At 69.9% G+C, this 49,748-nt stretch carries 44 protein-coding genes and 1 pseudogene (1 of these 45 cut by a window edge); 22 read left to right on the forward strand and 23 right to left on the reverse strand.

Translation table 11 applies throughout. The features are described 5' to 3' along the window. The 5 genes from ACZ6MA_RS14745 to ACZ6MA_RS14765 form a co-directional block, all read right to left on the reverse strand. A protein-coding gene (locus ACZ6MA_RS14745) for a TPM domain-containing protein (RefSeq protein WP_469433830.1) crosses the window boundary here: on the reverse strand, positions 1 to 1,332 show its 5' portion. It extends 687 nt beyond the left edge of the window; only the first 1,332 of its 2,019 coding nucleotides appear in the window; it begins with the start codon at positions 1,330 to 1,332; its stop codon lies off the left edge, out of view. A gap of 104 nt (positions 1,333 to 1,436) precedes the next feature. Then, positions 1,437 to 2,207, reverse strand: coding sequence for a succinate dehydrogenase/fumarate reductase iron-sulfur subunit (locus tag ACZ6MA_RS14750; protein ID WP_469433831.1), 771 nt, complete (start codon positions 2,205 to 2,207; stop codon positions 1,437 to 1,439). Continuing rightward, positions 2,208 to 4,169 (reverse strand): fumarate reductase/succinate dehydrogenase flavoprotein subunit, encoded by a 1,962-nt coding sequence (locus ACZ6MA_RS14755; RefSeq protein WP_469433832.1) that lies wholly within the window; start codon positions 4,167 to 4,169, stop codon positions 2,208 to 2,210. Between the two features lie 16 nt (positions 4,170 to 4,185). Beyond that, positions 4,186 to 5,040 carry a hypothetical protein gene (locus ACZ6MA_RS14760; protein WP_469433834.1) on the reverse strand — a complete coding sequence of 285 codons (855 nt, stop codon included), beginning with the start codon at positions 5,038 to 5,040 and terminating at the stop codon, positions 4,186 to 4,188. Between the two features lie 63 nt (positions 5,041 to 5,103). Beyond that, positions 5,104 to 5,388, reverse strand: a complete 285-nt coding sequence (locus tag ACZ6MA_RS14765; protein ID WP_469433836.1) for a hypothetical protein — start codon at positions 5,386 to 5,388, stop codon at positions 5,104 to 5,106. A 305-nt stretch (positions 5,389 to 5,693) separates the two neighbouring features. Here ACZ6MA_RS14765 and ACZ6MA_RS14770 point away from each other — a divergent pair, with 305 nt between their 5' ends. The 7 genes from ACZ6MA_RS14770 to ACZ6MA_RS14800 all read left to right on the forward strand — a co-directional run bounded on the left by ACZ6MA_RS14770 (position 5,694) and on the right by ACZ6MA_RS14800 (position 16,257). Continuing rightward, positions 5,694 to 7,742 (forward strand): ABC transporter family substrate-binding protein, encoded by a 2,049-nt coding sequence (locus ACZ6MA_RS14770; RefSeq protein WP_469433837.1) that lies wholly within the window; start codon positions 5,694 to 5,696, stop codon positions 7,740 to 7,742. 226 nt (positions 7,743 to 7,968) lie between these two features. After that, a complete protein-coding gene (gene typA, locus ACZ6MA_RS14775) occupies positions 7,969 to 9,873 on the forward strand; it encodes a translational GTPase TypA (RefSeq protein ID WP_184733032.1) in 1,905 nt (634 codons plus the stop codon). A 472-nt stretch (positions 9,874 to 10,345) separates the two neighbouring features. Then, positions 10,346 to 11,989, forward strand: coding sequence for a peptide ABC transporter substrate-binding protein (locus tag ACZ6MA_RS14780; protein ID WP_469433838.1), 1,644 nt, complete (start codon positions 10,346 to 10,348; stop codon positions 11,987 to 11,989). Between the two features lie 137 nt (positions 11,990 to 12,126). Next, positions 12,127 to 13,053 (forward strand): ABC transporter permease, encoded by a 927-nt coding sequence (locus tag ACZ6MA_RS14785; RefSeq protein ID WP_469433840.1) that lies wholly within the window; start codon positions 12,127 to 12,129, stop codon positions 13,051 to 13,053. Beyond that, positions 13,046 to 14,005 carry an ABC transporter permease gene (locus ACZ6MA_RS14790; protein ID WP_469433842.1) on the forward strand — a complete coding sequence of 320 codons (960 nt, stop codon included), beginning with the start codon at positions 13,046 to 13,048 and terminating at the stop codon, positions 14,003 to 14,005. Before ACZ6MA_RS14785 ends, ACZ6MA_RS14790 begins: the two co-directional genes overlap by 8 nt. Positions 14,006 to 14,018: 13 nt before the next feature. Further along, the gene (locus ACZ6MA_RS14795; protein ID WP_469433843.1) at positions 14,019 to 15,077 is read left to right on the forward strand and encodes an ABC transporter ATP-binding protein; all 1,059 of its coding nucleotides are present in this window, start codon (positions 14,019 to 14,021) and stop codon (positions 15,075 to 15,077) included. Further along, positions 15,070 to 16,257, forward strand: coding sequence for an ABC transporter ATP-binding protein (locus ACZ6MA_RS14800; protein WP_469433845.1), 1,188 nt, complete (start codon positions 15,070 to 15,072; stop codon positions 16,255 to 16,257). The genes ACZ6MA_RS14795 and ACZ6MA_RS14800 overlap by 8 nt, the downstream gene beginning before the upstream one ends. 172 nt (positions 16,258 to 16,429) lie before the next feature. Here the strand turns inward: ACZ6MA_RS14800 and ACZ6MA_RS14805 are convergent, their stop codons facing one another. The 9 genes from ACZ6MA_RS14805 to ACZ6MA_RS14845 all read right to left on the reverse strand — a co-directional run bounded on the left by ACZ6MA_RS14805 (position 16,430) and on the right by ACZ6MA_RS14845 (position 24,698). Further along, positions 16,430 to 17,842: a DUF6177 family protein gene (locus ACZ6MA_RS14805; protein WP_469433846.1), complete on the reverse strand. Its 1,413-nt coding sequence runs from the start codon at positions 17,840 to 17,842 to the stop codon at positions 16,430 to 16,432. 113 nt (positions 17,843 to 17,955) lie between these two features. Next, a complete protein-coding gene (locus tag ACZ6MA_RS14810; RefSeq protein WP_469433848.1) occupies positions 17,956 to 18,183 on the reverse strand; it encodes a hypothetical protein in 228 nt (75 codons plus the stop codon). Next, entirely contained in the window at positions 18,180 to 20,630 is a 2,451-nt protein-coding gene (locus ACZ6MA_RS14815) for a GNAT family N-acetyltransferase (RefSeq protein ID WP_469433850.1), read from the reverse strand. Before ACZ6MA_RS14815 ends, ACZ6MA_RS14810 begins: the two co-directional genes overlap by 4 nt. After that, positions 20,627 to 21,001, reverse strand: a complete 375-nt coding sequence (locus ACZ6MA_RS14820) for a DUF6507 family protein (RefSeq protein WP_469433852.1) — start codon at positions 20,999 to 21,001, stop codon at positions 20,627 to 20,629. Before ACZ6MA_RS14820 ends, ACZ6MA_RS14815 begins: the two co-directional genes overlap by 4 nt. A gap of 225 nt (positions 21,002 to 21,226) precedes the next feature. Next, positions 21,227 to 22,777, reverse strand: coding sequence for an alpha/beta hydrolase (locus ACZ6MA_RS14825; RefSeq protein WP_469433853.1), 1,551 nt, complete (start codon positions 22,775 to 22,777; stop codon positions 21,227 to 21,229). 101 nt (positions 22,778 to 22,878) lie between these two features. Beyond that, a complete protein-coding gene (locus tag ACZ6MA_RS14830) occupies positions 22,879 to 23,136 on the reverse strand; it encodes a hypothetical protein (RefSeq protein ID WP_469433855.1) in 258 nt (85 codons plus the stop codon). Next, on the reverse strand, positions 23,133 to 23,435 hold the full coding sequence (locus ACZ6MA_RS14835; RefSeq protein WP_469433856.1) for a hypothetical protein: 303 nt from the start codon (positions 23,433 to 23,435) through the stop codon (positions 23,133 to 23,135). The genes ACZ6MA_RS14830 and ACZ6MA_RS14835 overlap by 4 nt, the downstream gene beginning before the upstream one ends. Before the next feature lie 181 nt (positions 23,436 to 23,616). After that, positions 23,617 to 23,844 carry a DUF397 domain-containing protein gene (locus ACZ6MA_RS14840; RefSeq protein WP_469433858.1) on the reverse strand — a complete coding sequence of 76 codons (228 nt, stop codon included), beginning with the start codon at positions 23,842 to 23,844 and terminating at the stop codon, positions 23,617 to 23,619. Continuing rightward, complete coding sequence (locus tag ACZ6MA_RS14845; protein WP_469433859.1) at positions 23,841 to 24,698, reverse strand: helix-turn-helix domain-containing protein; 858 nt, start codon at positions 24,696 to 24,698, stop codon at positions 23,841 to 23,843. The genes ACZ6MA_RS14840 and ACZ6MA_RS14845 overlap by 4 nt, the downstream gene beginning before the upstream one ends. A gap of 458 nt (positions 24,699 to 25,156) precedes the next feature. On the opposite strand from ACZ6MA_RS14845, the gene ACZ6MA_RS14850 reads away from it, so the two are divergent. The 3 genes from ACZ6MA_RS14850 to ACZ6MA_RS14860 all read left to right on the forward strand — a co-directional run bounded on the left by ACZ6MA_RS14850 (position 25,157) and on the right by ACZ6MA_RS14860 (position 26,002). Then, positions 25,157 to 25,393 (forward strand): H/ACA ribonucleoprotein complex subunit GAR1/NAF1, encoded by a 237-nt coding sequence (locus ACZ6MA_RS14850; protein WP_469433861.1) that lies wholly within the window; start codon positions 25,157 to 25,159, stop codon positions 25,391 to 25,393. Next, on the forward strand, positions 25,390 to 25,551 hold the full coding sequence (locus tag ACZ6MA_RS14855) for a hypothetical protein (protein WP_469433862.1): 162 nt from the start codon (positions 25,390 to 25,392) through the stop codon (positions 25,549 to 25,551). Before ACZ6MA_RS14850 ends, ACZ6MA_RS14855 begins: the two co-directional genes overlap by 4 nt. 136 nt (positions 25,552 to 25,687) lie before the next feature. Beyond that, entirely contained in the window at positions 25,688 to 26,002 is a 315-nt protein-coding gene (locus ACZ6MA_RS14860; protein ID WP_469434123.1) for a DUF6980 family protein, read from the forward strand. 60 nt (positions 26,003 to 26,062) lie between these two features. On the opposite strand, the gene ACZ6MA_RS14865 is transcribed toward ACZ6MA_RS14860, so the two are convergent. Beyond that, entirely contained in the window at positions 26,063 to 26,416 is a 354-nt protein-coding gene (locus ACZ6MA_RS14865) for a hypothetical protein (protein WP_469433863.1), read from the reverse strand. 357 nt (positions 26,417 to 26,773) lie between these two features. Between ACZ6MA_RS14865 and ACZ6MA_RS14870 the strand changes: the two genes are divergently transcribed. From ACZ6MA_RS14870 to ACZ6MA_RS14890, 5 genes are read left to right on the forward strand one after another with little or no spacing between them, the layout of a single operon-like run. After that, the gene (locus ACZ6MA_RS14870) at positions 26,774 to 28,411 is read left to right on the forward strand and encodes a peptide ABC transporter substrate-binding protein (RefSeq protein ID WP_469433864.1); all 1,638 of its coding nucleotides are present in this window, start codon (positions 26,774 to 26,776) and stop codon (positions 28,409 to 28,411) included. Positions 28,412 to 28,456: 45 nt separating this feature from the next. After that, positions 28,457 to 29,380 carry an ABC transporter permease gene (locus ACZ6MA_RS14875; RefSeq protein WP_469433866.1) on the forward strand — a complete coding sequence of 308 codons (924 nt, stop codon included), beginning with the start codon at positions 28,457 to 28,459 and terminating at the stop codon, positions 29,378 to 29,380. Continuing rightward, positions 29,373 to 30,350 carry an ABC transporter permease gene (locus ACZ6MA_RS14880; protein ID WP_469433868.1) on the forward strand — a complete coding sequence of 326 codons (978 nt, stop codon included), beginning with the start codon at positions 29,373 to 29,375 and terminating at the stop codon, positions 30,348 to 30,350. The genes ACZ6MA_RS14875 and ACZ6MA_RS14880 overlap by 8 nt, the downstream gene beginning before the upstream one ends. A 23-nt stretch (positions 30,351 to 30,373) precedes the next feature. Next, positions 30,374 to 31,390 (forward strand): ABC transporter ATP-binding protein, encoded by a 1,017-nt coding sequence (locus tag ACZ6MA_RS14885; RefSeq protein ID WP_469433869.1) that lies wholly within the window; start codon positions 30,374 to 30,376, stop codon positions 31,388 to 31,390. Continuing rightward, positions 31,380 to 32,441 (forward strand): ABC transporter ATP-binding protein, encoded by a 1,062-nt coding sequence (locus tag ACZ6MA_RS14890; protein ID WP_469433871.1) that lies wholly within the window; start codon positions 31,380 to 31,382, stop codon positions 32,439 to 32,441. The genes ACZ6MA_RS14885 and ACZ6MA_RS14890 overlap by 11 nt, the downstream gene beginning before the upstream one ends. Positions 32,442 to 32,500: 59 nt before the next feature. Here the strand turns inward: ACZ6MA_RS14890 and ACZ6MA_RS14895 are convergent, their stop codons facing one another. From ACZ6MA_RS14895 to ACZ6MA_RS14930, 8 genes are all read right to left on the reverse strand, one after another. After that, on the reverse strand, positions 32,501 to 33,823 hold the full coding sequence (locus ACZ6MA_RS14895) for a cytochrome P450 (protein ID WP_469433872.1): 1,323 nt from the start codon (positions 33,821 to 33,823) through the stop codon (positions 32,501 to 32,503). A 134-nt stretch (positions 33,824 to 33,957) separates the two neighbouring features. Continuing rightward, the gene (locus tag ACZ6MA_RS14900) at positions 33,958 to 34,113 is read right to left on the reverse strand and encodes a cittilin family RiPP precursor (protein ID WP_469433874.1); all 156 of its coding nucleotides are present in this window, start codon (positions 34,111 to 34,113) and stop codon (positions 33,958 to 33,960) included. 32 nt (positions 34,114 to 34,145) lie between these two features. Further along, a complete protein-coding gene (locus ACZ6MA_RS14905; protein ID WP_469433876.1) occupies positions 34,146 to 35,303 on the reverse strand; it encodes an ABC transporter ATP-binding protein in 1,158 nt (385 codons plus the stop codon). Between the two features lie 12 nt (positions 35,304 to 35,315). Further along, positions 35,316 to 36,341 carry an ABC transporter ATP-binding protein gene (locus ACZ6MA_RS14910; RefSeq protein ID WP_469433877.1) on the reverse strand — a complete coding sequence of 342 codons (1,026 nt, stop codon included), beginning with the start codon at positions 36,339 to 36,341 and terminating at the stop codon, positions 35,316 to 35,318. A 20-nt stretch (positions 36,342 to 36,361) separates the two neighbouring features. Further along, positions 36,362 to 37,339: an ABC transporter permease gene (locus ACZ6MA_RS14915; protein WP_469433879.1), complete on the reverse strand. Its 978-nt coding sequence runs from the start codon at positions 37,337 to 37,339 to the stop codon at positions 36,362 to 36,364. A gap of 122 nt (positions 37,340 to 37,461) precedes the next feature. Beyond that, complete coding sequence (locus tag ACZ6MA_RS14920) at positions 37,462 to 39,264, reverse strand: ABC transporter substrate-binding protein (protein ID WP_469433880.1); 1,803 nt, start codon at positions 39,262 to 39,264, stop codon at positions 37,462 to 37,464. 61 nt (positions 39,265 to 39,325) lie between these two features. Further along, positions 39,326 to 40,303: an ABC transporter permease gene (locus ACZ6MA_RS14925; protein WP_469433882.1), complete on the reverse strand. Its 978-nt coding sequence runs from the start codon at positions 40,301 to 40,303 to the stop codon at positions 39,326 to 39,328. A 296-nt stretch (positions 40,304 to 40,599) separates the two neighbouring features. Continuing rightward, a complete protein-coding gene (locus ACZ6MA_RS14930) occupies positions 40,600 to 42,720 on the reverse strand; it encodes a S9 family peptidase (protein WP_469433884.1) in 2,121 nt (706 codons plus the stop codon). A gap of 171 nt (positions 42,721 to 42,891) precedes the next feature. Between ACZ6MA_RS14930 and ACZ6MA_RS14935 the strand changes: the two genes are divergently transcribed. From ACZ6MA_RS14935 to ACZ6MA_RS14965, 7 genes and pseudogenes are all read left to right on the forward strand, one after another. After that, entirely contained in the window at positions 42,892 to 43,086 is a 195-nt protein-coding gene (locus ACZ6MA_RS14935; RefSeq protein WP_130879722.1) for a hypothetical protein, read from the forward strand. Positions 43,087 to 43,141: 55 nt separating this feature from the next. After that, on the forward strand, positions 43,142 to 44,032 hold the full coding sequence (mshB, locus tag ACZ6MA_RS14940; RefSeq protein WP_469433886.1) for an N-acetyl-1-D-myo-inositol-2-amino-2-deoxy-alpha-D-glucopyranoside deacetylase: 891 nt from the start codon (positions 43,142 to 43,144) through the stop codon (positions 44,030 to 44,032). Then, the gene (locus ACZ6MA_RS14945; RefSeq protein WP_469433888.1) at positions 44,032 to 44,421 is read left to right on the forward strand and encodes a DUF6113 family protein; all 390 of its coding nucleotides are present in this window, start codon (positions 44,032 to 44,034) and stop codon (positions 44,419 to 44,421) included. Before mshB ends, ACZ6MA_RS14945 begins: the two co-directional genes overlap by 1 nt. Positions 44,422 to 44,623: 202 nt before the next feature. Continuing rightward, entirely contained in the window at positions 44,624 to 46,942 is a 2,319-nt protein-coding gene (locus ACZ6MA_RS14950) for a peptidoglycan binding domain-containing protein (RefSeq protein WP_469433890.1), read from the forward strand. A 165-nt stretch (positions 46,943 to 47,107) separates the two neighbouring features. Continuing rightward, positions 47,108 to 48,061: an ABC transporter ATP-binding protein gene (locus ACZ6MA_RS14955; RefSeq protein ID WP_469433891.1), complete on the forward strand. Its 954-nt coding sequence runs from the start codon at positions 47,108 to 47,110 to the stop codon at positions 48,059 to 48,061. After that, positions 48,058 to 48,801, forward strand: a complete 744-nt coding sequence (locus ACZ6MA_RS14960; RefSeq protein ID WP_469433893.1) for an ABC transporter permease — start codon at positions 48,058 to 48,060, stop codon at positions 48,799 to 48,801. Before ACZ6MA_RS14955 ends, ACZ6MA_RS14960 begins: the two co-directional genes overlap by 4 nt. 40 nt (positions 48,802 to 48,841) lie before the next feature. Beyond that, a pseudogene (locus ACZ6MA_RS14965) lies at positions 48,842 to 49,675 on the forward strand (sensor histidine kinase); the annotation flags it as partial. Positions 49,676 to 49,748 lie beyond the last annotated feature (73 nt).

Below are 49,748 nucleotides of genomic sequence, written 5' to 3' on the forward strand. Positions count from 1 at the left end.
GAGGGTGCGGGCCTGGGAGATGGCCGCCTCGGCGGCCCGCAGGGAGATGGCCGCCCGGTCGGCGTCACGGCCGGCGAGGGCCTCGCGGGCCTCGGTGAGGGCGGTGGTGGCGAAGGCCAGCCGGTCCCGGGCCTCGGCGGGGTGGCGGGCCACGGCACCGGTCGCGCTGTCGCCGCAACGGTGGGCGAGGGCGGCGAGCGCGGCCTCGGCGGCGTCGAGGCGGGGCGCGAGCGAGGTGGCCGCGGCCTCGGCCCGGGCCAGTATCCGGGCGCCGTTGACCCTGATGTCCCGCAGCCGGTCGAAGGCCTCGGACTCGGCGTCGAGGCGCCGGTTGGCGCTGGTGCAGCGGGAGCAGATCTCGTCCAGCGCGTGCCGGCGGATCTCCTCGTCCTCGTACGGGTTGTCGTCCAGCCACTGCCGCAGCCGGAAGGCGTCGGCCAGCTCGCCGCGTGCGTAGGCCACGGCCTCGGCGAACGGGCGGGTCACCGCCACCCCCAGCTGGGCCCTGGCGAAAAGCAGCTCCTCGGCGCTGGTACGGACCGCGTCGTCCGTCCCGACGAGGTTCCGCGCGGCCTCGGCGTCCAGCTCGGGCAGGGGCGTGCGCGGCTGGGCCATTCGGGCGAGGCCCGGCGGGGTGCTCGTGGCGAGGGCCGGGGACCGGCGTGCGGCCCGGCGGCGCGCCGCACGCCGGGAGCAGAGGTACAGCGCGGCCAGACAGGCCCCCACGGTCAGGGCCGTCGGCAGCCACACCCGGCGGTTGCCGGGCACGAGGCCGCCGCCGGGGTCGCTGCTGCCGGGGACGATGACGGGCGCCCGCACCCGTTCGCCGCGCAGCACGGCCCGGTAGCCGTCCGCGGCGCCGATGGCGGCGCCCGCCCAGTCGTGGCCCTTGACGGCGGGGGCGATGGCGGTGTCGGCGACCTCGGACAGCTGGTCCTGGCGGAAGCCGGAGTCCGTGGCCGCCGAGACGGCGTAGCGGCGCACATGGGTGGCGACGGCGAGCAGCACATCGCGCGGGCCGAGACCGTTGCGGTCGGCGGTGGCGTCCGCCCAGTCGTGCCCGTCGCGGCCGGAGAAGTCGTGGACATACGTCACGTACAACCGCATCCGGTGCTCGGCGTGCAGCCGGTCCAGGGCGGCTTCGACCTCGTGGCGGCGCTGGCCGAGGGCGCCGACGGTGTCGGTGATCCGCCCCGGGGACTCCAGGTCCAGGGGGGTGTCGGCACGGGCGGACGCCATCGGCGGGAGCAGCAGGGCGCACAGCGCGAGGAGGACACCGACGACGGCCCAGCCCGCCGCCCTCGGCCCGTCCCGCCTCGAAAGCTGCGTCACATTTCGGAGCGTATGGCCGGATCCTTCGGCCCGCTACCGGGAGGTCCGGGGCTTCTACGCACCGTGGCCGGAGCCCCGGGCGGGGCCCCGGCCACGGCCCTCGATCAGGACTCGCGTCGGCGGATCTTGCTCCCCAGCCAGACCAGCGGGTCGTACTTGCGGTCGACCGCCCGCTCCTTCAGCGGGATCAGCGCATTGTCGGTGATCTTGATGTGCTCGGGGCAGACCTCCGTGCAGCACTTGGTGATGTTGCAGTAGCCGAGCCCGTGCTCGTCCTGCGCCGTCCGCTTGCGGTCGAGCCCCGACTCCGCCGCCGCGTCCAGCGGATGCATGTCCAGCTCGGCGACGCGCATCAGGAAGCGCGGCCCGGCGAAGGCGCCCTTGTTCTCCTCGTGATCACGTACCACGTGACAGGTGTCCTGGCACAGGAAGCACTCGATGCACTTGCGGAACTCCTGCGAGCGGTTCACGTCCTCCTGCCGCATCCGGTACTCGCCCGGTGCCAGCTTCGCCGGGGGAACGAACGCCGGGATCTCCCGCGCCTTGGCGTAGTTGAAGGACACGTCCGTGACCAGGTCCCGGACCACGGGGAACGCCCGGAGCGGGGTGACCGTGATCGTCTCCGTGCGGTCGAAGACCGACATCCGCGTCATGCACAGCAGCCGCGGCCTGCCGTTGATCTCGGCGCTGCAGGAACCGCACTTGCCCGCCTTGCAGTTCCAGCGCACGGCCAGGTCGGGGGCCTGGGTGGCCTGGATGCGGTGGATGATGTCCAGGACGACCTCGCCGTCGTTGACCTCCACCGTGAAGTCGGCCGGGCCGCCGCCGTCGGCGTCACCCCGCCACACCTTGAAGTGGGCCTCGTACGAGCTCACTCAGGTCAGCTCCTCGTCCGTCAGGTACTTCGCCAACTCGTCCTTCTCGAACAACCCGAGCAGATCCGCGCGGATGGGCCGGGACTCCCGGTGCTCCAGCCGGATCCGGCCGAGCGCCGGATCACCGGCCGCCGGGTCCGCCGGGCCGCCGGACAGCCGGCACACGAGATTGATCCGGCGCCAGCGCCGCTCCATGTCGGGGTAGTCGTCGCGGGTGTGCCCGCCCCGGCTCTCCCGCCGCTCCAGGGCCGCCCGGGCCACGCACTCGCTGACCAGGAGCATGTTCCGCAGATCGATGGCCAGGTGCCAGCCCGGGTTGAACTGCCGGTGCCCCTCGACCCCGGCGCGCCCCGCCCGGTCCCGCAGCTGCGCCAGCTTCTCGAGCGCCTGCCGCATCTCGGCCTCCCGCCGGATGATGCCGACGAGGTCGTTCATCGTCTGCTGGAGTTCCTGGTGCAGGGTGTACGGATTCTCCGGCGGTCGGCCCGGCTCGATGCCCGGCGGGGAGCCCTCCGCGCTGAACGGCCGCAGCGCCTCCGCCTCCGCGAGGTCGATGTCGGACCCCGCGGGCAGGGGCCGGCCGGCCCGGGCGGCCTCACCGTGGCAGCCAGCCGCGTACTCCGCCGCGTGCAGCCCGGCGCGGCGGCCGAAGACCAGCAGGTCGGAGAGGGAATTGCCGCCGAGCCGGTTGGAGCCGTGCATCCCGCCCGCGACCTCGCCCGCCGCGAACAGCCCCGGCACGCCGACGGCGGCCGTGGTGTCCGGGTCGACGTCGACGCCGCCCATCACGTAGTGGCAGGTGGGGCCGACCTCCATGGGCTCGGCCGTGATGTCCACGTCCGCCAGCTCCTTGAACTGGTGGTGCATGGAGGGCAGCTTGCGCTTGATGACCTCGGCGGGCAGCCGGGTCGACACGTCCAGGAACACCCCGCCGTGCGGTGAGCCCCGCCCGGCCTTGACCTCGGAGTTGATCGCGCGGGCCACCTCGTCACGGGGCAGCAGCTCCGGCGGCCTGCGGTTGTTGGCCTGGTCCTCGTACCAGCGGTCGCCCTCCTCCTCGGACTGGGCGTACTTCTCCTTGAAGACGTCCGGCACGTAGTCGAACATGAACCGCTTGCCGTCGCTGTTGCGCAGCACCCCGCCGTCGCCGCGGACCGACTCGGTGACCAGGATGCCCTTCACCGACGGCGGCCAGACCATCCCCGTGGGGTGGAACTGCACGAACTCCATGTTGACCAGCGACGCCCCGGCGAGCAGCGCGAGGGCGTGCCCGTCACCGGTGTACTCCCAGGAATTGGACGTCACCTTGAAGGACTTGCCGATGCCGCCGGTGGCCAGGACCACCGAGGGTGCCTCGATGACGAAGAAACGCCCGGACTCCCGCTCGTAGCCGAAGACGCCCGAGACCCGTTCGCCGCCCTCCTCCTTGAGGACCCGGGTGACCGTGCACTCCTGGAAGACCTTCAGCCGCGCCTCGTGATCGCCGAACTCCCGCTCGTCCTCCTGCTGGAGCGAGACGATCTTCTGCTGGAGGGTGCGGATCAGCTCCAGCCCCGTGCGGTCGCCGACGTGCGCGAGCCGGGGGAACTCGTGGCCGCCGAAGTTGCGCTGGGAGATCCGCCCGTCGGGGGTGCGGTCGAAGAGCGCCCCCCAGGTCTCCAGCTCCCAGACCCGGTCGGGGGCCTCCTGGGCGTGCAGCTCCGCCATCCGCCACTGGTTGAGGAACTTGCCGCCGCGCATCGTGTCGCGGAAGTGGACCTGCCAGTTGTCTCCCGCGTTGACGTTGCCCATGCTGGCGGCGATGCCGCCCTCGGCCATCACCGTATGGGCCTTGCCGAACAGCGATTTGCAGATGACGGCCGTCCGCGCGCCCTGCTCGCGAGCCTCGATCGCCGCGCGCAGGCCGGCGCCGCCCGCGCCGACCACGACGACGTCCCAGGACTGCCGGTCGACTTGCGTCATCAGATGTGTCCCTCTCCTAGAAGAAGCGCGGGTCGTCGAAGGCGCCCGTGGCGAGCAGATAGACGTAGAAGTCGGCCACCGCCACGCTGATCAGGGAGGCCCAGGCGAGCTGCGCGTGCCGTGCGTTGAGCTTCGAGACCCAGCCCCACATGCGGTAGCGGACGGGGTGCTTGGAGAAGTGCTTGAGCCGTCCGCCGACGATGTGCCGGCAGGAGTGACAGGAGAGGGTGTACGCCCAGATCAGCGCGACGTTGACGACCAGGATCAGGGTGCCCAGCCCCATGTGACCCCAGGAGTAGCTCGCGTCACGGAAGCCGAGCACGGTGTCGTAGGTGAGGATCCCGGCGACCAGCACCGCGAAGTAGAAGAAGTAGCGGTGGACGTTCTGCAGGATCAGCGGGAGGCGGGTCTCGCCGCTGTACGTCCGGTGCGGCTCGGCGACGGCGCAGGCGGGGGGCGAGGCCCAGAAGCCCCGGTAGTACGCCTTGCGGTAGTAGTAACAGGTCAGCCGGAAACCCAGCGGGAAGATCAGGATCAGCAGCGCGGGGGACAGCCCCCACCACGCGCCGAACACCTCCCAGTTGGGCCCGCCGCGCATCGGCACGCAGTTCTCCGCCAGACAGGGCGAGTAGAACGGCGAGACGTAGGGCGCCGCGTAGTAGTCGGTGTCGGCGAAGGCGCGCCAGGTGGAGTAGACGATGAAGGCGAACAGCCCGGCCGCCGTGCCGGCGGGCGCCAGCCACCAGCGGTCGCGGCGCAGATGACGGTCCGGGATCGCGGCGCGCGTGGGGTGGTGCACGCCGCCGCGCGTGCGGTCACCGCCGGTGACGGCGGGGACCGCGTTGGTTTCGGGCTCGGTACCAGTGGCCAAGGGGGACTCCGGGGAGGAGCGAGGGGTGGTCGGTGCCTTCCGTTTCGCGCTGGCCCGCGGCCGTCAGGGCGCGCGCCGGTCGCGGGCGCCGAGCCCCTCGTCCTCGGCGTCCGTCCACAGCGAGGTGTCGTACGGCGCGTCGGGGATCGTCACCTTTTCCAGGGGCGGCAGCTCGACCCGGCGGGTGCCGCGCAGCAGCTCGAAGCTCTCGCGCAGATGGGCCGCGGCGGTACGGACCCGGCGCAGGTCCAGGCCGTTGGGGTCGAGGTTCTTCTCCAGCAGCCCGAGCGAGCGGTCGAGATCGTCCAGAGTGCGCTGAACGGCCGTCAAGTCGTCATTCAAGGACATGGCTTGCCCTCACTTCCGCGGTCGGCGGTCGGGTGGTGCGGGTGGCGATGATGATGCGACTGAGAGTGTCGCGCGTCACAGCCCTTCAGGGGAAGATAGCCGTCGCGATCGCCGCTTCGCGGGAGCTTTCGCCCTTCGGCCGCCCTTCGCCGAGCCGTTCGACCAGGCGGGTGGCGTGTTCGCCGACGGCGCCGTGTCGGCCCGGCTTCCCGCGGGCCGTCGCCTTCAGTGGTGGGCAGTAGATGCGATCAGCGGCGCATTACGCCGAATGAACGATCCCGGCCCTGTCCGGCGGAGGTATCACCATGGCCCCCCTCTCTACCCGCCCCCGGTCCCGTCCCCGCCGCGCTGTCGTTCTGCTCGCGAGTGTGCTGCTCCCGCTGCCCGTCCTCGGCGGCTGCGGCATGGGCGGCGGGGACGACGACCGGCCCGCCGTGCCGCGTGACATCGCCGCGCTCCCGCCCGCCGAGACCACCGGCAGCGGGACGCTGCACTGGGCCGTGGACGCCCTGCCGAACACCTTGAACACCTTCCAGGCCGGCGCGGACGACGCCACCCAGCGGGTCGCGGGGGCCGTGCTGCCGGCCCTGTTCACCTTGGACGAGCGGGGGCGCCCGCAGCGTGACGGGGACTTCCTGACGTCGGCCGAGGTCGTCCGGCGCGAGCCCCGGCAGGTCGTCGTCTACAAGCTCAACCCCAACGCGGTGTGGAGCGACGGGCGGGCGCTCGGCGCCGACGACTTCGAGGCGCAGTGGAAGGCCCTGCGCGGCAAGGACAGCGCGTACTGGACGGCCCGCAACGCCGGCTACGACCGGATCGACCGCGTCGAGCGGGGCGCGGACCCGCACGAGGTCAAGGTCACCTTCGCGAAGCCCTACGCCGACTGGGCCGCGCTCTTCACCCCGCTGTACCCCAAGAGCGTCATGGGCGACGGGAACGCCTTCAACGACGGCGCCCGCAACGAGCTGAAGGTCGTCGCGGGCCCCTTCCGGGTGGGCGCGCGGGACAACAAGGAGGGCACGCTCACCCTGGAGCGGAACCCGAAGTGGTGGGGCGACCGGGCGCGGCTGGACCAGCTCGTCCTGCGCGCCGTGCCGCGCGGGGAGCGGGCGGACGCGCTGGCCAAGGGCCTGCTCGACCTGGCCGACATCACCCCGGCGGACGCCGCCCGGATCACCCTGGCCAACAAACCGCCGAAGAAGGACACCGCGTCCCAGGGCAAGCCCGCCCTGGACGACCCGCCCCGGGACGCCGCGACCGCCGGGTTGCGCAAGGTGACCGTCCGCAAGTCCCTGGAGCCCGCCTACACCCAGCTCGCGCTGAACGGCTCCACGGGCCCGCTGGCCGACGAGCGGGTCCGCAAGGCGGTGGCCCGGGCCATCGACCGCGCGGCGCTGGCGGAGTCGGTGCTGGGCCCCCTGGGGCTGCCCGCCGACCCGCTCGGCAGCCATGTGCTGCTGGCCGGCCAGGAGGGCTACCTGGACAACAGTGACGCCATCGGCGGCAAGGACGCCCAGGCGGCCCGGTCGCTGCTGGCCGAGGCGGGCTGGCGGGAGAAGGGGGCGGGGCGCGGCACCCAGGCGTCGGGCAGGCCGGCCGACGCGGCGGGCAAGGACGGAGCCGACCGGGAAGCAGCCGACCGCAAGGCGGCCGACCGGGACGAAGCCGACCGGGACGAAGCCGATAGGGACGAAGCCGATAGGGACGAGGAGGCCGGAGCGGGGGTGGCCGAAGCGGGGGAGGACGAAGCCGGCCGGGGCGCGGACCAGAAGAGCGGCCGGGACGGCGGCAAGGCGGCCCCCGCCGTACCGGCCCGGGTCAAGAACGGCAAGCAGCTCACCCTGCGCTTCGTCGTGCCGGACGGCCCCGGAACCGAGCCGCTGCGGGGGGTCGCCCACGAGATCACCCGGCAGCTGGCCGCCGTCGGCGTCCACGCCAAGATCGCCAAGGTCGACGGCGGAAGCTACTTCAAGGACCACATCGCGGCCGGCGACTACGACCTGGCCCTCTATTCCTGGCCCGCGTCCGCCTTCCCGGCCACCGACGCCCGCCCGGTCTTCGCCAAGCCACAGCCGGCCGCCGACGGCTCGCTGCTGGTGGAGCAGAACTACACCCGGGTCGGCACGGACCAGATCGACCAGTTGTTCGACCAGGCGTCCACCGAGCTGGACGCCGACGCCTCCCGGGATCTGATCGCCCGCGCCGACGCCCGGATCTGGGCCGCGGCCGGTTCGATCCCCCTCTTCCAGCGGCCCGAGCTGACGGGGGTCCGCAAGACGGTGGTCAACGCGGGCGCCTTCGGCCTCGCCACTCCCCGGTACCAGGACCTCGGTTTCCGGAAGGCGGCCGAATAACGACGGTCCCGGGGCCGTTCCGGCGCGGATCCCCAGCGGATCCGCGCCGGAACGGCATCGTTGTTCCCGGAGTAACCCCAGGTCAGAGGGGGTGCTGACGGCCTGAGGAGGCTGTTGTCGGCTCGGCCCCGTACCATGGAGAGTGGCCGTGGCGTGTTCTGCCCGGCGGGCGCGCGTACCGGACCGTACGCGACGCCATCCTCAACCCGGGAGAAGCGCCGCAAGTATGCCCACCCGCCACGACATTCGTAACGTCGCCATCGTCGCCCACGTCGACCACGGCAAGACGACCATCGTCGACGCCATGCTCAAGCAGGCCGGCGCCTTCGCCGCGCACGCCGCCGAGTCCCTCGACGACCGCATGATGGACAGCAACGACCTGGAGCGTGAGAAGGGCATCACGATCCTGGCCAAGAACACCGCGGTCAAGTACCACCCGAAGGACGGTGGCGACCCGATCACGATCAACATCATCGACACCCCCGGCCACGCCGACTTCGGTGGCGAGGTCGAGCGTGGTCTGTCGATGGTGGACGCGGTCGTGCTGCTCGTCGACGCCTCCGAGGGTCCGCTGCCGCAGACCCGCTTCGTGCTGCGCAAGGCGCTCGCCAAGCGACTGCCGGTCATCCTGTGCATCAACAAGACGGACCGCCCGGACTCCCGCATCGACGAGGTCGTCAACGAGACGTACGACCTCTTCCTCGACCTGGACGCCGACGAGGACCAGATCGAGTTCCCGATCGTCTACGCCTGCGGCCGTGACGGCATCGCCTCGCTGACCAAGCCGGAGGACGGCACCGTCCCCGCCGACAGCGAGAACCTGGAGCCGTTCTTCTCCACCATCCTGGAGCACGTCCCGGCTCCGACGTTCGAGGACGACGCGCCGCTCCAGGCCCACGTCACCAACCTCGACGCCGACAACTTCCTCGGCCGTATCGCGCTGCTCCGCGTCGAGCAGGGCGAGCTGCGCAAGGGCCAGACCGTCGCGTGGATCAAGCGTGACGGCACGGTCTCCAACGTCCGCATCACCGAGCTGATGATGACCGAGGCCCTCACCCGCAAGCCCGCCGAGGTGGCCGGCCCGGGTGACATCTGCGCCGTCGCCGGTATCCCCGACATCATGATCGGCGAGACCCTGGCCGACCCGGAGAACCCGATCGCGCTGCCGCTGATCACGGTCGACGAGCCCGCGATCTCCATGACCATCGGCACCAACACCTCGCCGCTCGTCGGCCGTGGTGGCACGGGCAAGGGCGCGGACGCCAAGTCCGCGGTCAAGGACCGCAAGGTCACCGCCCGCCAGGTCAAGGACCGCCTCGACCGCGAGCTGATCGGTAACGTCTCGCTGCGCGTCCTGGACACCGAGCGCCCCGACGCCTGGGAGGTGCAGGGCCGCGGTGAGCTGGCGCTGGCCATCCTGGTCGAGCAGATGCGCCGCGAGGGCTTCGAGATGACCATCGGCAAGCCGCAGGTCGTCACCAAGCAGGTCGACGGCAAGACGTACGAGCCGGTCGAGCGCCTCACGGTGGACGTGCCCGAGGAGCACATGGGCGCGGTCACGCAGCTCATGGGCACCCGCAAGGGCCGGATGGACAACATGTCCAACCACGGCTCCGGCTGGGTCCGCATGGAGTTCGTCGTCCCGTCCCGTGGTCTGATCGGCTTCCGTACGGAGTTCCTGACGAACACCCGCGGTACCGGTATCGCCCACTCCATCCACGAGGGCCACGAGCCGTGGTTCGGCGAGCTGAAGACCCGTAACAACGGCTCCCTGGTCGCCGACCGCGCCGGTGCCGTCACCGCCTTCGCGATGACGAACCTCCAGGAGCGCGGCGTGCTCTTCACCGACCCGGGCACCGAGGTGTACGAGGGCATGATCGTCGGCGAGAACTCGCGCGCCGACGACATGGACGTCAACATCACCAAGGAGAAGAAGCTCACCAACATGCGCTCCTCCTCCGCCGACTCCTTCGAGGCGATCGTCCCGCCGCGCAAGCTGTCGCTGGAGCAGTCCCTGGAGTTCTGCCGCGACGACGAGTGCGTCGAGGTGACCCCGGAGGCCGTCCGCATCCGCAAGGTCGTCCTGGACCAGAAGGAGCGCGGTCGCACGGCGTCGCGCGCCAAGCGCTGACGTTCGCGCCCAGTAGCGAACCCCGCGGACCCGCCCGGTCCGCCGGGTGCCCGGAGGCCCGGGACCCCGCTCTCACGAGCGGTGGTCCCGGGCCTCCGGCACGTCCGGGGGTCGGTTGGCAACGGATTATCCGTCAGGTTTACCCCCGCGGACGTCCGGTGAGCGGACGGGAAAATCCGTAACTCGTGTTAACAGTCCGTTTCGCGTGTGTCTGTCTGTGATCACTTTGTCCGGGTTTAAAGCCTCCGGGTGTGATCGATGTGACCAAAGCGAGACCCTTTAAGTGTGGTTTACAAGGCGGTCCTACTTAATAGTTGGGTTCACTGAGCTCGGGTCAACGGGTCACGCGCTGTGGGGAGCGCCGACTCACGAGCACACTCGGGGTACCGGTTCCGTCTCCGCTGTCAGGGGTGTCAGCGTGGGGCCGGTGCCTCTCTTGTAGTGATAAGTGGACTCCTGAGGAGGCATTCCCATGCGCGGTGCCAAGAGCGCTAAGTGGGTCACGGGCGCGATAGTCGTGGCCATGGCTGCGACCGCCTGCGGCGGCGACAAGAGCGACAGCGGAAGCGGTCTGACCGACGGCAAGGTCGACCCCAATGGCACGCTGGTCGTCCAGACCAGTGAGCCGCAGAACCCGCTGCAGCCCGCGAACGCCAAGGAGAGCCAGGGCCACCGCGTCCTGAAGAGCCTCTTCTCCGGCCTGGTGACCTATGAGCCCGGCACCGGCAAGATCAAGAACATCAACGCCGAGTCCGTGACCTCCTCGGACGCCCAGCACTGGACCGTCAAGCTCAAGCCGGGCTGGAAGTTCCACAACGGTGAGCCGGTGACCGCCAAGTCCTACGTGGACTCCTGGAACTGGTCGGCCAACACCAAGAACAACCAGATCAACTCGCAGTGGTTCGCCGACATCGAGGGCTACGACGACGTCCACCCCGCCAAGGGCGAGGGTGACCCGAAGTCCGACAAGATGTCCGGCCTGAAGGTCGTCAGCGACACCGAGTTCACGATCGCGCTCAAGTCGAAGGTCTCGTACTTCAACTACAAGCTCGGTTACTCGGTCTGGTACCCGCTGCCCGACGCGTTCTTCAAGGACCCCAAGGCGTACGGCCAGAAGCCCGTCGGCAACGGCCCGTACAAGTTCGAGTCCTGGGACCACAACGACAAGATCGTCGTGAAGCGCTTCGACGGCTACCAGGGCCCGGACAAGGCGAAGAACGGCGGCATCACCTTCAAGAACTACACGACCGCCGACGCCGCCTACAACGACCTGCGGTCGAACAACCTCGACTGGGTCGAGCAGATCCCCGACACCTCGCTGACGAACTACAAGAACGACCTCGGCGACCGGGCGATCACCAACGAGTACTCGGCGATCCAGGACATCGCGTTCGCCTTCTACACCGACCAGTGGAAGAGCATCAACCCGAAGGTCCTCACCGGCCTGTCGATGGCGATCGACCGCGAGACGATCACCAAGACCACGCTGCACGGCTCCCGCGTCCCGGCGACCAGCTTCGTCGCCAAGGGCGTGCTGGGCTACCAGGCCAACTCCTGTGGCGAGGCCTGCACGTTCGACCCGGAGAAGGCCAAGCAGTACATCAAGGACGGCGGCGGCGTCCCCGGCAACAAGATCTCCGTCCAGTACAACGCCGACCAGCCGCACAAGACCTGGGTCGACGCGGTGTGCAACAGCATCCGCAAGTCCACCGGTATCGAGTGCGTCGGCGACTCCAAGCCGAACTTCAAGGCCGACCTCGACCAGCGTGAGAAGAAGCAGGTCAAGTCGATGTACCGGTCCGGCTGGGTGCTGGACTACCCGGTCAACGCCAACTTCCTGCGTGACCTCTACGGCTCCAAGGCCGACGGCAACCAGGGCGGTTACGAGAACAAGGAGTTCGACGAGCTGGCCGCCAAGGCCGACCAGGCGAACAGCCTCGACGAGACCGTGAAGCTCTACCAGGAGGCCGAGAAGACCCTGGTCAAGAAGCTCCCGGTCATCCCGCTCTGGTACTACGCGACCAACGCCGGTCAGTCCACCAAGGTCTACGGCAAGATGCCGTACGGCCAGGACGGTGACCCCATCCTCACCGACGTTCAGGTGAAGCAGAAGTAACCCAGGGACAACCGTTGAGGCCGGTGCCGCCGCATACGTCGGCGGCACCGGCGCACCCGCGAGCGTTAGCGCCACCCTCCTCCACCCGCAGGGGCACAAGCGTCCGACGCCGTGGATGCGACTGACATGGAGGCAACATGGGGCGTTACGTCGCGCGGCGACTGCTCCAGATGATCCCGGTGTTCATCGGGACCACTCTGCTCATCTTTCTCATGGTGCATGTGCTCCCCGGCGACCCGATCAAGGCGCTGTGGGGCGACAAGGCGGCCGACCCCGCCCAGGTCGCGGTGCTGCGCCACAAGTTCGGGCTCGACCTGCCCTTGTGGCAGCAGTACACCAATTACATGGCCGACCTCTTCCAGGGGCAGTTCGGCGAGACCTTCGGCGGCCGTCAGGTCTCCGACCTCATGGCGGAGTCCTTCCCCGTCACCATCCGGCTGGCGCTCGTCGCGTTCGTCATCGAGGTGGTCCTCGGCATCACCCTCGGCGTCTTCGCCGGGCTCAAGGCCGGCAAGGCCGTCGACACCGCCGTACTGATCTTCACCCTGCTGGTGATCTCGGTGCCGGTCTTCGTCCTCGGCTACATCTTCCAGACGGTCTTCGCGACCGAACTCGGGTGGGTGACACCGAGCGTCCAGGACTCCGAGGACTTCAGCCAGCTGATCCTTCCAGGCGCCGTGCTGGGCTCCCTGTCGCTGGCCTACGTGGCGCGGCTGACCCGCACCACCATCAGCGAGAACGTCCGCTCGGACTACATGCGCACCGCGCTCGCCAAGGGCCTGCCCAAGCGCCGCATCGTGGGTGTGCACCTGCTGCGCAACTCGCTGATCCCCGTCGTCACCTTCCTCGGTACGGACATCGGCGCCCTCATGGGCGGCGCGATCGTGACCGAGGGCATCTTCAACGTGCAGGGCATCGGCATGCAGCTCTACCGGGCGGTCAGCCAGGGCGAGGGCACGACCACCGTCGGAATCGTCACCGTCCTGGTCATCGTCTTCCTGTTCACCAGCCTGATCGTCGACCTGCTCTACGCGGTCCTGGACCCGAGGATCCGGTATGCCTGACGTGACCAAGACCCCGGCCGCCTCCGACACCGTCCTGACCACGGACGAGACGGTCGCGGCGAACGTGCCCGCGGTGCCCGCCACCGGCAAGCCGCGCAGCCTGTGGAGCGACGCCTGGCAGCAACTGCGCCGCAACCCCTTCTTCGTCATCTCCGCGCTGCTGATCGTGCTGCTGCTGGTGATGGCGATCGCCCCCACGCTGTTCACCAGCGTGGACCCGCGCAGCGGTGACCTGACCAACCACTTCCTGTCCAAGCCGGAGTGGGGTCACGTCTTCTCGCCCGAGTGGTTCGGGTACGACAAGCAGGGCCGCAGCATCTACGCGCGTGTCATCTACGGCGCCCGTGCCTCGATCAGCGTCGGTGTGCTCGTCACCATCGCGGTCACGGTCCTCGGCGGACTGATCGGCATGCTCGCCGGGTACTACGGCGGCTGGATCGACTCGGTGCTCTCCCGCTTCACCGACATCTTCTTCGGCATCCCCTTCTTCCTCGGCGCGATGGTCATCCTGACCTCGTTCACCGACCGGGCGCTGTGGGTGGTGGCCGGGTCCATGGCGTTCCTCGGCTGGACACAGATCGCCCGCGTGATGCGCGGTTCGGTGATCACCACCAAGCAGTCCGACTATGTGACGGCCGCACGCGCGCTCGGCGCGGGCACCGGACGGATCCTGTTCCGGCACATCCTGCCGAACGCGATCGCCCCCGTCATCGTCGTCGCCACGATCGCCCTGGGCGGCTACATCGCCGCCGAGGCGACCCTGTCGTACCTCGGTCTCGGCCTTGCCGACCCGACGATCTCGTGGGGCATCGACATCTCGGACGCCAAGGACGCACTGCGGGACGCCCCGCACGTCATGTTCTTCCCCGCCGGCATGCTCTGTCTCACGGTGCTCGCGTTCATCATGCTCGGCGACGCGGTGCGCGACGCCCTCGACCCCAAGCTGCGCTGAGGGAGGCGTAACCGTGACCACTCTTGAGAAGACCGCGAACGTCCCCGAACCCCGTTCGGCCGACGACGCGAGCACTCCGTTGCTCGAAGTCCGTGACCTGCACGTGGAGTTCCACACCCGCGAGGGTGTCGCCAAGGCGGTCAACGGTGTGAACTACACCGTCGACGCCGGCGAGACCCTGGCCGTGCTCGGCGAGTCCGGCTCGGGCAAGTCCGTGACCGCGCAGGCGATCATGGGCATCCTCGACATGCCGCCCGGCAAGATCCCGCAGGGCCAGATCCTCTACCGCGGCCAGGACATGCTCACCATGTCGGGCGAGGAGCGGCGGCAGATCCGCGGCCGGAAGATCGCCATGATCTTCCAGGACGCGCTGTCGTCCCTCAACCCCGTCCTGAGCGTCGGCTACCAGCTCGGCGAGATGTACCGGGTGCACCAGGGCCTGTCCAAGAAGGACGCCAAGGCCAAGGCCATCGAACTGATGGACCGCGTGCGCATCCCGGCCGCCAAGGAGCGGGTGGGCGACTACCCGCACCAGTTCTCGGGCGGTATGCGCCAGCGCATCATGATCGCGATGGCGCTGGCCCTGGAGCCGGACCTGATCATCGCCGACGAGCCGACGACGGCCCTGGACGTGACGGTGCAGGCGCAGGTCATGGACCTGCTCGCGGAGCTGCAGCGCGAGTTCAACATGGGCCTGATCCTCATCACCCACGACCTGGGTGTCGTCGCGGACGTCGCCGACAAGATCGCGGTGATGTACGCGGGCCGGATCGTGGAGACCGCGCCGGTGCACGAGCTGTACAAGCGCCCCGCGCACCCGTACACCCGTGGTCTGCTCGACTCGATCCCGCGCCTGGACCAGAAGGGCCAGGAACTCTTCGCGATCAAGGGTCTGCCGCCCAACCTGACGCGGATCCCCTCGGGTTGTGCCTTCAACCCGCGCTGCGTCAAGGCGCAGGACGTCTGCCGCACCGACGTCCCGCTGCTGCACCAGGTCACGGAGCCGGACGGCGCGGCGCTGCCGGGCCGCGGCAGCGCGTGCCACTTCTGGAAGGAGACGATCCATGGCTGAGTCCACCGGCGGGTCCGGCAACAAGCCCGGCGAGAAGTCCGGCAAGAAGGGCGAGGCCGTGGTCGACGCGACGCCGAACGTCACCGAGGTGGTGCACACCGACGCCAGCACCACCGCCGAGGTCGAGGCCGTCCTCGACGCCCCGGTCGAGCGCGGCGAGCCGATCCTCCAGGTCCGCAACCTCGTCAAGCACTTCCCGCTGACGCAGGGCATCCTCTTCCGCCGGCAGGTCGGCGCGGTCAAGGCGGTCGACGGGATCTCCTTCGACCTGTACCAGGGCGAGACCCTCGGCATCGTCGGCGAGTCCGGCTGTGGCAAGTCCACCGTCGCCAAGCTGCTGATGACCCTGGAGACCGCCACCTCGGGCGAGGTCTTCTACAAGGGCCAGGACATCACCAAGCTGTCCGGACGCGCCCTGAAGGCCGTGCGTCGCAACATCCAGATGGTCTTCCAGGACCCGTACACGTCGCTGAATCCGCGCATGACGGTGGGTGACATCATCGGGGAGCCGTACGAGATCCATCCGGAGGTGGCGCCGAAGGGCGACCGGCGGCGGAAGGTCCAGGAACTCCTGGACGTCGTCGGCCTGAACCCGGAGTACATCAACCGGTATCCGCACCAGTTCTCCGGCGGTCAGCGCCAGCGCATCGGCATCGCGCGCGGCCTGGCGCTCAACCCGGAGATCATCATCTGCGACGAGCCGGTCTCCGCGCTCGACGTGTCGGTGCAGGCGCAGGTCATCAACCTGATGGAGAAGCTCCAGGACGAGTTCAACCTCTCCTACCTCTTCATCGCGCACGACCTGTCCATCGTGCGGCACATCTCCGACCGGGTCGGCGTGATGTACCTCGGCAAGATGGCCGAGATCGGCACGGACACGGAGATCTACGAGCACCCGACGCACCCCTACACCCAGGCGCTGCTGTCGGCCGTCCCGGTCCCCGACCCCGAGGCTCGCGAGGGCCGCGAGCGGATCATCCTGACCGGCGACGTGCCCTCCCCGGCGAACCCGCCGTCGGGCTGCCGCTTCCGCACCCGCTGCTGGAAGGCGGAGGACCGCTGCGCGGAGGAGTCGCCGCTGCTGGCGATCCCCGAGGTCTTCGCGGGCCGCAAGACTCCGGCGGCACACGAGTCCGCGTGCCACTTCGCGGAGGAGAAGCAGGTGGTGGGCGCGGCGTAGTCGCCGGCGCTCGGCCGTTGGTTGTGGTGGGGCTCTCCCGGATGTGATGTCCGGGGGAGCCCCCCGTTTTGTCTTTGCGATGTTTCGTCTTCGCGTGATCGGCCGCTGACCGGTAGATCAGCCGCTGATCGCGACGGTCTCGACGCGCGGCTCGGCGACCTTGACGTCCTGGTCAGTGCGCGGGATCGACCTGGAGGTGGGCGGAGAGCTGCTGGAGGACCGCCCAGGCCTGGGCGTCGGTGCCGTCGCCGAGGGGGTAGTACAGGGCGGGCCGGGCGTCCGGGCCGAGCTGGACGGGGCGGAGGGCGACGGGCGGGCGGTGGGCGTGGTCGAGGCCGATCGTGTGGACGTCGTCGGTACCGAGGGTGAACGAGACGGGAACGGGCGGTGCCTCGAAACGCGGCGGGACGGTGAGATCCCGGCGGGCCCGGCGCAGCGTGACGAGCATGGAGGTGAGGCCGTGCTCGGCGACGAGGGCCCGGGCGAGCGGCTCGGTCGCATCGAGGGGCGGGGTTTCGCCCTCGCCGTAGCCGAGCGTCAGGGTGATGTCTTCCGCGACGCCGTCGGGGGTGCGGGTGACGTGGTGGGTGGCGATGCCGGGGCGGCCTGGGTGACCGACGGCGAGCAGATGGGTGGGCTCGGGGGAGCGGTCGCGGGCGAGGTCCGTCAACTGGTCTTTGGACCACCGGAGATTGACGGGCTCGGCGGTGCCCCAGCCTGCGGGCGCGGCGCCGGTGAGCGCGGTCCAGGCGGTTTCCAGGGCCTGGCCGAGTACGAGGCTGTCGTCGGGCCGGTGGGTGACGCGGAAGGCGACGCCGAGCTGTCGGTCGGTGGCGGGGGCGTTTTCGGTGAAGGCTTTGGCCGCGGACCGTTCCCCGGTTTCGCCTTCGACGGGGGTGAAGGTACCGCCGTGCCAGTGCAGGACGGCACCGGAGAGCCCGTCGTAGTAGCCGCAGTCGGGGTCCTGCACGACCCAGCGGTTGGGTGCCCCGGCCAGAGCGGTGCGCAGGGGCAGGCTGAGGCGCACGTGGGGTGGTGTGACGATGTGCAGCGCGAGCCCGGCGTCGATGACCTTCCGCAGAACGGCGGACAGCCAGGCCGTCAGCGCAAGGACGGGCCGGTCGGCGAGGACCACGGCGGTGGAGTCGGTGAGGACGTCCACGGTGAGGTCGTCGTCGCCGGACGCGGTATGAGCGGTTCCCGCGCCGGCGGTCCGGACCACCTCGGTGGTGGCGGCCCCGGCCGGCCACACGCTCCCCCCGAGCAGCGCGGTGAGCCGCCCCGCGACGGACCCGGCGAGCGGCCCTGCCTCCGGCACGGCGGTGGAGGCCCGCACCTCGGTCCACCAGTACGGCACGGGGGGCTCGCCGACGTCACCCCCGAGCAGCCGCTCGGCCTCACCGGGCACGTGCACGAGCATCGGCGCCTCCAGCGAAACGAGCGGCCGACCGTCCGCCGCGCGCAGCCGGATGACGGCCCCGTCATGCCCGGCCCCGACGCCGAGCCCGGGCCCACCGGCGTAGAGCCCGGCCACGACGGCCCAGGAGTCGGGCATGTCGGGGGTGAGGGCTATGACGTCTTTCATGGCGGTGTCCTGGTGAGCGTATGGAGGGGCTTAAGTAAGCCATGGGTGTCGGGTGCGGATCGATCGAGCCGCACCCGACACCCATGGCCGCGGGTAGCGCAAATGGGGCCGGATCAGTCGCCCTGCTTCGCCCTCTCGGCGGCGGCCTCTTCGCGAATGCGGGCATAGATCGCGTCCAGCCCGGCCTGGTATTCGGCCTCCTGCTCGGGGGTGGCCTCGTCCGGATAATCGACGCCGTACTTGGCACAGAATTCGTAGAACCATTCCGAGGACAGGCGATGGCGCTTGACCACCAGCGGGTCGACGGGGTCCGACGGTTCCAGTTTGCCGCGCTCTGTCATAGCAGTTTCCTACCTTCCCAACGCTGACCGACAAGTACGCGCTTCCCGAAGAAGTCGTCCCTACCCGCAGCCCAACCTATGTTCGCGATCTCTTGGGGCGTAGGGTAATCGGAGCTTCTGAAGGGGTGCTTCCTCGCGCGGTCCACGATGTCCTTGGCGGCCGCGAGCTCTTCCTTGGAGAGCGACCACTCGGAGTCGTTCATTTTCACGCTGACGCGATTGATGATCTTTTGGGCCGATTTTTCATTGGTCCAGTCGTAGTCTCGCCGTGCCCAGGTGTAGGCGCCGTTTTCCTTGGCCGCTGTGAGCTGGATCTCCGAGACGCCTGACTGCCGATACCAGTTCTCCAGATGCCTGCTGATCGCCGAACCGGCGCCCTTTCCGCGGAAAGCCGGGTCGTCGATCTTCATGATCAGGTGCTTGACGGCCAGAGTACCGTCCTCCCGGCGGACGAAGTCGCGCTCCATCCGGCCGACGGGGTTGCCGGCCGCGTCGACGAAGTGCGCACTCCAGCCCAACGTGTTCCCCATTGGGAACACGCCGTCGACCTTGATCCGCAGGCCTCCGTACTCACCGTTGAGTGCGTGCTGTAGCCCTTCCTGGAGTTGCTCCGGAGTGAGGTTCGAGCCCCCCTCCGGGACGAAGTCACCGACGGGGCGGCGTGGCGCGCGGGGGGCACCGCCGTCATGACTGTTGGCACTGTCGGGATTGGAATCCGCGCCATCAGCCTTGGGGGTGTGTGCGCTATCCGCGTCGTGAGGAGTGCCCGAGGGCTCGTCGTGACCGTGTGGGGTCGACGGGGTGTCGCCATGCCCCCCGGAGCCGTGGCCACCCGTGCCGGAGCCCGGTGCGTCGTGGCCGCCGACACCAGTGTGCGGCGCGGTGTGGCCGCCACCGCCGGTGCCCTGGGTTCCGTGACTGGAGGAAGGGCCGTGCTCGAGGTCGTGGGCGGCCCCGGCGGGGACGTCGTGCGCCGCGCCGCCCGCGACGTTGTCGCCGGTGTGTCCGGCCGAGGCCGTTACGTCGGACCCCGCACGGGCGCCCGCGCCGACCGGAACCCTCTCCGGCTGGGACGTGCGGGCGTGCTCGGCGGCGCGCTCCGCCGCCGAGCCCTCCTTCGGGACGGATTCCGCGGGCTGCTTGACCTTGCCGTGCTCGTCGAAGAGCTGGCCGGTCTTCGGGTTCATGTAGACCGGTCGGCCCTTGTTGTCGACGAACTCCGCCACGTCCTTGGGCAGGCCGGCGGGGCGCTCCGCCAGCTTCGCCGCCGTGGCCTCGTCCGCAAGACGGAACGTCTCTCCGGCGACACGCAAAGAGGCGCCGGGGTTCAAGGTTTTCAGGCTCGACATGAGGTCGCCGACCTTGACGAAAGCGAACTTTCCCGCTTTGCCGACGTACGTCATCGGGTCGACCACACGGGCGACCTTGCCGACCACAGAGATCGTCTTGGCCGCCGCTCCGCCCTTCGCGGCTGCTCCGGCGCCGCCGGTGAAGACGGTGGTGAGGACGTTGAAGGTGACACCGCCTGCCGCGCGGGCGGGGTTCTTGCCCCACTGGTCGTACGCGATGAGGGCCTTTCCGGTCTCCTTCACCGCCGTGCGGGACTCGCGGAGCCACTTCGGCAGCTTGTCCTCAGGCGCCATCCAGTACGCGCCCGAGAGGGGCGTGGCGGTGATCAGCACGCCGGTGGCGAGTTTGGCCAGCCCCGTCCACGCCTGGCCGGCCTTGTCCCAGCCGTCGGTGCCGACCAGGGTTCCCAGGCCCTTGAAGGTGCCAACGATGCCGTCGATGACGAAGCCGTCCCAGAGGAAGGCCTTGGCCTTGTGGCGCAGCCAGGCCAGACCGGTGTACTCGCGCTCGGCCATCGCGCCCCAGGGGGTCTTCTCGGCGTGGTCGAGGTCGCTGGCTTTGTAGCCGTACATGTTCGGCTTGTGGGAGCCGTCGTCGGGTATGAGCGGCGTGCCGTGCACCAGGGCGACGATTTTGTCGTGGCAGGTACGTTCGGCGGCGTGGAAGGCGGCGACGGTGGCGTTGACGCTGTGCCAGAGGCTGTTGTTGCGGTCGACCTTCTTCTGGTCCTTGCGCCAGTCGTCGTCGCCCTCGACGCTGTCGGTGAACGCGATGGCGTCATCTTTGAGGCTCTCGAGCTTGGCCTTGAGAGGACGTACTTCGCTGGCGTAGGCGTTCAGAGCAGCGGTGACCTTCTCCAGGTCGTCCGCGAAGCCGTCCGAGTTGGTCGCGACCGGCGCGGTCGTGGCGAACAGCTTGTCCGCTTCCGGAGCCTTGTAGCAGGCCGAGAGCCCCTGGAACTGGGTGTGCACGGCGGCGCCGGAGTCCCGGAAGAGCTTGGCGTTGGTGGCCAGGGACTTGGACTCGGTCTCCAGGGCCTCCAGATCGCCCGTGAACTGCGGGATGCCCGACGGGACGATCAGGTCCTTGTCGCTCACTTCTTCCCCTGCCCCGACATGTCGATCTTGGGCTCCTTGAGCGCCTCGTTGTGCGCGTCCGCCGCCATCTTCAGGTCGCCCTGCACGTACTCCTGGGTCGCCTTGAGGGCGCCGTTCAACGAGTTGGCGGTGCGCTGTGCCACGTAGGCGATGTCCTTGCCCCACGCCTTGGCGAACTCGCCCAGAGCCCCTGCGACCGGCCCGCTGGGCGCGTTACCGCAGTACATCCCGCTGATCGTGCCGGCGGCGGTCGCGGCGGCCGGCAGTGACTTCTGCACTGCCTGACCCGCCTTCGATAACCCTTCGGCAGCCGTTCCGCACTTGGTGAGCACGCCACTCACTGCGGACGGATTGATGTCCCAAGCCGTCATGAAAACCCCCAGCTCCCCCGGTTGCCCGCACTTGCCACGTCTCAGGGCCTATTTGTCGTGGCGCACTCGCCCGCCCCAATGTGCACCTTCGCCACACAGCCCCCACTAAATGGCATCCATGTCTATCGAAAACATGTTGTATGCGCAAAGCGGTTACGTGCCACATGGCGTGATCAAGTGCATATGGGGCGGGCGGGGAGGGCAGCCCGGGGCCGGTGCCTCGGGTCAGGCGGCGGGCTTACAGGTGATGTCCCGCGCGGGCAGCGTGCCCCGGAGCAGGTAGTCGTCGACGGCCTTGTCCGCGCAGGTGCCGGGGAGGGAGACGATGACGGCGTGGGTTCGGGCCGGGACGGTCACCAGGGCCGAGCCGCGCATCGCCCGGTGCATGCCGAGCCCCTGCTCGTAGGGCGTGCGGGTGTCGCCGGTCGCCTGGAGCTGCAGCGCCGGCACCTTGTTGTTGATCACCGTCGGCTTCTCGCTGGGGCGGTCCTTCCAGAAGGCGCACGGCAGGGGGCTGTTGAGGGCCGGGCCGAAGACGGGCTGCTCGGCGCGGGAGCGTTCGACGGCTCGCCAGTACCACTCGGGGTCGCGGGGCATGGTGGTGTCCGCGCAGAGCACCGCGAGCTGGCCGGAGATGCCGGCACTCATCCCGGAGCCCACCGGATCCGACATCACCTTGAGCTGCTCCAGCAGGTACGGGTGAGGGGTGCTCGCCTTGCCGTCGGCGGCGTCGAGGAGGTTGCGCACGACCTCGGCGTACTGCGTGTTCTTCTGGGCGTCCACTCCCAAGTCGAAGAGGAAGAGCGGCAGATCGTGCCCGTCCACCCGGTACGGGCCGACCTTGACCGGCTCGTCCATGGCCCGGCGTACGAGCCCCTCGACGGTGCTGCGGACGGCGGCGGGCGTGGCACCGAGGCGGTACCGGCTGTGGCGGGGCGCGGCCCATGCGGCGAAGTCGTCCAGGGCCTTCTCGTTGACCTGCCCCATGTCTTGAACCAGGCGCATGTCACCGTATTTGACCGGGTCGGGGGCACTGTCGAGCACCAGACGGTCGACCCTTTCCGGGAACATCTGCGCGTAGGTGGCGCCGAGGACCGTGCCGTACGACTGCCCGAACCACGAGGTCCGGCGCTCGCCCAGCACCGCGCGGACGATGTCGACGTCACGGGCGATATTGCGGGTCGAGTAATGCGCGAGCGTGCCGGAGTATTTCTCGTTGCATTTACGGGCGTCCTGCCGCGCCAGCCGTACGTTCTCGTCGAATCCCGCCCGGTCGCTTCCGGGCGAGCGTATCCAGGACGTACGGGACAGTCCGCAGTCCAACGGGGTGCTCTCCCCGACCCCGCGATGGTCCATGCCGATGATGTCGTAGGCCGCCGCCACGTCTGGGCTCAGGCGTTCCCGGAGTTCGGCGGGCATGGAGAGACCGGGGCCGCCGGGGCCGCCGGGGTTGGTCTGGAGTATTCCGCGCCGGGCTCTGGCCTTGCCTTTGCCCTTGTCTTGGCCGGTGGCTTTGATGCGCGAGATCGCGAGCTCTAACGTCCGGCCGTCCGGCGCGCGGTAGTCGAGCGGCACGGTGACTCGTGCGCACTCGGTCCCGCTAGCCGCCAATTTGGTGTCCTGGCACGCGCCCCAGACGACCTTCTGCTCTCTGAACCGCTCCAGCCCGTCCTGCTGCGCAGGGGCCGGCTTCTTGGGGCTCGCGGCGAAGCCGGTCCCTGTGGCGACGGTGGTGAGGGTAAGGGTGAGGGCGGTGAGGACGTTGCGTTTTCTCATGCCCCGACGCTATGAGTCGTGCGCGCCTCTGCTCCATGGGCCGTTCCCCCGCATCCTTCCGGGGGTAACCCCCCGTAACGTGCCTGCCGTGGTGCCAGTGGTTACGGCCCTGCCACGAGCCACACAATCAGCACCGCGTCGAGTGCCTCGTCAAGCCGGTACACGACTGAGACGCCGCGGCCGCCACCGGTCTCTTCGGGTTCCAGGTCCACGACCTGGAGGTCACTGCCGGGCATAGGGTCTCCCTGCCGGGGGTCGGTCTCCAGGGAGGCTCTGACGGCCTCGACGGCGGCTCGCTCGACGCGGGTCAGCTCCACGCGTGTCTTTTCGGCCGCGTCGGAGTAGAACGCATGGGTCACCGGGCGCCGCCGGCGGCGTTGGCGAGCTTGCGCCGTAGTTCTGCGGCCATGTCCTCGGCGGATCGCTTCACTGCGGCCGACCCCTCGGGGTCGATACGGAGAAGGACGCGGCGGCGGTAGCGTCCCGTGATGCGACGGACGGCCGTCAGATCGTCAAGGTCGGCCGTGTCCAGCTCCCGCTCCAGCTGTGTCAGGTCGCCGGGATGGCCATGAGCCCGCAGCGCCGCCCGCAGTTCGTGCAGGGTGCGCATGGGGGGCGGCTCGGGAACGGCTTGGTGCTCAGCAGGGTGTGCGGTCACAATGCCTCCTTGTTCGTGCAATCGACGGTACTCGCGCCCCACGGGTGGCGCGGTGGGTTCGGCGCCCGCGCCCGACTCGGATCTGTACGGGCCCGCTCACTCCTCAGCGCCCGGTGTGTGCCGGATCAGCGAGCCGCGACTGCTCGCGACGGAGTCCGTCACCTCGGCCTGTGCCGGAGGGTCAGTTAGTGTCCGGAAGGGATCCGGACTTCAGCCCGCTGATGAACGCCGACCAGGCGGCGGCCTCGAAGGCGAGGGTGGGGCCGTTGGGGTTCTTGCTGTCGCGGACGGGGGTCATGCCGGGATAGCCGTCCGCGACCTGTATGCAGTCCGTCTGGTGACCGCTGTAGCTGCTCTTGCGCCACGTGACGTGGTTCCGGGACGAGTCCTGCCAGGTGATGGGCCTCATAGGGAATCCTTCAGGATGCGCGAGACGAAGTTGCGTGAGTGTGCCTCATCGAGCGCGGCCGCACGGAGCCCGTCGAACATCTGGCTGTAGGTGGCGAGGTCGGTTCGTCGCTCGAGTTGGATGCTACTGACATACGACTCGGTACACACCACGTCCAGATCGCTGCGGATGGGAAACTGAAGGATCGCGAAGGACCCCAGCAGGCCGGCATGCCCACCGGACGAGAACGGCAGCGCCTGGAAGGTGATGTTGGCTTCCTCGGATGCCTCCAATAGGTGGTGGAGCTGCTTGGTCATGACCTGCCCTCCACCGATCGGCCGGCGCAGGGCGGCCTCATCCACGACTGCCCACAGCCTGAGCGGTGAGGATCGGTGAAGGGTGGCGTTCTGCCGGGCGAGCCGGACGTTCACCAGGGCGTCGACCGCCTCGGGCTTGGTGTCCGGCGCGAGTGCGCTGACGACCGCACGGGTGTACTCCGCCGTCTGTAGCAGGCCGGGGATCAGCGTCATTTCGAAGGTCCGCTTCGATTCGGCTTCCGTCTCCAGCGCGATGAACGAGGCGTATCGCGGGGTGATCACGTCCGAGTAGGGCGTCCACCACATCCGCCCCTTGCTCTCCCGTGCCAGGCCGACCAATCCTTCTCGTGCCCCGGGATCCGTCACTCCATAGAGGTCCAGCATGGCTTCCAGCTCGTGGACACGGACGCCGGACCGACCGTTCTCGATGCGGCTCACCTTGGTCTGGTGCCAGCCGAGATGCCTGGCCATCTGATCCGCTGTGTGTCCCAAACCTTCACGGAGTGCACGGAGTTCGGTGCCGAGCATGCGGCGACGAATGGTGGGGATCGCAGGCATGTTCCAGTCTCCCGGGGTGTTGCGAAGGAGGTTTGGCGCACAGTGTCCCGCATGGAAAACGCGGCCCTGGTGCCGAGTTCACTCTTGCGTATGCACATTGAAGGAATGTGTTGCGACTGCATTGGCGGCTGGCCATGCTGCATGGGTGCCCCTGCCGGGTCGAACCCGAGTGGGCGCCTTAGGGCACCCGTGTGCCCGAACACAGAAGCCCCGGCGACCGCTGGCACGGTCCCGGGGCATGGTCAACGCTGCAAGAGGAGCGTCAACGTGGAGAAGTTTAACTTCCGCTGGTTCGCATGGGCGAGAGCCCTACGTGGGGTGAAGGCCAACCACCGTGGGCAGCCAGCCCGCAGCCCCGCCCGGCCCGTCGAACCCCCGCGACCCCCGGACCCGGCGGTCATCGTGAGGATGACCGCCCACGGCATCGACTTCGTCACCCGCCCCCCGGCGGCGGCCCGGTGAGCGCCCGCGATCAGTCACCGCTGCCCGCCGTCGGGGCGCTGATGCTGGACGCCAGGCTGGACCGCGTCGGTGAGGTGATGGATGTCATCGGCGGGCGGGTGTTACTGCGAGGCCCCGCCGGAGGTCGGGAGTGGGAGGCCCTGCCGTGCGACCTTCGTCCGGCGACCACCGGTGACACGTTGCGCGTACGCGTGGCCGACGCCAATGATCAGGCCGCGCGGAGTCGCCTGTGAGCGAGGAGCCCACCGAGAAGCCGGACGGCCGGTGTGAAGGCTGCCGGGACATCAAGCACCGACGCGCCCGCGCGCTGGCAGCCGGTGATGTCCACGAAGCCGCCGCGTTGACCGCTGCCATGGGGGTGCATCTGCGTGTGACGCACGAGCGCCCATGACCGCCCCCTGATCCGTCGGGCGCGGCTCGGCCGAGCCGCGCCCGACGGATCAGTCGCCCTGCGGTGCCCTCTCGGCGGCGTAACTGACCGTGATCTACTTCTCGGCACGGTGCCGATCAACGAGAAATCCGGGGTCATGACCAATCAGTGTTGCGAGGAGATGGGCCGTCGCGCGAACGTGCGCTGCGAACAGCACGACGATCCTTTCGCCTGCCCGGACGCGCTGATCAAATTCAGCGCCAAGTTCCAGGAGTACGGGTTGGTGATCCACGACGGCGGCACATCGAGCATCATCATCGACTTCTGCCCTTGGTGCGGGCGACGCCTCCCCGAGTCGCAGCGGGACCGATGGTTTGACGAGCTGGAACGCCGCGGGATCGATCCGTGGGAGGACGAAGTCCCCGCCGAGTTCCAGGACGACCGCTGGCTCGCCACACTGTCTCAGGGCTGACGAGCCAACAGGCGCTCAAGCCACTTCCGACACATGCCCCGGGCGGGGCGCATACGTCCGTCAGCCACGCTCTACCTCGGATTGGGCCGCACGGACGATCTCGCCGGCCTCGCGGATCGCTCTCTCCCGGACGGCGGCGTCCTCGCTGTCCAACGCTCGCTCCGCCGCGTGCAGGCGTCGTGCGATCCGCGGATGCCGCTCGATTTCCACGATCACGCCCCAGTGCCGGTAGAACATCCGGATCGGGGTCACACTGCCCTGGTCACCGGCCTCGACGAACGCCCTTTGCATGCCCTCGAAGAATTCCGGCAAGCGGGACGGGGCAACGGTCGCGACCGCTTGGCGCAGGGCCGGCAGCGTCAGGGTGGGCTTGGGGATCAACGGGCCGTCGTGCTCGGTCTGCTCCACGGACATGCGCCGCCCCTTCCCTCGCGAACTCTCCTGGCAGCCTGCCGGCCACCCTAGGCCGTGTCCGGCGGTCTTCGGCTACCGGCCGGGCTGTGCCGCCTGCGGCGGCGTGGCGCCCTGCGGGCGCGTCCTCAATCGCCGGACGGGCTTGATCCAAGCTGGACCAGGACCCCGGCGCCCCTGGCACCCCCCGCACTCAAGCCCAGCGGCCAGCGCTCCCGCATTCGGGCGGATTCCGCCTCGGATTGCCCCCGGACGGCCGCCAGAAGGGCGCTTTTCGTCACCTCATGGGGTGTTATGTGGGCCTAAGCGTGGCTTGGGACATGGCCGGGTCATGGCTCGGAACCTTGAGGGAGGCACTCCATGCGTGGAGGCACGCGCGCCAAGTGGGCCGTTCGTTCGGCGGTGGGGGCGGCGACGGCGGCGGCGGTCGCGCTCGCGGCGGCGGGTTGCGGCGGGGGTGGCGGCGGTGGGGTCGGGGTGGTGCGGGCCTCATGGGGGGATCCGCAGAATCCGCTGGAGCCGGCCAATACCAATGAGGTGCAGGGCGGCAAGGTCCTGACCATGATTTTCCGGGGGCTCAAGCGGTACGACCCCAAGACCGGTGCCGCGAAGGACGTGCTCGCGGAGAAGATCGATACGTCGGACCAGCAGAATTTCACCGTCACCCTCAAGGACGGCTGGACCTTCTCCAACGGCGAGAAGGTGACCGCCAAGTCCTTCGTCGACGCCTGGAATTACGGGGCCCTGGTCGACAACAAGCAGAACAACGCCCCCTTCTTCGCCACCATCGACGGATATGGCGACGTCCACCCGGACAGCGGCGCCGCCAAGGCCAAGACCATGTCGGGGCTGGTGGTCAAGGACGACCGGACCTTTACCGTCAAGCTCACCCAGAAGTTCTCCACCTGGCCGCAGACCCTCGGCTACCAGGCCTTCTCCCCACTGCCCCGGGCATTCTTCGACGATCATGAAAATTGGTTGAAGAAACCCGTTGGCAACGGCCCGTACATGGTGGATTCGTACGCCAAGGGGTCCGCTCTCAACCTCAAGAAGTGGGAGGGCTACCCGGGCGACGACAAGGCGCAGAACGAGGGCGTCGAGCTGCGCGTCTACACCGACAACAACACCGCCTACACCGATCTCCAGGCGGGCAACCTCGATCTCGTCGACGACATCCCGGCCGCCCAGCTCAAGAACGTCAAGAACGACCTCGGCGACCGGTACATCAACCAGCCCGCCGGCATCGTCCAGACCGTCGTCTTCCCCATGTACGACGGGAAGTGGTCCAAGGCCGGGGTGGACAAGGTCCGCCGGGGGCTGTCCATGGCGATCAACCGCAAGCAGATCACCGAGCAGATCTACCAGAAGACCCGCACCCCGGCGACGGACTGGACCTCGCCCGTGCTGAAGTCCGAGGGCGGTTACAAGGAGGGGCTGTGCGGTGACGCCTGTACCTTCGACGCCGCGCGGGCGAAGAAGCTGATCCAGGAGGGCGGCGGGCTGCCCGGCGGGCAGGTGACCATCACCTCCAACGTCGACACCGGATCGCACCGGGTGTGGATGGACGCCGTCTGCAACAGCGTCAACAACGCCCTCGGCATGGACAAGGCCTGCGTCGTCAATCCCGTCGGCACCTTCGCGGACTTCCGCAACCAGATCTCCCAGCACCGGATGACCGGGATGTTCCGCTCGGGCTGGCAGATGGACTACCCGCTGATCCAGAACTTCCTCCAGCCGCTGTACTACTCGGGCGCCTCCTCCAATTACGGGAAGTTCAGCGACCCGGACTTCGACAAGCTCGTCAACGAGGCCAATGCCGAGAACGACCAGGACAAGGCGGTCGGGAAGTTCCAGGACGCGGAGAAGATCCTCGCCGGGCAGATGCCCGCCATCCCGCTCTGGTACCAGAACGGCAGCGCCGGCTACTCCGCGAATCTCTCCGACGTGATGCTCAATTCCTTCAGCGTGCCCGTCTACGACCGGATCAAGGTCGGCTGACCGAACCCGGAAGCCCCGTCCGACGTCCGAAACCCCGGAGCCCCCATGGGACGCTATGTGATCCGGCGGCTGCTCCAGATGATCCCGGTGTTCATCGGCAGCACGTTCCTGATCTTCTTCATGGTCTACGCCCTCGGCGACCCCATCGCCGCGCTGTTCGGCGACAAGGCCCCCGACCCCGCGACCGCCGCCCGGATCCGCAGGGACCTCTACCTCGACGAGCCGCTGTGGAAGCAATACCTGCACTACATGGGGCAGATCCTCACCGGTGACTTCGGGACCGCCTTCAACGGCCAGAAGGTCACGGAGCTGATGAAGAGCGCCTTCCCGGTCACCTTGCGGCTGACCGTCGTCGCGCTGCTCTTCGAGATCCTCTTCGGGATCACCCTCGGCGTCCTCAGCGGGCTGCGGCGCGGGCGCTCGGCGGACACCTCCGTGCTGCTGCTGACCCTGATCGTGGTCTCCATCCCCACCTTCGTCAGCGGCTATGTGCTGCAGTTCCTGCTCGGGGTGAAGTGGGGGTGGGTCTCCCCGTCGGTCTCCCCGGCCGCGCCGTTCGACGAGCTGATCCTGCCGGGCCTGGTGCTGGCCCTCACCTCGCTCGCGTACGTCACCCGGCTGACGCGCACGTCCATCGCCGAGAACTCCCGCGCCGACTACGTCCGTACGGCCGTCGCCAAGGGGCTGCCCCGGCGCCGGGTGGTGACCCGGCATCTGCTGCGCAATTCGCTGATCCCCGTCGTCACCTTCATCGGCACCGACATCGGCGCCCTGATGGGCGGCGCCATCGTCACCGAGCGGATCTTCAACATCCACGGTGTCGGCTTCCAGCTCTACCAGGGCATCCTGCGGCAGAACTCGCCGACCGTCGTCGGCTTCGTGACCATCCTGGTCATCGTCTTCCTGCTGGCGAACCTGCTCGTCGACCTCCTCTACGCCGTGCTCGACCCGAGGATCCGCTATGCCTGACCCCTTCGACCCGAAGCTCGATCCCAAGGCGGCCATCACCCCCGGCGACGGCGGCGCGATGACCCTCGCCACCAGCGAGGGCGAATCGCTGGAGAAAGCACCACCCCCCGGCGGCGGCGACGGCAAGGCCCGCAGCCTGTGGACCGACGCCTGGCACGACCTGCGACGCGACCCCGTCTTCCTGGCCTCCGGGCTGGTCATCGCCTTCCTCGTACTCATCGCGATCTGGCCCGGCCTCATCGCGGGCGGCAACCCGCTGAGCTGCGACCTGGCCAAGGCCGGCCAGGGCTCCCAGCCCGGCCACCCCTTCGGCTTCGACACCCAGGGCTGCGACGTCTACACCCGCACGGTCCACGGGGCGCGCGCCTCGATCGCCGTCGGCGTCTGCGCCACCACCGGGGCGGCCCTGCTCGGCAGCGTGCTGGGCGGGCTGGCCGGGTTCTTCGGGGGCTGGTGGGACGCCCTGCTGTCACGGGTGGCCGACATCTTCTTCGGTATCCCGATCATCCTCGGCGGCCTGGTCTTCCTCTCCGTGGTCACCAGCGGCTCGGTATGGCCGGTGGTCGGCTTCATCGTGCTGCTGGGCTGGCCGCAGATCTCCCGGATCGCACGCGGCTCGGTGGTCACGGCCAAACAGCACGACTACGTCCAGGCGGCGCGGGCGCTCGGGGCCGACAACCGGCGGATGCTGCTGCGGCACATCGCGCCCAACGCGGTGGCGCCCGTCATCGTCGTGGCGACCATCGCGCTGGGCACCTACATCGCCCTGGAGGCGACGCTGTCGTTCGTGGGCGTCGGCCTCAAGCCGCCGACCGTCTCCTGGGGGATCGACATCTCCAACGCCTCCACCCAGATCCGCAATGCCCCGCACATGCTGCTGTGGCCGGCGGGCGCGCTGAGCATCACGGTGCTGGCGTTCATCATGCTCGGCGACGCGGTGCGCGACGCCCTCGACCCCAAGTTGCGCTGAGGCCCGGCGGGATGGAGCGACGGATGGATCAGCAGCCGGCCCAGGAGACGCACCAGCCGCAGCACCTGCTGGACGTGCGGGATCTGCGGGTGGAGTTCCGAACCCGGGACGGGGTGGCCAAGGCGGTCAACGGCGTCTCGTACAGCGTGGCGGCGGGCGAGACGCTGGCCGTGCTCGGCGAGTCGGGCTCGGGCAAATCGGTGACCGCCCAGGCGGTGATGGGGATCCTCGACTCGCCGCCGGGGTTCGTCACCGGCGGCGAGGTGCTCTTCCGGGGCGAGGACCTGCTGACGATGGGAGCCGAGTCCCGGCGCAGACTGCGCGGTGCGAAGATCGCGATGATCTTCCAGGACGCGCTGTCGTCCCTGAACCCCGTGATGACCGTGGGCGCGCAGCTCTCCGAGATGTACGTGGTGCACCAGGGGATGACCCGCAAGGACGCCCGCGCTCGGGCGGCGCAGCTGATGGACCGGGTCCGGATCCCGGCGGCGCAGGAACGGCTGCGGGACTATCCGCACCAGTTCTCGGGCGGTATGCGTCAGCGCATCATGATCGCGATGGCGCTGGCCCTGGAGCCGGACCTGATCATCGCGGACGAGCCGACGACGGCGCTCGATGTGACGGTGCAGGCGCAGGTCATGGACCTCCTCGCGGAACTCCAGCGCGAGTTCACCATGGGCCTGATCCTCATCACCCACGACCTGGGCGTGGTCGCGGACGTCGCCGACAAGATCGCGGTGATGTACGCGGGCCGGATCGTGGAGACCGCGCCGGTGCACGAGCTGTACGCGGCGCCCGCCCATCCGTACACCCGTGGCCTGCTGGATTCGATCCCGCGCCTGGACCAGAAGGGCCGCGCGCTCTACGCGATCAAGGGCCTGCCGCCCAGCCTCACCGACATCCCGCCCGGCTGTCCGTTCAACCCGCGCTGCCCCCGGGCCCAGGACATCTGCCGCACGGACCGGCCGCCGCTGTTCACCGTGGGCCCGGGCCGGGCCAGCGCCTGTCACTTCTGGAAGGAAACCCTCGATGAGAGCTGAAGGCGAGGAGATTCTGGAGGTACGGGACCTCGTCAAGCACTACCCCCTGACCCGGGGCGTCGTCTTCCGCAAGCAGGTGGGCGCGGTCCGGGCGGTCGACGGGATCTCCTTCGCGCTGCGCCGGGGCGAGACGCTGGGCATCGTGGGGGAGTCCGGCTGCGGCAAGTCGACGGTCGCGAAGATGCTGGTCAACCTGGAGCGGCCGACGGCCGGGCGGATCCTGTACAAGGGCGAGGACATCACCGATCTGTCGGGCAAGGCCCTGAAGGCCGTGCGTCGCAACATCCAGATGGTCTTCCAGGACCCGTACACGTCGCTGAATCCGCGCATGACGGTGGGCGACATCATCGGTGAGCCGTACGAGATCCATCCGGAGGTGGCGCCGAAGGGCGACCGGCGGCGGAAGGTCCAGGAACTGCTGGACGTGGTGGGGCTGAACCCGGAGTACATCAACCGGTACCCGCACCAGTTCTCCGGCGGTCAGCGCCAGCGCATCGGCATCGCGCGCGGCCTGGCGCTCAACCCGGAGATCATCGTCTGCGACGAGCCGGTCTCCGCGCTGGACGTCTCCGTCCAGGCGCAGGTGGTCAATCTGCTGGAGAGGCTCCAGGACGAGTTCGGGCTGTCCTATGTCTTCATCGCGCACGACCTGTCGGTGGTGCGGCACATCTCCGACCGGGTCGCGGTGATGTACCTCGGGCGGCTCGCCGAGATCGGCACCGACCTCCAGATCTACCAGCACCCCACGCACCCCTACACCCAGGCGCTGCTGTCCGCCGTGCCCATGCCGGACCCGGCGGCGCGGGAGCGGCGGGAACGGATCCTGCTGTCGGGGGACGTGCCCTCGCCGGCGAACCCGCCGTCGGGCTGCCGCTTTCGCACCCGCTGCTGGAAGGCACAGGAGCGGTGTGTGGTGGAGGTGCCCGAGCCGGTGGTGCCGCAGTGGTTCCGGGCGGCGGGCGGTCCGGCCGCGCACCCGTCGGCCTGTCACTTCGCCGAGGAGCGCCGGGTCGTCCCGCCGGAGGGCACCCCGGGCGAGGGCACCGTCTGACCGCCGGACGTCTGACCACCGGACGCCCATCACCGGGCGCCTGATCGTCAGACGTCCGATCACCAGGCGCGTGGCACGACCTCCACGCCCATCGGCTGGAGGGCGAGGGCCGGCCGGGGGGTGATGCGCTCGGGGTGGATCAGCTCCAGCCGGAAGTGGCGCCAGATGTCGGCGACGATGTGCACGGCCTCGGTGGTGGCGACGGCCGCGCCGACGCAGACCCGGGGGCCGAGCCCGAAGGGGAAGTACGAGCCGCGCGGTACGGCCTTGGGCCCGCTGCCGAGCCAGCGTTCGGGACGGAACTCCTCGGCGTCCTCCCAGTAGCGGGGGTCGCGGTGGTTGACCCACTGGCTGACGGTGACCGTGGTGCCGGCGGCTATGGAATAGCCGCCGAACTCCATGTCCTCGGTGGCGTCGCGGCTGGTGAGCCAGACCGGTGAGTACAGCCGCAGGGCCTCGCGGACGACGGCGTTCGTGTACGGCAGGGCCTCCATCCGGGCGAGCCCGGCGGGGGTGCCGGCGAAGGCGGCCCCGGCCTCGGCCCGGACCCGCTCGGCGGCCTCGGGGTGCCGGGCGAGCAGCACGCTCGTCCAGACGACGCAGTCGTTGGTCGTCTCGAACCCGGCCATGATCAACGTGGCGAGTTCATCGCGGAGTTCACCGGCCGAGGGGGCCGGGTCGCCGTGCACGAGGGCGTGCAGCACGGGTGCGCGTGCCGGGTCCGCCGCGGCGGGTGAGGCGGCGAGGGCGTTGAGGGTGCGGTCGACGCGGCGCATCGAGCGCCGGATGCGGAGCTTGCGGAGGGTGGGGACCCACTCGGGCAGCAGCACCGGCGAGGTGGAGAGGTCCATGATGGGGGCGACCAGCCGGGCCACCTCGGCGGTGTCCGCGTCGCCGAACTCGTCACCGAACATCAGCGAGGTGACCAGCCGCAGGGTCAGTACGGAGACGTCACCCTGGAGGTCGCGGGCCTGGCCGGGCCGCCAGGGGGCGAGCATCCGCTCGCCCTGCGCGTCGACGATCTCGGCGGCCTTGGTGGCCAGGGAACGGCCGAACGCCGGCTGCATCCGGTGCCGTTTGGCCTGCCACTCGGCACCGTCGCTGTTCATGGTCGAGCGCGGAAAGCCCTGCCGCCGCGAACCGCGCCGGGTATCGGCACTGGCCTTGGAGAATTTGGCATTCCGGTCGACGAGCATTTTCTCGACGTCGCCGGGGGAGGTCAGCAGCACATTGTTCGCACCGAGCCGCACCACGTCGCCGTAGTTCCGGGAACAGGCGGTCAGAAAACCGAGCGGATCGGTGCTGAACGCGTGCAGATTGCCCAAGTACTTGTCACCGGACGGTCCGGGAAGATCTTTACGCGGGCGGGCGGTGGCGGTCACGAATGCCTCGCAGGGGTTCGTACGGGCAGGGTTTCACGCGAGGGGAGCGCGGCCGGAGGCGGCAGCGCGGGGAGGGGGAACGACGGTGGCCGCGGCATCGCTGCCGCGGCCACCGGGTGCGTCACCGTGCCGGTTTAGTAGTACGAGTACGGCAGGGTGAGTCGGTCCTTGCGAGTCAGCCGGGCGAAAAGCGCACCGGTCAGGATCATCTTGCGCATGGCAAACACCTCCTTCTCGTCAGATCCGCTCGCGGTGTGATGACCGCGTCGCGTGAAATTGACAGTAGGCATGTGCCCCTGTAATCACAAGAGTTGACAGACATTCACTCGGCGTGGTTCGGTGACGGGGATTCCGTATGGCCCTCCGCCGCGCGCAGGGCCGGATCGAGAATGACCTCGGTCGTCCGTTCCACCGTCGGCGGCTCGGGAAAGTGGCAGGCGGACAGATGGCCCGGCCCGCTGCCCTCGGCACGCAGCAGGGGCGGCTCCTCGGTGGCGCACTCCTCCCGCGCCTTCCAGCAGCGCGTGCGGAACCGGCAGCCGGACGGCGGCCGGACCGGGGACGGCACGTCGCCCGCCAGCCGGATGCGCTCCCGGCTCGCGCCCCCCGCGCCGTCCCCCGCGTCCATCAGGTCCGCCGCCTCGGGCACGGCGGAGAGCAGGGCGTGGGTGTAGGGGTGGCGTGGCCGGTGGTAGATGTCGTCCCGGTCGCCGACCTCGACGATCTTGCCCAGGTACATCACGGCGACGCGCTGCGAGAAGTGCCGCACCACGGCCAGATCGTGCGCGATGAAGACGAACGCGATGCCCAGCTCGCGCTGCACCTGGCGGAGCAGATTGACGACCTGGGCCTGGATGGAGACGTCCAGCGCCGAGACCGGTTCGTCGGCGACGATCAGCTTGGGCTCCAGGGCCAGCGCCCGGGCGACGCCGATGCGCTGACGCTGGCCGCCGGAGAACTCGTGCGGGAAGCGGTTGTAGTGCTCGGGGCTCAGACCCACGGTCTCCAGCAGCTCCCGTACGCGCGCCTCCCGGCCGCCCGGCGGGTCGATGCCGTTGATCTCCATCGGCCCGGAGACGATTTTCCCCACGGTGTGCCGGGGGTTCAGCGAGGCATAGGGATCCTGGAAGATCATCTGGATCTCTGCACGGAACGGCGCCAGCGCCCGGCGCCCCGCGTGGGTGATGTCCCGCCCCCGGTAGAGGATCCGTCCGGCGGTCGGCTCCAGCAGCCGGGTCAGCAGCCGGCCGGTGGTGGACTTGCCGCAGCCGGACTCGCCCACCAGCCCGAAGCTCTCCCCGGCCCGGACGGTCAGATCGAGGCCGTCCACGGCCTGCACCGCCCCGATCCGCCGTTTCACCGGGAAGCCACCCGTGATCGGGAAGTGTTTGGTCAGCCCCTCGGCGACGAGCAGCGGCTCGCCCCGGGCCACGTCCAAGGCCGCCTCGCGCGGGGCGGGCAGCGAAACCTTGTCGGTCATGGTGGGAACTCCTCAGCCCAGTCGGGGCTTGATCTGCTCGGCGTAGGTGGTCGCCTGCCGCTCGGGCGTCAGATGACAGGCCGCGCCCCGGCCCTCCGGCAGCTCCGGCCGCTCGGTACGGCACCGGTCACCGCCGACGGCCGCGACCTGGCCGCAGCGCGGATGGAAGGGACAGCCCGACGGCGGGGCCAGCAGACTCGGCGGCGCGCCCGGGATCGGCTGCAGCGGCTCCTCGACGTCCGAGGTCAGGCGGGGCATCGAGCCCAGCAGCCCCCAGGTGTACGGGTGCCGGGGCGCGCCCAGCACCTCGCGGACCGTGCCCCGCTCGACGGCCCGGCCCGCGTACATCACCAGCAGCTCGTCGACGGTGTGGGCGACGACCCCGAGATCATGGGTGATGAGGATGATCGACGAACCGGTCTGCTGCTGGAGGTCCTTGAGCAGATCGAGGATCTGCGCCTGCACGGTCACGTCCAGCGCGGTCGTCGGCTCGTCGGCGATCAGCAGCTCGGGGTCGCAGACCAGGGCCATCGCGATCATCGCGCGCTGGCGCATACCGCCGGAGAACTGATGCGGGTAATCGTCCACGCGCAGCGCGGGGTGGGGGATGCCCACCCGCCCCAGCATCTCGACCGCCCGCAGTCGGGCCTCGCGCCGGGTGGCCCCGGTGTGCTTGCGGAACGGCTCGGCGATCTGCCGGCCGACGGTGTAGTACGGGGAGAGCGCGGTGAGCGAATCCTGGAAGATCATCGCCGCCTTGTGGCCGCGCAGCTTCTCCAGCGTCGATTCGGGGGCACCGGTCAGCTCCTGCCCGTCCAGCAGGATCTCGCCCTCGATCTCGGTGGTGCGCGGGTCGTGCAGCCCGAGGACGGCGAGGTTGGTGACGGATTTCCCCGAGCCGGACTCGCCGACGATCCCGAGCGTACGACCGCGCTCCAGCTCGAAGGAGAGCCCGTCGACGGCCTTGACGACGCCGTCCTCGGTGGCGAAGCGCACATACAGATCGCGCACGGACAGGAAGGGTGGGGTCGCGGTCACGGCGGTGGTTCTCCCGGCTGCTAGGCGAGGCGTACGCGGGGGTCGATGACGGCGTAGGCGGCGTCCACCACGATGTTGGCGACGACGATCGCCGTGCAGCCGACGAGCATCACGGCCATGAGGGTCGGCAGATCCGTCTCGCTCACCGAGGAGACGGCGAGCCGGCCGAGGCCGTGCAGGCTGAAGGTGAACTCGGTGATGACCGCGCCGCTGAAGAGCGAGCCCAGATCGATGCCGAAGATGGTGACGATGGGGGCCAGCGCACCCCGCCAGGCATACCGGAAGAAGACCGTACGACGGCCGAGGCCCTTGGCGCGGGCGGTGCGCACATGGTCCTCACCCAGCTGCTCGATCATCTGGGAGCGGGTCATCCGGCTGTAGTTGGCGATGAAGATGATGGACAGCACCAGCCAGGGGATGAGCATGCCGGTGAACCACTTGACGGGGTCCTCGGTGAACGGGTGGTAGGCCGGGTTGTCCATCCAGTGCAGCCCGCTGACCAGGACGGCGAGGGCGATGACCCCGATGAAGTAGATCTGCAGGGCGCCGCCGACCAGCGACAGGGAGCTGAAGAACTTGTCGATCCAGGTGCCCCGGAACGCGGCGGCGATCATGCCGATGCCCACCCCGACCACGAGGAAGACGGCCGCACCCCCCAGGGTGATGGACAAGGTGGTCGGGAAGCGGTCCACGATCGTGCCCCAGACCGGCTGCTGGTTGGAGAAGGAGTAACCGAAGCAGGGCGCCGGGCAGTGGCCCACGGTGAAGTCGCGGCCCATGAAGATGCCCTGCATGTAGTGCCAGTACTGCACGGGGACCGGCTGGTCGAGGCCCAGATTCTTGTTGATCACGGCGAGGGCGTCGGGGGTGCAGTTCTTGCCGCAGGACATCAGGGCGGGCTCGGAGGGCAGGGCGAAGAAGAGGAAGAAGGTGATCGCGCTGATCAGCAGGATGATGACGATCGCGCCGAGCGAGCGGCGGGCGAGGAATCTGAGCATGTCGTCGCGGTCTTCCGGGTAGCGGGAGGTCCGGTGCGCGGAGCGGGCGGGGCCGTACGGCCGGGCGGGATCGTACGGAGAGGCGAGCCGGCCGGGCCGTCACCGGCCCGGCCGGACGGGCGCTACCTGACGTAGACGGAGGTCGGGTCGACGGTCCCGTAGACGGGGTGGTACCGCACCCCGCCGAGGTGCGAACCCCACAGGGAGAACTGCCGGTTGTAGAAGACCGGCACGCCCGGGACGTCCTCCTCGAGGATCTTGTCGGCCAGCTTCTGCCACTCGGGCGCGGCCTTCTTCACATCCGGGATGGCGTTGATCCGGTCGATCTCGGAGTCGACGCGGGAGTTCTTCAGATGGCCGTAGTTCTGCGAGCCGTCGGCGACCTGCCGGCCGTCGAAGAGCGGGGGCACGACGGTGGAGGAGACCGGCCAGTCCGCCCCCCACGACGAGCGGTAGATGTCGAACTTGTTCTTCACCTCGGCGATCGCCGTCCGGTAGGTGTTGGCGTCGACCTCCTTCTTCTGCACCGTGAAGCCCGCCCGCTCCAGCGCCTGGGTCACCACCACGGCGACCTTCTGCTGGACGTCGGTGTTGGCGTAGGCGTAGACGATCTCCTGGCCGAGCTTGCCGGCCTCCTTCAGCAGCGCCTTGGCCTTCTCGGGCAGCCCGGCCGGGTTGGCCTTCTTCTGGAAGGGGTCGGTCGGCCGGTAGCCGTCCATCGCGGGGGAGAGGTAGTTGGTGGCCACCACTCCGGCGTTCGCGCCACCGTTCTGCTGGAGGATCTGTCCGTTGGGCATGGCGTAGGCGAGGGCCTTGCGGACCCTGGCGTCCTTGAGCCGGTCGGTGTTGAAGCTGATGTAGTCGACGTAGGGCTGGATCTCCAGGAAGCGCCGGGCCTTGGTGTCGCTCTGCTTGAGCACCTTCTCGGTCATCTCCGGTGCCACGGCGTTGCTGAACGACAGGGCGTTCTTGTCACCGCCCTGGTCGGCGAGGAAGCGACGGGTGGAGTCGGTGAACTGGTGACCGAAGCTGATCTCGAACCGGTCGGCGTACTGGTGGCGGATCGGGTCGGTCTTCGCGTCCCAGTGCTCGTTCCGCACCAGCGTCAGCGACTTGCCGACCTTGTAGTCGCCGACCTTGTACGGGCCGGAGGAGAAGGGGGCGTTGTCGTACTTCTGCTTGGTGTCCTTCGCCTGTTTGACCGCGCCGATGTTCGGCATCGCGGTGGCGAAGGGGGTGTCGGCGTGCGGCTGGCGGAAGTGGAAGACGATCGTCTTGTCGTCGGGGGTGTCGAGCACGTCCGAGGGCAGGTGCTTGCCGTTGTACGGGCCGTCCGGCAGGGCCTTGCGGAAGTCGTTGCCGTCACCGGAGAGCCACTGCGGGATGTAGAGCGGGCCGTCGGTCTCGAACGCGGCGTAGAGCCGTTCGATGCCCCACCGGACGTCCTTGGCGGTGATGGGCGAGCCGTCCTCGAACTTCAACCCGTCCTTGAGGGTGAACTTCCAGGTCTTCCCGCCGTCCGAGGAGGTGCCCGCGTCGGTCGCGAGGTCGCCGACGACCTTGACCTTGCCCTTGTCGTCCACCTTGTACGAGGTCAGGGAGCGGTTGTACAGCATCTGGTTGGCCAGCACGTCGGCGTAGTAGATCTGGCCCGGGTCGAGGTGGTTGAAGGCGTCGCGCTGGAGCACCCCGACCGCGCCGCCCTTCTTCGCGCCCGGCGCCTCCGGGGCGGGGCCCGTCGAGTCGGCCTTGGTGCCGATCGAGTAGTTCGAGGCCGTGGTCTTGTCGTCACCCGGCCCGCTGTCCTTGTCCCCGCCGGAGCCGCCTCCGCCTCCGCTGCACGCGGAGAGCACCAGCGCACCGGCCGCGAGGGCGGTGGCCGTGAGGTGGGCCCTTCTCCTGGGGAATCTCGTCCTGGGGGTCATGGGGCGATGCACCTGCCTGTCCGTTGTGACGATGACGTGCGGCTGCGTGCGGTTCGGCGGTTCAGCGTTTGGTCCGGGGGTCGAAGGCGTCCCGGACGGAGTCCCCGAGCAGGTTGAAGGCGACCACGAAAATGATCATCGCGAGGCCGGGGAAGAAGATGTAGGTGATGTCGCTCTCGTAGTACTGGGCACCGTTGGCGAACATCCGTCCCCAGTCGGGCGTGGGTTCCAGGATGCCGACGCCGATGAAGGAGAGCCCGGCCTCGATGGTCACGAACGAGGGCAGCATCAGCGTCGACTGCACCAGGATCGGGGTCCAGAGATTGGGCAGCAACTCCTTGGTGATGATCCGCCAGGGCGAGGCCCCGGTCACCTTCGCGGCCTCGATGAACTCCCGCTCCCGCAGGCTGAGTACCTGGCCGCGCAGCAGCCGCGCGAGCCCCATCCAGCCCAGGACCCACAGCACCAGGATCAAGGTCAGCACCCGGAGATACGTCGGCGTCTCCTTCTCCGGGCTGACGAAGAGGGAGTACACCACCGGGGTGAAGGCGATGAAGGACAGCTGGGAGGGGAAGGCGAGCAGCAGATCGATGAACCGGCCCAGGAAGTAGTCGGCCCTGCCCCCCAGATAGCCGGCCGTCACCCCGACCACGACGCCCGTTACCACGCACAGCACGGTGGCGGCCACGGCGATCAGCAACGAGGTGCGGATGCCGAAGACGAGCTGGGTCAGCACATCCCGGCCGAGGGTGGGCTCGATGCCGAACCAGAACCGGCCGGAGACACCGCCGTTGGGCGCCACGGGATAGCCGAACTCGTTGAGCAGCCCCTGCTCGTTGAGTCCGTAGGTCGTCGTCGGGCTCTTCCCGTAGAGCGTCGAGATCAGCGGCGCGCCGATCGCGACGGCGAAGAAGAAGACCACGACGTACGCGGAGAGGACCCCCGAGCGGTCGCGTCGGAAGCGGCGCCACATCAACTGCCCGGGCGACCGGCCCACCGGCCCGGCTTCGGCCGTCGCGGCCGGGGAAGGACTCGTCATCGCGTGGATCCCCCCACTGTCGTCGTCAACCCGGCGCGAAGGGTGTGCACGCGGTGGGTTGAGCGGACTGTGGCAATGGACTCACGGCGCGGTCAAGAGGGCCGGGGTGAAATACGGCTTGCGCTTCCGCATCTGCCGTTGCCCATGCGGGCCGTGGTGGGTGGACCACCGCTGCGCGGCGGTGTCCTCAATCGCCGGACGGGCTGGGTTTGGCTGGGGTCAGCCGTATTCAGCCCGTCCGGCGATTGAGGACGCGTCCGCGGGGCGCCCGTCGCCGCAGGCGGTACTGGCAGCGGTCAGGCGACGCCCAAAGTCCGCTTGAGGAAGTCCACTTGAAGCAGCAGCAGATTCTCTGCCACCTGCTCCTGCGGCGTCATATGGGTGACTCCCGACAGCGGCAGCACCTCGTGCGGGCGGCCCGCCGCCAGGAGGGCCGAGGAGAGGCGCAGGGTGTGGGCGGCGACCACGTTGTCGTCCGCCAGACCGTGGACGATCATCAGCGGGCGGACCCGCTCCGCCGGTTCGGACAGCCCCTCGTCCGTGACCAGGGAGTTGCGGGCGTACACCGCCGGCTGCTCGTCGGGGTGGCCGAGATAGCGCTCGGTGTAGTGCGTGTCGTACAGCCGCCAGTCGGTGACGGGCGCGCCCGCGATGCCCGCGTGGAAGACGTCCGGGCGGCGCAGCACGGCGAGCGCCGCGAGATAACCGCCGTAGGACCAGCCGCGGATGCCCACCCGGGTCAGGTCCAGGGGGTACCGCCCGGCCAGCGCCCGTACGGCCTCGACCTGGTCCTCCAGGGTGGCCCCGGCGAAGTCGTCGCGGATGGACTTCTCCCAGGCGGGGGAGCGGTGCGGGGTGCCGCGCCCGTCGGCGACGATCACGGCGAAGCCCTGGTCGGCGAACCACTGCGAGGTCAGATGGGCGTTGTGCGCGGCGACCACCCGCTGTCCGTGCGGACCGCCGTAGGGGTCCATCAGGACCGGCAGCGGGCCGTCGCCCTCGGTGTACCCGGTGGGCAGCAGGACGGCGCACGGCACGCGGCGCTCGCCCGCCTCGGTGAGCGTGACACGGGCGGTCAGCACCGGCCGCTGCGCGTGGGAGGCCACGACGGCGACCTGCTTGCCGTCCCGCAGCACCCGGACCTCGGATCCGGGGCGGTCGAGCGACGCCGACACCAGTACGGTGACCGCGCCCGAACGAACCGCCGAGTGCCAGCCCGCGCCCTCCGACAGGCGCTCCGCGCCCCGCGCGTCGACGCGGTACACGTGCGCCTGGCCCGTCTCCGGGTCCGCCGCCTCCGGCCCGGCGGACGCCGAGACCAGCACGTCGTCGTCGCCCACGTCGAGCACGGCCCGCACATGCGTCCGGGGACCGGTCAGGGCGCGGTCGCCGACCATGAGCACCCGGGCGCCGTCCTCGTCGGCGATGCGTACGAGGTCACCCTCCGGCGACCACTGGGGTACGCCAGGGAAAAGATCGAGCCAGATTGCGTCCTCGTCAACACGCAGCACCCGCGTGGCACCCGAATCGGTGTCGACGGTCAGATATGCCTGGGCCCGCTGGTCCCGCGACTGGACCAGCAGCAGCGGGGCACCGCCCGCCGACCAGTGGACACGTGCCAGGTAGGGGTGGCGCTCGCGGTCCCAGACGACGTCCGTCCGGGAGCCGTCCAGCCGCAGCAGGGACAGCGACACCGACGCGTTGGCCGTGCCCGCCGCCGGGTAGGCGACCTCGGCGGGCTCCCGGCCCGGGTTGGCCGGGTCGGCGATCCACCAGCGGCGGACGGCCGCGTCGTCGACGCGGGCGGCCAGCAGGGCGGTGCCGTCCGGCGACCACCAGAAGCCGCGCGAGCGGTCCATCTCCTCGGCGGCGATGAACTCCGCCAGCCCCCATGTGGTGGTGTCGTTCTCCGGCCCGGCCACGGCGCGGTCGTCGCCGCCGTCCGCCTCCACCACCCGCAGGACGCCGCCCGTGACGTAGGCGACCCGGCGGCCGTCGGGCGAGGGGCGGGGGTCGACGACCGGGCCCGGCACCGTCAGCTCGCGGGCCGTGCCGCCGCGCAGTTCGGCTACGAAGAGCCGCCCGGACAGGGCGAACGCCGCCAACTCCACCGCGTCGTCCACCGCGTACCCCACGACACCGGCCGATCCCTCACGGCTGCGTTCGCGGCGCGCCCGCTCCTGCGCCGACAACTCCTCGTCGGCGCCGCCCAGCAGGACGGCCGGGTCCGCCGCCGGGTACTCCCGGCCCGAGTCGAGGTCGAGCACCCACAGGACGTTCGCCCGATCGGTGCCGGAACGGGAACGGAGGAAGACGACACGCGAGCCGTCCGGCGACACCGCGAACGCGCGTGGCGCGCCGAGGGAGAAGCGCTGGGTACGGGCGTGCTGACGAGGAAACGAGAGTTGTCCGGTCATGCGGGGAGCCTACGGCGGGGGCGGCGAGATCTCGTCGTGCGCCCCAATTTTGCTCCTGTGCACCGAGTCTTGGCACGTACGGAAAGTTATGATCACTCGCGCATAGTGGGTATGGCTTCTGAGGCATCTGTATGTGATCCATCCGACCGCGCGTACTGGAGGTGAACCGCTGTGGCACTCTCGATTTCGGCGGTGGTGCTGCTGGCGATCATCGTCTTCCTGCTGGTCCGGAAGTCCGGACTGAAGGCGGGTCACGCCGCGGTCTGTGTGCTGCTGGGGTTCTACCTGGCGAGTTCGTCGGTGGCCCCGACGCTGCACAGTCTGACCACGAGCGTGACCGGGATGATCAGCAACATCAAGTTCTGACGTTCGGTGTCCGGGCGGCGCCCCGCACGCGCCGCCGGGCTCGTAGGCTGGTCCCATGACCGACAGCTCCTTGTTGCCAGACCGCCGGCTGCTCCTGGTGCACGCGCACCCGGACGACGAGTCGATCAACAACGGCGCGACCATGGCCAAGTACGCCGCCGAGGGCGCCCATGTCACGCTCGTGACGTGCACGCTCGGCGAAGAGGGCGAGGTGATCCCGCCGGACCTGGCGCACCTCGCCGCCGATCGCGACGACACCCTCGGCCCGTACCGCGTCGCCGAACTCGCCGCCGCGATGAAGGAGCTGGGCGTCACCGACCACCGCTTCCTCGGCGGCCCCGGGCGGTACCGGGACTCGGGCATGATGGGCGCCCCGCAGAACGACCGCCCCACCTGCTTCTGGCGGGCCGAGGTGGACGAGGCCGCCGCGCACCTCGTCGCGGTGATCCGCGAGGTCCGGCCGCAGGTGCTCGTCACCTACGACCCGGACGGCGGTTACGGCCACCCCGACCACATCCAGGCGCACCGCGTCGCGATGCGGGCCGTCGACCTGGCGGCGGAGCCGGCCTTCCGCCGGGACCTGGGGGATCCGTACGACATCCCCAAGGTCTACTGGAACTGTGTCCCCCGCTCGGTCGTCGAGCAGGGCTTCGCACGGCTGCGCGAGCAGGGTGCGGACATGCCCTTCCCGGGCATCGCCTCGCCCGCCGACGTGCCGGGCGTGGTGCCCGACGCCGAGGTGACGGCCGCCGTCGACAGCGCCCCCTACGCGGCGGCGAAGGCGGCCGCGATGCGCGCCCACGTCACCCAGATCGCCGTGGACGGCCCCTTCTTCGCGCTCTCCAACGACCTCGGGCAGCCACTGCTCGGTGACGAGTACTACCGGCTCGTCCGCGGCCGCGCCGCGGCCGGCCGCGAGGACGACCTCTTCGCGGGGGTGGCCTGATGGAGGGCCGCACTCCCCGGCCCGGTATCGGCCGGATCGCGGCGATCGCCGGACTCACCGTGCTAGGGGCCCTGTCCGGCGTCGCCGGTTCGCTGGTGCAAGGCGGCTGGTTCCCCGGCGGGTTGCTGCTCGCGCTGCTCGGCATCGCCGCGCTCTGCTACGGCGGGGTGACGGCCACCGGCACCAGATCCGGCGGCGTGGCACCCGGCGTCGGCTGGCTGATCGCCGTGCTGATGCTGACGGCGAGCCGCCCGGAAGGGGACTTCCTCTTCGGGGCCGGAATCGGCTCGTACGCCTTTCTGCTGGGCGGAATGATCGTGGCTGTGATCTGTGCCACGGTGCCCAAACTGTCGCAACCGGGCGGACCAGCGGTCCGACTTGGGAAGTGACGTGACGATTTCTGCCTGACGCGTCCGAGGCACGAAGGCACGCACCGCGCTCCCGCCCGGCGGGGCGATCCGACGGTCGTCAAGTGCGTGCCGGTGGTGCCCAGTATGGTGGTGCGCGCCGCCGAGCTACCCCTGGCCTTCGGCATGGGCGACCCCGAGCGAGGTCATCGAGGGCGGCGGAGAGTAACCGGGAGAACCTGCTTTGAGCCGTGAATCTGACACTTCGTCCTCTGGGCCCCAGGGGCGCGGTGGCGCCGCGTACCCGTCGGGCACCCCGCCCTACGGCACCCGCGACGTGCCGCCCGGCGCCGCCGGAGCGGACGAGCCCACCGGGCCGCCCACGCCGGAAGAGCCCAAGACCGAGACCACGATGACGACGCGGATCCGTATCAACATCCCGGGCTCGCGACCGATTCCGCCGGTCATCATGCGGACCCCCGTCGAGGACGGCGGGACCGGGAAGGCCTCCGCCGCCCCGGCCCCCGCCGCCGGTCCCGGCGCGCCTTCGGCCGCCGGCTCCGACCGGGGGACCGAGCCTCCCGCGGGCAAGCCCAGCCTGCCCCGCCGCCCGGAGCCGTCGGCCACGCCGCCGGCCGCCGCGGAGGCGGACCGCGGGGACGGCAAGGGCGAGAAGACCAGTGACTGGTTCGCCCCGCGCAAGTCGGGCCCGGCCGCCCCGGCCCCGGCCGCCACGCCGGGACTGCCCCGCCGGAAGGTGGGCCAGAGCGCCCCGCCGCCGGTGAGCCCGCAGCCGCCGGTGACGCCGCAGCCCCCGGTGGCCCCGCAGCCGCCGGCGGCCGGCGGCCCGCCGTGGGTCCGCGACACCTCGGCTGCCGGCGCGCAGCCGCCCGCCCCCGGCCAGGACACGACGGGCTCGGTGCCGTGGCAGGGTGCCCCCGCCGCGAACGGGGCCGCGCCGTGGGTCCGCGACACGCCGGGTGACGCCTCCACGACCGGAGCCGTCCCCTGGCAGCAGGACCGGCAGAACACCGCCGCGCCGTGGCCCGGCGAGTCCTCCGTCACGGGCGCGATGGCGCAGCCGCCGGTCCCCGGGCAGAACTCTGCAGGCGCACCGCCGTGGGCCGAGCCCGAGACCACCCAGCAGTTCCAGGCACCGAGCCTGGACGACCCGTTCGTGTACCCGCAGGGGAGCACGGCCGCGGGCGCGTTCGCGCCGGGTCGTACGGACACCCCGCGCGAGGGCTTCCCGGCCGTGCAGACGCCGCCGCCCGGCGGCGCTGTCCCGCGACCGCCACAGCCCGGGCAGCAGGGCCGGCCGCCGGAGCAGGGCCGGCCGGGTCAGCAGGCCCCCCAGGCCCCCTCGGGCAAGCAGTCCAAGAAGCGCAAGACCAAGGTGCCCACGCCCACGCCGCCCGTCGGCCAGATGCCCGGCGAGACGCTGGTCAGCGGTGTGCCGCCGGTGTCGCCCGGCGGTTCGGTCCCCAAGCCCGTCGACAGCGGCGCGCCCCGGGTGCCGGTGCCGAAGCCCAAGCCGGGTGTTCCGGCGCCGAAGCCGGCCGCGCCCGCGGCCAAGAGCGCGCCCAAGGCCGCGGCGAAGAGCGCCCCCAAGAAGAAGGGCCGCTCCAAGCTCGTCCTGCTCGGCGGCGGTCTGGTCGCGCTGGTCGGTGTCGCGTACGGCGCCGGGCTGCTGCTCGACCACGCGGACGTCCCCAACGGCACCACCGTGCTCGGTGTGGACATCGGCGGCAGCTCGAAGGACGAGGCCGTCAAGAAGCTCGACGCCGCCCTCGGCGGCCGGGCGACCGCGCCGCTGAAGGTGTCCATCGCGGGCAAGGAGGCGCAGCTGAAGCCGTCCGTGGCGGGGCTGTCCATCGACACCCAGGCCACCGTGCGGGCCGCGGCCGGCCGGGACTACAACCCGGTCACCGTCCTCGGATCGCTGGTCGGCGGCTCCCGCAAGGCCGAGCCCACGCTGAACGTGGACGAGGAGAAGGTCGCCGCCGCGCTCAAGACACTGGCCGGCGAGAGCGGCGCGGCCAAGGACGGCACGATCAGGTTCGAGCCGGGCAAGGCCGTCCCCGTCTACGGCAAGCCGTACCAGGGCCTGGACAACGCCAAGGCCGTCAAGGCCGTCTCGGACGCCTACCGCGAGCGCGCGGCGGGCGGCGCGGACAAGACCGTCGAGCTGCCGAGCGCACCGCAGACGCCGAAGATCGGCAATGCCGAGGTCGACCGGATGATGGCGACCTTCGCCAAGCCCGCGATGTCCGGCAGGGTCACGATCCAGACGGACCCGGTGCACTCGATCCAGTTCGGCCCGGACCTCTCGCTGCCGAAGATCCTTTCGGTCAAGGAGGTCGACGGGAAGCTCGTCGAGAGCTACAACCTGGAGGCGCTGAAGGAGCTGTACGGAAGCCGCTTCGACGGCGTCCGGATCCAGCGCGGCAACGGCACGAAGACGGCCGTCACCCCCCAGGACGTCGTCGGTGCCCTCCGCAAGGCACTGGTGGGCAAGACGCCCGCCGAGCGCGTCGGAGTGATCCCGCTCAACCCGAGCTGATCCCGGGCTGATCCCGGGCAGGACCCAGTACGACCCGTGGGAGCCCCCGCGCCGCACCCGGCGCGGGGGCTCCCACGCGTTCGTGGCACCCATGACATCTGTCATCCGAGGTTCACGACGGCTGACACTGCCGCCGGCCGGGTCCGGCCAGCGAGGATTACCGTCATGACCACTACAGGCAACACGTTCACGGGGGACGGGCGCCGCACCGGCGCCCCCGTGGTCAGTTTTGAGAACGTCAGCAAGAGTTACGGCGATGTGCGCGCGGTCGCCGATCTGGACCTTCGGCTCTACCCGGGCGAGACCGTCGCCCTGCTCGGCCCCAACGGGGCGGGCAAGTCCTCCACCCTCGATCTGCTCCTGGGGCTGCGCAACCCCGACGCGGGGCGCGTCGAGCTGTTCGGCACCACCCCGCAGCAGGCCATCGCGCGCGGCAAGGTCGGGGCGATGCTGCAGACCGGCGGCCTCATGGAGGACGTGAAGGTCCGTCAGCTGGTGCGGCTCGCGTGCGATCTGCATCCGCATGCGTACCCCGTCGACCAGGTGATGGAGCACGCGGGCATCACCGAGATCGCCGACCGCATGGTCAACAAGCTGTCCGGCGGCCAGGAGCAGCGGGTGCGGTTCGCGATGGCGACCGCGGGCGCCAGCGACCTCATCGTGCTGGACGAGCCGACGACCGGCATGGACGTCACCTCCCGCCAGGCGTTCTGGAGCGTGATGCGCGAGCAGGCGCGCCAGGGCCGCGCGGTCCTGTTCGCCACGCACTATCTGGAGGAGGCCGACGCCATCGCCGACCGCGTCGTCGTGCTGCACCGCGGCCGGGTGCTCGCGGACGGCTCGGCGGCCGAGATCAAGGCGAAGGCCGGGGCCCGGCGGATCGTCTTCGACCTCGAGGGGCACATCTCCGAGGCGGCGCTGCGCGAGCTCCCGTTCCTGGCGGGCCTGGAGATATCGGGCCGTACGGTCCGCATCCAGTCGCACGACGCCGACGCCACCGTGCACGCCGTGTACGGGCTCGGTCTCTTCCCGCGCAATCTCGAGGTCGCGGGCCTCGGCCTGGAACAGGCCTTCATCGCCATCACCGACGCCGCGACCGCCGAGGAGGCGGCAGCATGAACACTCTGATCAAGCTCGAAATCACGCGCACGCTGCGCAACAAGAAGTTCATGTTCTTCTCGGTGATCTACCCCGCCGCGCTCTACCTGCTGATCGCGGGCGGCGCGAGCAGCACCGAGGTCGTCGGTGACAGCAAGCTGACGCTGCCGCTGCTGATGATGGTCTCCATGGCTTCCTTCGGCGCCATCACCGCCGTCCTCGTCGGCAACAGCGAGAAGATCGCCAAGGAGCGGGAGAAGGGCTGGGTGCGCCAGCTGCGGCTCACCGCCCTGCCGGGCCGCGGCTACGTCGCGTCGAAGATCGCCTCGGCCGCCGTCGTGGCACTTCCGTCGATCGTCGTCGTCTTCGCCGTCGCCGCGGCCGTCAAGGACGTCCGGATGGACGCGGCCTGGCAGTGGTTCGCGCTGACGGGCGCGATCTGGGCGGGCAGCATCGTCTTCGCCGCCCTCGGCGTCGCGGTGGGCTACCTCGCCACGGGCGAGGCCGTCCGTCCCATCACGATGATCATCTACTTCGGGCTGTCGATGCTGGGCGGCCTGTGGATGCCGACCGCCACGTTCCCGAAGTGGCTCCAGGACATCGCCGAGTGGATGCCCACCCACGCCTACGCCGGTCTCGGCCAGGCCATCGAGCTGGGCGGCGCACCGCACCTCAAGGACGTGGCGATCCTGGTCGGCTACCTGGTGCTGTTCACCGGCGCGGCCACGTGGCTGTACCGCAAGGACACCCACAAGGGGTGAGGAAGCGGGCGGCGCCCGGGCGCCGGGAGAGACTGCGGGCATGACCGAGCGCGAGGACCACACCGTGAACAGGCGATTCATCGGGATCGGCGAGGCGCCCGGGGACTGGCGGCAGATGCTGTCCAAGGGCTGCTTGACCGTCCTGTACATGCTGTACATGGCGACCGCGGTGGCGGACCTGACCGACGGCCGCCACACCGGGCCCGCCCTGGTGCTGGGCTGGGCGGGGCTGACGGTCTTCGTCGGCTTCTACCTCTTCCTGGTCCTCGGCCGGCGCCGCAACGGCCAGGAATTCCGCCGCCAGGCCCGCATCATCGTCGTGCTGTACGTGCTGGCCGTGGTGCTGGCGCTGACGCTCGGCCCGGTGTGGCTGGTGCTGCTGGTGTACGTCGCCATCTCCTCCGGTGCCTCGCTGCCCATGAAGTGGGCGTTGCGGGCCATCCCGTTCGTCGCCGCCTCCGAGATCGCCATCGGTCTGCTGGACGGGTCGGACATCACCGGGCAGCTGACGCTGGTGCTGCCGACGCTGCTGGGCGGCACGGCGATGATGGGCATCGTCCAGATGGGACGCACCATGCGCGAGCTGCGCGAGGCACGCGCCACCGTCGCCCATCTCGCGGCCAACGAGGAGCGGCTGCGGCTCGCCCGTGATCTGCACGACCTGCTGGGGCACTCCCTGTCCTTGATCACCCTCAAGAGCGAGCTGGCCGGGCGGATGCTGCCCGACCGGCCCGGACAGGCCGCCCAGCAGGTCGCGGACATCGAGCGGGTCAGCAGGCAGGCGCTCGTGGACGTCCGGGAGGCCGTGAGCGGCTTCCGGCGTCCGACCCTGGACGCCGAGATCGCGGGCGCCCGTACCGCCCTCGCCGGGGCGTGGGGGGGGAGAGAGGGAGGGGGGGGGGGGGGGGGGGGGGGGGGGGGGGGGGGAGGGGGGGGGGGGGGAAGAG

This window comes from Streptomyces sp. NPDC042259 (genome assembly GCF_055582085.1).

What these genes read in the sequence shown, in the direction of transcription:
- ACZ6MA_RS14930 (WP_469433884.1), bottom strand. Translation starts at nt 42,720, where the DNA reads ATGACCGGACAACTCTCGTTTCCTCGTCAGCACGCCCGTACCCAGCGC.
- ACZ6MA_RS14785 (WP_469433840.1), top strand. Translation starts at nt 12,127, where the DNA reads ATGGGGCGTTACGTCGCGCGGCGACTGCTCCAGATGATCCCGGTGTTC.
- ACZ6MA_RS14900 (WP_469433874.1), bottom strand. Translation starts at nt 34,113, where the DNA reads ATGCCTACTGTCAATTTCACGCGACGCGGTCATCACACCGCGAGCGGA.
- ACZ6MA_RS14780 (WP_469433838.1), top strand. Translation starts at nt 10,346, where the DNA reads ATGCGCGGTGCCAAGAGCGCTAAGTGGGTCACGGGCGCGATAGTCGTG.
- ACZ6MA_RS14765 (WP_469433836.1), bottom strand. Translation starts at nt 5,388, where the DNA reads ATGTCCTTGAATGACGACTTGACGGCCGTTCAGCGCACTCTGGACGAT.
- ACZ6MA_RS14955 (WP_469433891.1), top strand. Translation starts at nt 47,108, where the DNA reads ATGACCACTACAGGCAACACGTTCACGGGGGACGGGCGCCGCACCGGC.
- ACZ6MA_RS14865 (WP_469433863.1), bottom strand. Translation starts at nt 26,416, where the DNA reads ATGTCCGTGGAGCAGACCGAGCACGACGGCCCGTTGATCCCCAAGCCC.
- ACZ6MA_RS14915 (WP_469433879.1), bottom strand. Translation starts at nt 37,339, where the DNA reads ATGCTCAGATTCCTCGCCCGCCGCTCGCTCGGCGCGATCGTCATCATC.
- ACZ6MA_RS14770 (WP_469433837.1), top strand. Translation starts at nt 5,694, where the DNA reads ATGGCCCCCCTCTCTACCCGCCCCCGGTCCCGTCCCCGCCGCGCTGTC.
- typA (WP_184733032.1), top strand. Translation starts at nt 7,969, where the DNA reads ATGCCCACCCGCCACGACATTCGTAACGTCGCCATCGTCGCCCACGTC.
- ACZ6MA_RS14905 (WP_469433876.1), bottom strand. Translation starts at nt 35,303, where the DNA reads ATGACCGACAAGGTTTCGCTGCCCGCCCCGCGCGAGGCGGCCTTGGAC.
- mshB (WP_469433886.1), top strand. Translation starts at nt 43,142, where the DNA reads ATGACCGACAGCTCCTTGTTGCCAGACCGCCGGCTGCTCCTGGTGCAC.
- ACZ6MA_RS14875 (WP_469433866.1), top strand. Translation starts at nt 28,457, where the DNA reads ATGGGACGCTATGTGATCCGGCGGCTGCTCCAGATGATCCCGGTGTTC.
- ACZ6MA_RS14840 (WP_469433858.1), bottom strand. Translation starts at nt 23,844, where the DNA reads ATGAGGCCCATCACCTGGCAGGACTCGTCCCGGAACCACGTCACGTGG.
- ACZ6MA_RS14960 (WP_469433893.1), top strand. Translation starts at nt 48,058, where the DNA reads ATGAACACTCTGATCAAGCTCGAAATCACGCGCACGCTGCGCAACAAG.
- ACZ6MA_RS14870 (WP_469433864.1), top strand. Translation starts at nt 26,774, where the DNA reads ATGCGTGGAGGCACGCGCGCCAAGTGGGCCGTTCGTTCGGCGGTGGGG.
- ACZ6MA_RS14820 (WP_469433852.1), bottom strand. Translation starts at nt 21,001, where the DNA reads ATGACGGCTTGGGACATCAATCCGTCCGCAGTGAGTGGCGTGCTCACC.
- ACZ6MA_RS14860 (WP_469434123.1), top strand. Translation starts at nt 25,688, where the DNA reads ATGACCAATCAGTGTTGCGAGGAGATGGGCCGTCGCGCGAACGTGCGC.
- ACZ6MA_RS14880 (WP_469433868.1), top strand. Translation starts at nt 29,373, where the DNA reads ATGCCTGACCCCTTCGACCCGAAGCTCGATCCCAAGGCGGCCATCACC.
- ACZ6MA_RS14925 (WP_469433882.1), bottom strand. Translation starts at nt 40,303, where the DNA reads ATGACGAGTCCTTCCCCGGCCGCGACGGCCGAAGCCGGGCCGGTGGGC.
- ACZ6MA_RS14810 (WP_469433848.1), bottom strand. Translation starts at nt 18,183, where the DNA reads ATGACAGAGCGCGGCAAACTGGAACCGTCGGACCCCGTCGACCCGCTG.
- ACZ6MA_RS14800 (WP_469433845.1), top strand. Translation starts at nt 15,070, where the DNA reads ATGGCTGAGTCCACCGGCGGGTCCGGCAACAAGCCCGGCGAGAAGTCC.
- ACZ6MA_RS14755 (WP_469433832.1), bottom strand. Translation starts at nt 4,169, where the DNA reads ATGACGCAAGTCGACCGGCAGTCCTGGGACGTCGTCGTGGTCGGCGCG.
- ACZ6MA_RS14805 (WP_469433846.1), bottom strand. Translation starts at nt 17,842, where the DNA reads ATGAAAGACGTCATAGCCCTCACCCCCGACATGCCCGACTCCTGGGCC.
- ACZ6MA_RS14825 (WP_469433853.1), bottom strand. Translation starts at nt 22,777, where the DNA reads ATGAGAAAACGCAACGTCCTCACCGCCCTCACCCTTACCCTCACCACC.
- ACZ6MA_RS14845 (WP_469433859.1), bottom strand. Translation starts at nt 24,698, where the DNA reads ATGCCTGCGATCCCCACCATTCGTCGCCGCATGCTCGGCACCGAACTC.
- ACZ6MA_RS14945 (WP_469433888.1), top strand. Translation starts at nt 44,032, where the DNA reads ATGGAGGGCCGCACTCCCCGGCCCGGTATCGGCCGGATCGCGGCGATC.
- ACZ6MA_RS14920 (WP_469433880.1), bottom strand. Translation starts at nt 39,264, where the DNA reads ATGACCCCCAGGACGAGATTCCCCAGGAGAAGGGCCCACCTCACGGCC.
- ACZ6MA_RS14885 (WP_469433869.1), top strand. Translation starts at nt 30,374, where the DNA reads ATGGATCAGCAGCCGGCCCAGGAGACGCACCAGCCGCAGCACCTGCTG.
- ACZ6MA_RS14790 (WP_469433842.1), top strand. Translation starts at nt 13,046, where the DNA reads ATGCCTGACGTGACCAAGACCCCGGCCGCCTCCGACACCGTCCTGACC.
- ACZ6MA_RS14890 (WP_469433871.1), top strand. Translation starts at nt 31,380, where the DNA reads ATGAGAGCTGAAGGCGAGGAGATTCTGGAGGTACGGGACCTCGTCAAG.